General features: G+C 68.6%; 21 protein-coding genes and 1 pseudogene. 8 read left to right on the top strand and 14 right to left on the bottom strand.

The annotated features are described in order from the left end of the window. Positions 1-675 precede the first annotated feature (675 nt). The 4 genes from BKH20_RS02320 to purM all read left to right on the top strand — a co-directional run bounded on the left by BKH20_RS02320 (position 676) and on the right by purM (position 6,299). Positions 676-1,137, top strand: a complete 462-nt coding sequence (locus BKH20_RS02320; RefSeq protein WP_075389785.1) for a sterol carrier family protein — start codon at positions 676-678, stop codon at positions 1,135-1,137. A 345-nt stretch (positions 1,138-1,482) separates the two neighbouring features. Next, positions 1,483-3,138, top strand: coding sequence for an RNB domain-containing ribonuclease (locus BKH20_RS02325; RefSeq protein ID WP_075389786.1), 1,656 nt, complete (start codon positions 1,483-1,485; stop codon positions 3,136-3,138). Between the two features lie 235 nt (positions 3,139-3,373). Beyond that, positions 3,374-5,047, top strand: coding sequence for an amidophosphoribosyltransferase (purF, locus tag BKH20_RS02330; protein ID WP_081381564.1), 1,674 nt, complete (start codon positions 3,374-3,376; stop codon positions 5,045-5,047). Between the two features lie 100 nt (positions 5,048-5,147). Further along, entirely contained in the window at positions 5,148-6,299 is a 1,152-nt protein-coding gene (gene purM, locus BKH20_RS02335; protein ID WP_075389788.1) for a phosphoribosylformylglycinamidine cyclo-ligase, read from the top strand. 234 nt (positions 6,300-6,533) lie between these two features. Here the strand turns inward: purM and BKH20_RS02340 are convergent, their stop codons facing one another. From BKH20_RS02340 to BKH20_RS02350, 3 genes are all read right to left on the bottom strand, one after another. After that, positions 6,534-6,737 (bottom strand): DUF3073 domain-containing protein, encoded by a 204-nt coding sequence (locus BKH20_RS02340; protein WP_070660853.1) that lies wholly within the window; start codon positions 6,735-6,737, stop codon positions 6,534-6,536. A gap of 760 nt (positions 6,738-7,497) precedes the next feature. Then, the gene (locus BKH20_RS02345) at positions 7,498-9,987 is read right to left on the bottom strand and encodes a 3'-5' exonuclease (RefSeq protein WP_075389789.1); all 2,490 of its coding nucleotides are present in this window, start codon (positions 9,985-9,987) and stop codon (positions 7,498-7,500) included. Position 9,988: 1 nt separating this feature from the next. Beyond that, on the bottom strand, positions 9,989-16,564 hold the full coding sequence (locus tag BKH20_RS02350; protein ID WP_075389790.1) for a DEAD/DEAH box helicase: 6,576 nt from the start codon (positions 16,562-16,564) through the stop codon (positions 9,989-9,991). A gap of 211 nt (positions 16,565-16,775) precedes the next feature. On the opposite strand from BKH20_RS02350, the gene BKH20_RS02355 reads away from it, so the two are divergent. The 3 genes from BKH20_RS02355 (at position 16,776) to BKH20_RS02365 (ending at position 17,676) form a co-directional block, all read left to right on the top strand. Beyond that, positions 16,776-17,036 (top strand): type II toxin-antitoxin system Phd/YefM family antitoxin, encoded by a 261-nt coding sequence (locus tag BKH20_RS02355; protein WP_256692990.1) that lies wholly within the window; start codon positions 16,776-16,778, stop codon positions 17,034-17,036. Beyond that, on the top strand, positions 17,033-17,296 hold the full coding sequence (locus BKH20_RS02360; protein WP_009406325.1) for a type II toxin-antitoxin system RelE family toxin: 264 nt from the start codon (positions 17,033-17,035) through the stop codon (positions 17,294-17,296). The genes BKH20_RS02355 and BKH20_RS02360 overlap by 4 nt, the downstream gene beginning before the upstream one ends. 158 nt (positions 17,297-17,454) lie before the next feature. Then, positions 17,455-17,676, top strand: a complete 222-nt coding sequence (locus BKH20_RS02365; RefSeq protein ID WP_075389792.1) for a hypothetical protein — start codon at positions 17,455-17,457, stop codon at positions 17,674-17,676. 743 nt (positions 17,677-18,419) lie between these two features. On the opposite strand, the gene BKH20_RS02370 is transcribed toward BKH20_RS02365, so the two are convergent. From BKH20_RS02370 to BKH20_RS02420, 11 genes are all read right to left on the bottom strand, one after another. Continuing rightward, positions 18,420-21,017 (bottom strand): DEAD/DEAH box helicase, encoded by a 2,598-nt coding sequence (locus BKH20_RS02370; protein ID WP_075389803.1) that lies wholly within the window; start codon positions 21,015-21,017, stop codon positions 18,420-18,422. An 80-nt stretch (positions 21,018-21,097) separates the two neighbouring features. Next, positions 21,098-25,828, bottom strand: a complete 4,731-nt coding sequence (locus BKH20_RS02375; protein ID WP_075389793.1) for a DNA methyltransferase — start codon at positions 25,826-25,828, stop codon at positions 21,098-21,100. Further along, positions 25,828-28,914 carry a helicase-related protein gene (locus BKH20_RS02380; protein WP_256692991.1) on the bottom strand — a complete coding sequence of 1,029 codons (3,087 nt, stop codon included), beginning with the start codon at positions 28,912-28,914 and terminating at the stop codon, positions 25,828-25,830. The genes BKH20_RS02375 and BKH20_RS02380 overlap by 1 nt, the downstream gene beginning before the upstream one ends. A 241-nt stretch (positions 28,915-29,155) precedes the next feature. Beyond that, positions 29,156-30,370 (bottom strand): IS256 family transposase, encoded by a 1,215-nt coding sequence (locus tag BKH20_RS02385; protein WP_075389795.1) that lies wholly within the window; start codon positions 30,368-30,370, stop codon positions 29,156-29,158. A gap of 579 nt (positions 30,371-30,949) precedes the next feature. Next, positions 30,950-31,396, bottom strand: a complete 447-nt coding sequence (locus tag BKH20_RS02390; RefSeq protein ID WP_075389796.1) for a DUF3618 domain-containing protein — start codon at positions 31,394-31,396, stop codon at positions 30,950-30,952. Next, positions 31,393-31,905: a DUF3618 domain-containing protein gene (locus BKH20_RS02395; protein ID WP_075389797.1), complete on the bottom strand. Its 513-nt coding sequence runs from the start codon at positions 31,903-31,905 to the stop codon at positions 31,393-31,395. The genes BKH20_RS02390 and BKH20_RS02395 overlap by 4 nt, the downstream gene beginning before the upstream one ends. Continuing rightward, positions 31,902-32,390 (bottom strand): phage holin family protein, encoded by a 489-nt coding sequence (locus tag BKH20_RS02400; RefSeq protein WP_075389798.1) that lies wholly within the window; start codon positions 32,388-32,390, stop codon positions 31,902-31,904. Before BKH20_RS02400 ends, BKH20_RS02395 begins: the two co-directional genes overlap by 4 nt. 223 nt (positions 32,391-32,613) lie before the next feature. Further along, positions 32,614-34,350 carry an ABC transporter ATP-binding protein gene (locus BKH20_RS02405; RefSeq protein WP_075389799.1) on the bottom strand — a complete coding sequence of 579 codons (1,737 nt, stop codon included), beginning with the start codon at positions 34,348-34,350 and terminating at the stop codon, positions 32,614-32,616. Continuing rightward, the gene (locus BKH20_RS02410; protein ID WP_075389800.1) at positions 34,350-36,218 is read right to left on the bottom strand and encodes an ABC transporter ATP-binding protein; all 1,869 of its coding nucleotides are present in this window, start codon (positions 36,216-36,218) and stop codon (positions 34,350-34,352) included. Before BKH20_RS02410 ends, BKH20_RS02405 begins: the two co-directional genes overlap by 1 nt. A 282-nt stretch (positions 36,219-36,500) precedes the next feature. Further along, complete coding sequence (locus BKH20_RS02415) at positions 36,501-39,083, bottom strand: ABC transporter permease (RefSeq protein WP_075389801.1); 2,583 nt, start codon at positions 39,081-39,083, stop codon at positions 36,501-36,503. 3 nt (positions 39,084-39,086) lie between these two features. After that, positions 39,087-39,926 carry an ABC transporter ATP-binding protein gene (locus BKH20_RS02420; RefSeq protein ID WP_075389802.1) on the bottom strand — a complete coding sequence of 280 codons (840 nt, stop codon included), beginning with the start codon at positions 39,924-39,926 and terminating at the stop codon, positions 39,087-39,089. Positions 39,927-40,225: 299 nt separating this feature from the next. On the opposite strand from BKH20_RS02420, the pseudogene BKH20_RS02425 reads away from it, so the two are divergent. Further along, positions 40,226-41,034, top strand: a pseudogene (locus tag BKH20_RS02425) (hypothetical protein); the annotation flags it as partial.

A 41,034-nucleotide genomic window follows, 5' to 3' on the forward strand; every position in this document is an offset into this window, starting at 1 on the left:
GGGGGGGGGGGACATTCCGCGCCTACGGGAACATCCCCTTCCCACCGGAGACACTCGCCTCCCACCGGGGACACTCCCTTTCCACCGGGGACATCCCGCGCCTACGGAGACAGGAATCCTGTCCCCGACGGCGCAGGATGCCCCCGGCCGGGGTGGCAGGCGCCCGCACGCGCAGGATGTCCCCGGCGTCGTCGAATGCCTCCGGCGGCGTGGGACGCCCCTGTGGGCTGTGCCGCCCCAGATCGAGGACGTACTTTTCGGTCGGGGACTGCGTTCTCCCACGGGAAGTGACGACCGGGCCCCAGTCGTTTGGGGGAGAGGTACGTCCTGGGCGGAGAACGCAGTCCCCGATGGGCCGGGTCGGCCGTGCGGCGCCGTCGTCGAGACTGGTCAGAGCCGGCCACGAGCGTGTTGGTCCGCCTTGCCGATATGGGGGTGCGCCGCCCGGCGGGCCGGGCCTGCCGCGAGGCGCCGTCGTCGGGACCGATCAGGGCAGGTCAGGGACGGCCGGCACAACCTCATGGCGGTCTCCACCACCGGCGGCGGAGCCTGCATCGACTGCCAGGACAGGCCGGCACGACTTCCCGGGGGCGTCTCCACCGCAGGGACGGGTGCTCGCTGCCCACGATGGGCTCGCCTGCCGGTCCCGGGGCACTCCGGCATAGGCTTCGCGCCATGGCTGCAAGACGACGCATCGACCCCACCGCCGGCGCTCAGGCCCTGCGCCAGTGGGCCCAGGAGCAGGACACGTCCGGCGATGGAGCGGCCAACGCCCCTGAAGGACCTGCCGGCGCTGAAAGAGCCGCCGGTGGCGCTGCCTCCGCCAGTCCCACCGACCGGGCCGCCCGACGTCGGGTGACCGCCACCGCCGTGCGCTACACCCTCGAAGAGCTCGCTGCCTGCGCGCCCGGGCGCTCGGTCGAGGTGCGAGTCCCGCCCTTCGGCGTCACCCAGGCCGTCGCCGGCACCGTCCACCGGCGAGGCACCCCGCCCAGCGTCGTCGAGACCGACGCCCCCACCTGGCTGGCCCTGGCCACCGGCCGACTCACCTGGCAGGACGCCCTGGCCGGCGGCACCCTGCACGCCTCCGGCGAGCGCTGCGACCTGTCCGTCTACCTGCCGCTGGTCAAGCTCTGAAAGCCTGTTGGACCGACCGGCGTTGGCATGGTCGCCGCTGTGTCGCCGCCGTGCCACCGCTCCGATCCTGACTGTTGCTCTGCGAACCGGGGCTGCTCCGCGGGCTCGTTGTGGTCGTCACCCCCATGTCCTGAGGACGAAAGTGTCACGGATGGCGACTTTTCAACGCGCGCTGTCGGGGCAGGCGTCAGGGCGCAAGGTCCTGACCAGCGTCAACACGTTCCGACTGGTCGTCTGCGGAGCGCACTCGGTCCTAAAAGTCGCCACCCGTGACAGATCGGGCCGATTCCGCCCCATCCGCCCGTTGGGCACTGCGCTGAGGGCCGGCGCCGGTAGGTTCGTCCCATGAGTCGCACGCGCCTGAGCACCTACACCGCCCCGCCCGCCGAGGTCGCCCGGACCTTGGACGCGTTGCGCGCGCACTACGAGGTCCCCACCGCCTTCCCACCCGAGGCCCTCGCCGAGGCGGAGGCCGCCGCCGGCGCCTGGGCCCAGGACGGCCCCGTGCGTCTCCTGGCCGACGGCGCCCGCGATGCCCGCGACCTGGAACTGGTCACCATCGACCCGCCGGGCTCCATGGACCTCGACCAGGCGGTGCTCCTGGAGCGCCTGCCCGCGCGGCCCCACCAGGCCGGCACGGCCGCGGGGAACGTCGGGGGCACCCCTGAGTCGGCGGCCGCTTACCGAGTTCGCTACGCCATTGCCTCCCTGGCCACCTTCGTCGCCCCCGGTGGCGCCCTGGATGCCGAGCTGCGCCGCCGCGGCGAGACCATCTACGCCCCCGACGCCGCCACACCCCTGCACCCCGAGGTCCTCTCCCACGGCGCCGCCTCCCTTCTTCAGGACGCCGAGCGCCCGGCCTGCCTGTGGACCATCGACCTCGACGAGCGCGGCGAGGTCGTCTCCACCCGGGTCGAGAGGGCCCTCGTGCGCTCGCGGGCGCGCCTCAGCTACGCCCAGGTCCAGGCCGCCATCGACGGGGAGGGAGCCCTGCCCCGTCAGGCGCCGGCCGACCTGCCCGAGCTCCTGGCCGAGATCGGCCGCCTGCGCCTGGAGCGCGAGGCCGCCCGCGGCGGCATCAGCATGACCACGCCCGAGCAGGTCGTCGAGGTGACTGAGGCGACTGCGGTCACCGAGACGGAGGAGACGGCGGAGCCGGCCGTCCCCGACGGACCGTCGAGCCCGGCCGGCTACCGGCTCGCCTACCGCGTGCCCGCGCCCGCCGAGCAGTACAACGCCCAGATCTCCCTGCTTACCGGCATGTGCGCCGCCCGGATCATGGTCGAGTGTGGCGTCGGCATCCTGCGTACCCTGCCTCCGGCGCGCCCCGAGGACTACGCCCGCCTGCGGCGCGTCGCCGCGGCCCTGGGCATCGACTGGCCGGCCGCCCAGCCCTACCCCGAGCTCGTGCGCAGCCTGGACCACGCCATCCCCGCCCACGCGGCCTTCCTGGAGCAGGCCATGTCCCTCTTCCGCGGATCGGGTTACCTCGCCTTCGGGGTGGGCGGGGTCGGGGTCCCCGCCGACGACGAGGCCGCCGACTCCGAGGAGGCCGTCCACTCCGCGATCGCCGCCCGCTACGCCCACGTCACCGCGCCGCTGCGCCGACTCGTGGACCGCTACGGCGAGGAGGTCTGCATCGCTGCCTGCGCCCAGGGGCCTGTGCCCGAGTGGGTCCTCCAGGCGCTGCCGGATCTTCCTGGCGTCATGGAGCAGACCGGCAGGCGCGCCAGAGCCATCGGCCGTGGGGCACTGACCGCCCTGGAGGCCCTGGTCCTGCGCGGGCACGAGGGTGAGGTCTTCGACGGCGTCATCACCTCCGAGCGCGACGGCCGCGGCGAGCTCGTCCTGGCCGAGCCCGCCGTCGTCACCGAGATCCGCGCCGGCAAGAAGGCCTTGGACGGCGGCCTCCCGGTGGGTGAGCGCGTGCAGGTCCGCCTCCTGTCCGCCGACCCAGCCTCCGGCATCCGCTTCCAGCTCCTGCGCCAGGAGCGCCCCTGAGACGGGCCGGCTCCGGCGACCGCAATGGGCAGACGGCGCCCGGGCGTGACAGACTGTGCGTGTGCGCACCGGTGAGAACCCCTCGCAGATCACCTTCGACCATCCCGACGGCGCCCGCTCCACACCGCGGGCCGACTCCTCCGATCCCCTGGGGCGGCCCAGCCGACAGAGCCCGCCCGATCCGGCGACCCCCGGGGCTCCCGGGGCTCCCGCAGGGCCCGTCGTCGCCCCCGGCCTGAGCGCCCTGCCCGACGACCACACCGACGAGCTCGAGCCCTCGCCGCGCGAGGAGTGCGGCGTCTTCGGCGTGTGGGCCCCCGGTGAGGACGTCTCCCGCCTGACCTACTTCGGCCTGTACGCCCTCCAGCACCGCGGCCAGGAGTCGGCCGGCATCGCCACCTCCAACGGCTCCCAGATCCTCGTCTACAAGGACCTCGGCCTGGTCTCCCAGGTCTTCGACGACCAGGCCCTGTCCAACCTCACCGGCCACATCGCCGTCGGCCACGTCCGCTACGCCACCCAAGGCGCCACCACCTGGGAGAACGCCCAGCCGATGCTCGGCCCGGCGGCCGGCTCCACCCTCGCCCTGGCCCACAACGGCAACCTCACCAACACCCGCGAGCTCATGGACGCCGTGCGCGCCACCTCCGGGGAGGACCTCAGCGGCGAGCTCGGCCGCGGTTCCTCCACCGACACCGCCGTCCTGGCCGCCCTGCTCAACCTCGTCTCCGAGCACGGCGCCCTGGAGGGCTGGGACTCGGCCGCTGACGTCCTCACCTCCGGCATCACCGACGACGCCGAGCTCGACGCCGCCTACTTAGCGCCGGCCCCCTTGAGCGTCCAACAGGCCGCCCACCGGGTCCTGCCCATGCTGCGCGGTGCCTTCTCCTTGGTCTTCATGGACGAGCGCACCCTCTATGCCGCCCGCGACCCCCACGGAGTGCGCCCCCTGGTGCTGGGGCGCCTGGGCAACGGGTGGGCCGTAGCCTCCGAGACCGCCGCCCTGGACATCATCGGCGCCGCCTTCGTGCGCGAGATCGAGCCCGGCGAGCTCATCGAGATCGACGAGGACGGCGTGCGCTCCACCCGCTTCGCCACCGCCCGGCGGGCCGGCTGCGTCTTCGAGTACGTCTACCTGGCCCGCCCCGACACCCGCATCGCCGGACGCAGCGTCATCACCTCGCGCAACGAGATGGGCGCCGCCCTGGCCCGCGAGCACCCGGTGGAGGCCGACCTCGTCATTGCCACGCCCGAGTCGGGCACCCCGGCCGCCATCGGCTACGCCCAGGCCTCCGGCATCCCCTACGGGCAGGGCCTGGTGAAGAACGCCTACGTGGGGCGCACCTTCATCCAGCCCACCCAGACCCTGCGCCAGCTCGGCATCCGACTCAAGCTCAACCCCCTGCGCGAGGTCATCGAGGGCAAGCGCCTCGTCGTCGTCGACGACTCCATTGTGCGCGGCAACACCCAACGGGCCCTGGTGCGGATGCTGCGCGAGGCCGGCGCCGCTGAGGTCCACGTGCGCATCTCCTCCCCACCGGTGATGTGGCCCTGCTTCTACGGCATCGACTTCGCCACCCGCGCCGAGCTCATCGCCACCGGCATGAGCGTGGAGGAGATTTGTCAGTCCATCGGAGCCGACTCCCTGGGCTTCCTGTCCGTCGAGGGCATGGTGGCCGCCAGCGGCCAGAAGGCCGACGAGCTGTGCATGGCCTGCTTCACCGGCGACTACCCGATCCCGCCGCCGGTGCGCAGCCTGACGGCCGCCGCCATCCCGGTGCGCCGCGTCCCGACCGCCTACCGCGGCCGGCGCCGCGAGGAGGCCGACCACGCCGACCGCACCGTGCCGCCGGGCAGCATCACCCGCCCGGACCTGGCCTCCGGCAGCCCCCTGGGATCGACGACCTAGCCCGGGCCCCGGCGCCCGCCGCGCCCCGGCCACCCGCTGCGCCTTCACCCCTTTCCGCCCACCACCGCACCTTCGACCCGAGTCCACAAGGAGCCCCCACATGACCCAGCAGCCCGAGCAGCCTGAGCAGCCCGCCCCCGCCATCACCTACGCCGACGCCGGCGTGGACACCGCCGCCGGGGACCGGGCCGTCGCGCTCATGAAGGACGCCGTGGCCTCCACCATGACCCCAGCCGTCGTCGGCGGCGTCGGGGGCTTCGCCGGGCTCGTGGACGTCTCCGCCCTGCGCGACTACCGCCGCCCCCTGCTGGCCACCTCCACCGACGGCGTGGGCACCAAGGTCGCCATCGCCCAGGCCCTCGACATCCACGACACCATCGGCCAGGACCTGGTGGGCATGGTCGTCGACGACATCGTCGTGGTCGGGGCCCGCCCCCTGCTCATGACCGACTACATCGCCTGCGGGCACGTCGTCCCCGAGCGGATCGCCGACATCGTGCGCGGCATCGCCCAGGCCTGCGCCGCCATCGGCACCCCGCTGCTGGGCGGGGAGACCGCCGAGCACCCCGGCCTCATGGCCCCCGACGAGTACGACGTCGCCGGGGCCGCCACCGGCGTCGTCGAGGCCGACCGGATGCTCGGCGCCGAGAAGGTGCGCGCCGGCGACGTCCTGGTCGCCCTGGGCTCCTCCGGGCTGCACTCCAACGGCTACTCCCTGGTGCGCCGCGTCATCGAGCACGCCGGCTGGGGCCTGGAGCGTGAGGTCCCCGAGTTCGGCCGCACCCTGGGCCAGGAGCTGCTCGAGCCCACGCGCCTGTACACCCGCGTGTGCCTGGCCATGCTGGAGACCCTGTCCTCGCCGGCCGCCCCAGCACCGGTCCACGCCCTGTCCCACATCACCGGTGGGGGGCTGGCCGCCAACGTCGCCCGGGTCCTGCCGGCCGGGCTCATCGCCGACGTCGACCGCTCCTCCTGGACGGTGCCGCCGGTCTTCACCACCGTGCGCGAGCTCGGCTCGGTGCCGTGGGAGGACCTCGAGGGCACCCTCAACATGGGGGTGGGGATGGTCGCCGTTGTTGACCCGGGCGTGGTCGATGCCGTCCTGCGGGTCGCCGAGGGCTCCAACATCCCCGCCTGGGTGCTGGGAGAGGTGCATGAGGCCGGCAAGTACGAGGCCCGGGGGCGGGTGGTCGCCGGCACGAAGGGCGTCGACGGGGGCGCGGTCGACATTCACGGCACCTACACCGCCTGAGCCATCGCGAGGTGTCACGGACGGCGACTATTCAATCCCCACCGGGCCGGTTCTGGAGCAACGAGTCAGGACAGCACCGCCCTGACCTGGGTCGATGCGACACAGGTGATTCGGTTCGGGAGTGAAAAGTCGCCGAGAGTGACACGGATGGCTGCCCGACGGCCTCGACGCGCGCGTTCTTAGGCGCGCGGAAGGGCCGGCAGGTGCGTTCCTCCGGCCCTCGACTGGGATGGGCTACTTGCCGTCCTCGTCCCAGTCATCGTCGTCGACGGCATACTTGGCGGCCAGCTCCTCGTAGTCGATCTCGTCGTCAGACTCGGATCCCGAGGACGCTGAGACGAGCTCCCGTTCCAGAGCCTTGTAATCGGTCTCCGGGCTGAAGTACTTGAGCTTACGGGCAACCTTGGTTGCCTTGGCCTTCTGACGGCCGCGCCCCATAGGCTCGACCCCCTCCAACGTGTCACGGCGCGCACGTGGGCGCGCTCTTCCTGGTCAAATATGTCGTGGGGCAACCGTACAACGTCAATGGTCACGAACACCATTCGGACACCGGAGGAGAGTCGTGGTGACGCACACCCCACATGCTGGGCAGTAGGTCCGAGAGCCGCATAGCGATTGTCCAGGGAGCCTTCGAGAGGCCCTCAGTGAGCCTGCGGATGCTGCCCAATATCGGCCCGACGTTCCTCCAGACAGGTGGGGATTCTCGGGGGCGGGGCTGCTGGCTCGGGCACTCCTAGGAAGGGGCGGGGGCTGCCTGGCGAGTGGGTCCGGCACTTCGCCGGGGGCGTACGCGGTGGGCCTGACGGACGCACGGGTGCGCTTTGTTCGTCGGCACTGGTCTCGTCCGTTCCGGCCGCGAGGAGGTGCCATGGGAGGGGGCGGATTTTGTCCAAATGGGACGACTTTGAAGCCGCTGCGAGCGGGCTGGATGAAGTCGAATCACCCTGACCTGCGCATATACGAACGGATCTTGCAGGCTGTGGCGTCATAGTCGTCCCATTTGGACACTTTGACGCTGATGAGGCTCCCGGGGGCATTTGTTGCGGCCACCTGCCACGCGTGGACGCAGCTGAGGGGGCAAGAGCAGCTCCCCGGGGTGCAGTTCTCGAGACTGATGGTGTGTCCGTGGCGGGTAGGGGGTGGCGCCCGCGAGAGGACCGTGCGCTGACGTGCCGGAGGGTTCCCTAGAGGCAGTGGCCTACGGCACGAGGGCGGTGATGAGGGGGCTGGCCTCGCCGCTCCAGGAGATGGCGAGCTGGTCTCGGGCGCGGGTCGCGGCCACGTACAGCAGCGAACGCTCCCGTAGGAGGGCGTCGTCGTGGTCTGCGTCGGAGTACTGCTGGTCCCGCAGCGACCGAGGGATCGCGTTCCTCGAGACGTCGAAGAGCAGAACCTTGCGGAACTCCAGGCCCTTGGCGCGGTGCATCGTCATGACCACTGGCCTGCCTCGACCGGCCGCCTCCCGGTCCACGGCACGCACCTCTATCCCGTGCTGCGCCAGACCATTGACGACGGCGTCGCGCTGGTAGCGGTCACGCACGAGGATGGCGATGCTCTCCGGGGCGCTGTCCTCACTGTCTCGGTCCTGCTCCAGCCACACCGTCAGCAGCTCAGCGGCCTTGCTCAGCTCGTCGGCGCGGTCGGAGGCGTGCAGCAGCAGTGGCTCGGGTCCGGAGCGCGGTGAGACGTAGTGGTGCTCCTCGGCCTGCCCCTCCATGTCCTCATAGGTGCCGGAATCGAGGATCCCGAAGGCGACATCGAGGTTCTGACGGGTGGTGCGGTAGTTGCGCGTCAGCCGCCGCGACCTCCCGCGCACCTGGATCCCGTAGTGGCTCAGCGTGATCTTCTTGCCGTAGATCCGCTGGTGGGAGTCCTCAGCCAGGAACAGGTCATCCGGGCCAGGTTCCACCAGCGCCCGCAGCAGCTGCAGGTGAGCGGGCGTGAGGTCCTGCGCCTCATCGACGAGCACGTGCCGGAAAGGCCGGGGTGTGCCGAAGGCTGCCTCATGGTCGAGCCAGGCGGCGGCCAGCACGAGCTGTTCGTCAAAGGAGGTCACGCCCAGGTCGGCGCTGCGGTCCCGGTAGCGCTCCATCGCCTTCCACACGGCGGCCCGCTTGGACCGGTCCAGGGCCACGCCCCGACCGGGGCGGCGCACGCGCAGGTACTGCTTGAGAGTCGTCACGCGCTGGGGCAGCACGATCAGCTCGTACTCGGACTCCAGGAAGTCGGCGGAGCGCAGCTTCTCGGGCAGCTCATCGCCCATGAGGGTGAGGACCTCCTGCCACACATTCTCCCTGGGGTAGGTGAGTACTCGCCCGCGCGGCTGGCCGATGACCTCCTGGGCGATGGGGGAGATCTTGGCCCCGGCGTGCTGGAGGATCATGCGCGCCACCCGGTCCAGGCCGCTGACCATGACTCCGGGCTCGCTCAGCTTCTCGGTGAAGGGCAGCCGTGGTTCGAGCTGGGCGACCTGGCGGCGCAGGTCGTCGGCGAGGTTGCGCGTGTAGGTCGTCAGCAGGATCCGCGGCTCCTGCCCGTCAGCCTTGTCCCGCTTGGCCAGCTCGACGGCGCGGTGCACGGCAATGACGGTCTTCCCGGTTCCGGCGCCGCCCGAGACACGCATGGGGCCGTTCGCGCGCCGCTCCACGAGGGCCCGCTGCTGGGGGTGCAGGAAGAGCTGCCACTTGGCGAAGCTGAGTCCCTCGATGGCGCGGCGCAGGTCCTCGTCACTTTCCAACCAGGTGAAGGTCGAGCGTGCCGCGCGAGTGCGCAGACCGGCGATGAGGTCGGCGTCGGTGGGCTCTGCGGCGACGTCACGCGAGGGCCGCAGCCCGAAGTCCTCACGGATCTCCTCGATCGTCGCCCCCGTGGCCAGGCTGAGCAGCGCCTCGCCCTGCCAGGACACTCGGGCGGTGGAGGCCAGGTCGAGGAGCTGGGACTCGCGCTGCGCCGCCAGTGCCGCCGCGCCGAGTCGGACGTCAATGCCGAGCTCGTCGTGCAGCATCTCCACGGTGAGTCCGTCGGGCCACACCGGTGCCTGGTCCCGGCTGGGAACGACGACGGCGCCCGGCACAGCAGCGGCCCCGAGCGCCACTCCGGCAGCCGTTCCTCCTTCGCCCCGCTGGCCCCCCGTCCCAACCGGCTCGGTGCCAGCTGCCTGGGTGGACGCGGAACCGACGTCGACCCCTCTGGCGGCTTCCTCGTTGCGACGACGCGCCTCAGCGTTGGCGGCCTGGAGGCGGGCCGTCTCGCGGGCGAGCTCATCGGCCTCGCGCTGGGCGGCGGCGAGCTCGGCCTGGGCTGTGCGCCGCGCCTCCTCAACGGCACGGGGATCCAGGCCGATGAGGTCCCCGACGTTGACGACCTCGGTGATGCCGTTGCGGGGGTTGACGTGGACGGTGACGGATTCGGCGATCTTGATGGCCTCGTCATGCGGCCAGATTCCGTGAATGACGTAGACGACCTCACCGTCGGCGGCGAGCTCGAACAGGACGGCCCGGTAGAAGTCGGTGACGCGCGCGGTGCGCACACGCCGGTCCCGCGATCCACGAATGGGCTCCAGGTGCAGCCCCGAGCTCGTGGTCATGGTGGACAGCTTGCTGATGAACGGCCCGATCTTCGCCCTGAGGGAGGGGTCCTTGGCGGTGGCGTCCTTCGTCTTGCTGCTGGGCAACAGGATCGTGGCCATGTCAGTGTCCTTCCAGGAGCTCGGGGATGAGCGCGCAGATATCGGTGGCGGTGCGGGCCGGATCGTCGCCGGTGACGATGACGCGCCAGCCGGCCGCCGTCAGGGCCTCCTCGTCGCCGTCCTGCGGCTCGGCGAGGACAGCAACCTTGGGCGCGGCCCAGGACAAGTCCGTCATGATGCCGCCGACCTCGACACCGTCGCCCTCGTGGGGGAGGCCGGCCGCGGCCAGGTGGGGCAGAAGGGTGAGGATCGGCTCGGGGGTGAGGTCCTGGTCGACGTCGTCCCAACCGAGATCGCTCATGGCGGCCGGGCTGCCGGCGACGTCGGCCACAGCGACCTCAGCCTGGGCGCGGGCGCGCAGCTCGGCCAGGGCCCGGCTGGTCGTGGTGATGTCCACGGGCACATGAGCCAGGGCGAGCACGTTGCTGAGCCGCAGCCAGGCCAGCCAGGCCTCCGGATGCTCGGGAGTCCCCAGGGCCTCATCGGAGTCGTCGAGCACGAGGGCCATCCCCGTGGTGGAGGAGCCGGTGAGCTGGACCGCCAGGGCAAGGTGGGGGATAGTAAAGACCGAACCGGAGCGCTTCGACGTCGCAAGAGCGCCTGCGACATCAGCAGCACCAGCCGGCTCGGGCAGCTCGGCCTCAGGCCGCAGCACCCGCAGCGCTTCCCACAGCGGATCCACCATGGTTCGTCTGGTGTCCTCTTCGGAATCACTCTCTGGGACCAGGGAGCACTGCAGGGAGGCGGTCCTGCTTAAGGGTAAGTGGTGGTAGGCCCCGACGATGAGCGGCCCCCAGGCGGAGTCGGCCAGGGCCGCCAGGGCGGCGGTGGTCGGACTGGTCTCGGGGTCCTCGTTGTCATCGTTGAGCATCGTCTCCAGCAGCGCCATTGGCCCGCCGCGCCAGGCGTCAATGGCCTGGTCGGTGACGCCGCCGGCGCGCGAGGCCCCCAGGGAGCCGTTCTTGAGCTGGGCGACGGTGGCCTCATTCAGCCAGGCCGGGTTCCACGGCCCGTCCAAGTCCTCGACGCTTACGGAGATGACCCGGTAGCCGGCGGCGCGCAGGCGTGCACGTTTGTCGGCGTCGTCGGTGAGGCGGTTGTTCCTGCGACTGGCGTGGAAATTGTGGCCGTCGGTGAAGATGGCGATGGGAGTGCGGCCGCCGGGGCGCAGGCAGGTGAAGTCGGGGCGGGTACCGCGGGCGTCGAGCTGGGGACGGATCCGCCAGCGGCCCCCGTCGATCTCCAACGCGGGCGCGCCCGAGGGGTCGCTGGTGGTGCGCACGGCCATCTTCTTGCTCAGGAGGTCGGCGAGTGCGGCGCGGAAGCGCACCTCCAGGGGGCTCTCCCCGGTGCCGGCGCGTACGGCCTCGTCGGTGACTGTCCACTGGGGGAGGTCCGGGTCGAGCTCGGCGAACATGCCCTCGGTGTCCTGGGCGCCGGTGGCCTCCCGTCCCAGGAGCTGGCCGATGGCGTGCAAAGCCGCGGCGCGGGTCACCTCAGCGGAGACGGCGTGGGGCCGCAGGCAGTCCGGGCACATGTCCTTGCCCTCGGCGCGGCACGGGCAGCTCTCCAGGTGCTGGCCGGTACGGATGAGGAGGTTCCAGAGCCGGCTGGAGTCGTCATGGTCGGTGAGGTAACCGGTGCCCCCGGGCACGGTGTCGTGCAGCAGGAGGGCGGGACGGGTCTCGCCGGGGGCGCCGCCGGCCACGGGGTGGGGGACGGAGGCGATGTTCAGGTGGTCGGGGGAGCCGCCAGTGGTGATCTCCAGCCCCAGGAGGATCGCGGAGGCCAGCGAGTCCACCCCCACCCGGTCGGTGGCGAAACCCAGCGGCAGGACAAAGGCGAGTGCCTCAGTGCTCAGCTCGCGCATGAGATCGACGGCGATCACGTGCTCGGCGGAGTCGCTGCGGTAGCGGCACCAGGGCCGGTGCTCGCGGGCGGAGGAGGCCCGCGTGTCCGTGTCGAGCTTGCCACAGGCCTCGCACATGCGGAAGTCCCGCGAGGAGAGGGCGTTGCCGGAGACCCGGTCGACGCTCTGGCCGGCCAGGGGCCGCCCGGTGTTGAGCCAGCGCAGGTTCATGCCACGGTAGCGGGTCACCCCGAACCCGGAGGCCTCCACGTTCCACTGGCGCACCGCGCGGGTGGGGTCGAAGTCAGCCAGGGGCAGGACCTCGAAGTGGGTGCGGAGCCGCTCGTCGCTGGAGTCCCCGATGCGGGCGTCGTCCTTGGAGACGTCGGCGAAGACCCGGCTCAGGCGCAGGACCCGCCGGGCGCGTCCAACCTCGGCAATGTCGGTGTCACGGCACCTGGGGCACTCCGTGGGCGCGGCGGGCCGGGTCTCCTGCGGCTCACGCACGTCGATGTAGCCGCAGGCCTTGCAGCAGAACCACCACTGGGCCTGGTTGCTCAGGTCGGAGGCGTCAATACCCTCGATCTCCATCTCCAGGCCGCGGGTGTAGAAGGTGGCGCCGGGGGCGAACTCGTGCAAGGCGTGGACGGAGGCTCTCTCGACGTCGCAGGGCTCGGAGTGGAACTCCTCCTTGTCCGGGTCGCGCCAGGAGACGCGGGCGGACAGGCGCACGGAGTCGTCGATGAGGGTGTAGTTGGGCAGGATGCCGTGGCGCTCCAGGGCCGAGACCCAGTGCTCACGGTCCAGGTCGAAGATCCGGGACTCGGCCGCCTTCCGGGCTCCTTCGGCGGAGCGATGGGCTCGTAGATCCTCCTCGGTGGCGTTGGGGCGCTCGGCGGCGACCTTGAGCTCGGGCAGGGCCTCACGGATCTGGCGCTCCTGACGGTGGAGCTGCTCGGACTCGGCGCGGTGCTCGGCCGCGGCCCGCTGAAGCATCTCGCGAGGCCCGGCACCGGCGTCCTGGGTCACCCAGGTGCTCAGGCGGTCGAGCGCCGGCGTGCGCTCCTGGAAGGCGTCGGTGAAGGCCTGCACCAGCAGGGCGCCGTCGCGCTCGATCCGCTCGCACAGTGTGGTGACGAGCGAGCCCTCGCCGGTGGCCCCCAGGGCGGTCTTCGCGGTGCCGCCGCCGTGGCCGCCGGAGGGGATGGCCGGGTGGTTCTCGCGGGCGAGGGTGTCGATGACGGAGGCCAGGAACTGGCGGCGCAGGATCTCCTCGGCCCCCAGGTAGGTCGACGGCGGCGCGACGGAGCCGTTGAGCAACCGATCCGGGGCCTCGAGGATCGGGAGCTGGCTGCGCCTGCCGGGAACGTAGGCCAGGGCGAGCGCCGAGCCGCTGCGGCGGCCCGCGCGGCCCACCCGCTGCACGTAGGAGGCGACGGTGGCCGGCAGGGAACCGAGCATGACGGTGGACAGGTCCCCGATGTCGATACCCATCTCCAGGGTGGGGGTGGCCACGAGGACGTTGGGGTCACCGGGCACCTGCGTGGGGCGCTTGAACCCGGTCTCGACGTCGGCGCGCTCCTTGGCGTCGAGCAGGGAGGTGTGCTCATGGGAGTCGACCCGGCGCACGTGGGCCCCGGCGTACATGCTGCGGTAGAAGCTCTCGGTCGGGTGAGGCTGGGCCCTCAGGTGGCCGGGACAGGTGGCGGCCAGGCAGGGGGCGCCGTTGAGCTGGTCGACGGTGGCGATGGCGGCGGGCAGCTGGGTGCGGCAGGTGTCGCACACCAGGAGCAGGGCCTCGCGCGTGGTCTCGCGCAGCGGGGAGACGACGACGCGGCCGGCCGGCAGCCCGTAGACGGTGCCGCCGGAGTCGGTGGTGGTGACGCTGAGGATCCCGGCCTCGGCCAGGTGGGCCAGGAGCGCGCAGGCCAGGCGGGAGGCGTGGGTGGGCACGACTCCCAGGCACTTACGGGCCCAGGTGGCGTACCAGGACTTCGAGGAGCTCACCGGCGTGAAGGCCGACTTGCGGGTGTCGAGGCCGCCGCCGACCTGGGGGAAGGCCGGGGCGGCGCGCCCGGTGGGGAAGGCCGGCTGGCCCTGATCGCGGTCGCGCTTGTACCAGATCCACAGGCGCTTGCCGTCGTCGCGCTTGTAGTGCGAGAGCCACTCGTGGTCGATGGCGCCCTCGCGGCGCATGTGCTCCAGGGTGCCGCGCACCCAGGCGAGCAGGGCCGCGTCGCTGGTGTCCTTGAAGCCGTCGAGGACGCCCTGCTGGTCGGTGCCGAGGGCCTGACGGGCCAAAGCCACCAGGGCGTTGGCCCGCCCGGCGCTGACGTGGACGGTGACCGAGCCGGTGGCCTCCAGGGTGCGCCCGTAGGTGGACTGGAGCCCCACCTCCAGGGCGATGTCGAACAGGAGCCGACGGCGCACGTGCGGCTTGGCGCGGCTGCGCTTGGAGGCCGGGGCTTTCGGGTCCCAGTAGGGCTTGAAGCGCGGGTGCTCGGACAGGGCCGCGGGGACCAGCCGGTAGCGGTCGAAGGCGCTGGCCTGGGCGTCGTCGAGGGCGGCCTCGGCCCACTCCTCGATGGGCATCTCTGCTCGCAGCGCCCCGCGCAGGGCCGAGCGCAGGCTCATCGTGTGGGAGCGCTGGTTGACGTAGCCGGCGCGGTGGGCGGCGTCCTGCACGGAGTCGGTGAAGATGAGGGCGCGTTTCTCGGTGTTGTCGAGGGCGTCGTCGCCGAACAGGGTGGTCAGGGACACCGACAGGAGGGTGGCGACGGCCGAGCCGAGGAAGCGGATGGAGTCCTTGGTCCCGCAGGAGGGGCAGACGTCGTTGGTGGAGTCCTCGGTGATGCTGCGCTCGTCCCCGGTGAGCATGAGAACCGGCAGGACGAGGCCCTCCTTGGCCTCGGTGCTCTCCTGGTCCGGGCGGCGGGTGAGGATCTCGCGGCTGTTGATGGAGTACCAGCGCAGCCCGGGGTGGCGGGCCTCCAGGTTGATCTCGCCGGCCTCGGCGCGGGTGCGGTAGTCGGCGTCCTCCCCGGGGGCGTGCAGGAGAGCCCGGAAGCGGGGGTCGCCGGTCTTGCGGTCGCGGCGCACGTGGGTCTGGTCGTCCTTCTCCTTCTGGCCGGTGGGGGCCAGGACGATGCCCCAGCCGGAGCGCCCGCAGGAGCGGCAGTACAGGGCAGGGCGCGCGGGCTCCTCGACCTGCGTCTGCTCGGAGGCGGCATCGGCCCAGCGGAAGGAGGGCAGGGAACTCAGGGCCCGGTCGACGCGGGTGACCTCCCGGATCCACAGGGTGAGCTCCACGTTGACCGCGCTGCGGTCGGGTTTGCCGTCGAGTCCGGCGCGCACGACGGACAGGGCCGCCAGGATCGCGGAGAGGACCTGCCGAGCCAGACCCGACTCCGGGATAGGGCCCAGGAGGCCCCGGGCGAGATCGGCCAGCGACGTGGAGTTCTCGGCGGCGCGCACGAGGTCCAGGACGTCGGGGTGGGCCTGGAGGGCGGAGGCGAGGCCGGCGGCGTCGAGGGTGTCCTCCACTTCCTCGGGCAGGTCGTAGAGGTGAGCGACGACGCCGCGGAGCAGCTCCTCGGGGCTGGGGGAGCCGGTCTCGGCGAGGTGGGCCAGGGCCTGCAGGTTCTCACCGGGCAGGGAACGCAGGCGCAGGGCGCGGCCGGCCAGGCCCTTGGACTCGGCCACCTGCCGGTGCGTGGCGGCCCACTGGTCGAGGTCGGCTCGGGTCTCGGTGACGACGGCGCTGGTGGGCAGGTCGGTTCCAAAGACGTCGCGGGCGAAGGCGAGCATCTGGGAGGGGTCTGCCCCGTCGCCGAGGGTGGCGGAGGTGGCCACGGGGCACACGGGGCCGAGTGGGGCGGAGGCGAAGGCCTCCTGGCGGGGGTGGTCGGCGGGTAGGTGGGCGCGCAGGGTCAGGCCCAGGCGCCGCAGCAGCATGGCGACGTCGGTACCCTGGGCGCCGTCGTAGGTGTGGAACTCGTCGAGGACCAGGTAGGTGAGCGACCCGGCTGAGGCCCGCCACAGCTCGCGGTCCTCGGGGCGCAGGAGGAGCTGGTCGAGCATCTTGTAGTTGGTGAGCAGGATGTCCGGCGGGTTGTCGCGGATGACGTAGCGGTCGGTGATGAGGGAGTCGGCGGTGACGTGCTTGCGGGGGCTAGCGGAGGAGTCCCCGGTGTAGATGGCCGCGCGCACACCGGCCAGGGCGGGGTCACCAGTGATGAGGCTGGCGAGGCGGCTGGCCTGGTCGGAGGCCAGGGCGTTCATGGGGTAGAGGATGAGGGCCTTGATGCCGGTGACTCCCTGGGCGCGGGCGCGCAGGACGTGGTCGAGGACGGGGTGGAGGAAGGACTCGGTCTTACCTGAACCGGTGCCGGTGGTGACGATGGTCGGCTCGGGGCGGTGACCGCCCTTGGTGGTCAGACGCCGGTAGGAGTCCTCCTGATGCTGGTAGGGGGTCAGGCCCGGGTCCCAGTCGAGGGGGCGGTCGGTGGGGTGGGCCGGGTCGCTTGTGCCGGGGCGGGCGCTCGCGGCCAGGTAGGGCAGACGCAGGCGGACGAAGGGGCCGACGAAAACTCCCTGCTTCTCGTCCTCCAGGAAGTCGGTGAGCACGCGCCGTGGCTCGGCGTCGGTGAGGGCGAAGGTCGTCGAGAGGTAGTCGACGATGGACCGACGGATGCGTTCGGCCTGGAGGCTAGGGAGAAGGAGCGTCATAGCTGGAGCGTGGTGGTGATGGGTGGTGGGGTGGATGGCGGCGAATGGTGTTCGGGAGTGGTGTCTGCCGGGGCCGGCGCCACCTCGTGCGGATCGTCGTTGTTCCGGGAGCGATCCCGCTGGTCCGAGGCTACCGCAGGCTACGTGAGGGGTGAGACGCTTGTTAGTAACGGAATGTACATTCCCGCACTTTTCGTCCATAATGTCTGTTATGACTGAAATGACTGTTACCGCTGCGCGCAACAGGCTCGCCGACGTCATCGACGACGCCCGGGTGACCCATGCGCCTGTGTTCCTCACCCGCAGGGGCCGCCGCGTGGCCGCGGTGATCGACGCGGATGACCTGGAGCGGCTTACCCAGGCGGCGGAGGATCTGGCGGACATTGAGGCTGCCGACGCCGCCCGAGCTGAGATCGCCGAGCACGGCACCATCCCCTGGGACGAGGTCAAGGCTGACCTCGGGCTCGCATGACCTACCAGATCCAGTTCAGCCCGGCCTCCGCCCGTCAGCTGCGCAAGTTGGACGGCCGCACCCAACGCCGGATTCAAGCTGTCGTCGAGTTGCTTGCTCAGGAGCCCCGCCCAGCTGGCGCCAAGAAGCTCGTTGGAGGGCATGGTGAATGGCGTGTGCGCACCGGCAACTACCGCATCATTTACGAAATCGATGATGGAGTCTTGGTAGTTCTCGTCCTCGCCGTTGGTCACCGTCGTGAGGTCTATCGCCGAAGGTAGCTACGGGTGCCCCTCACTAGATCATCCGTCAGACTACTAGCGTCATTATCGTCGGACTCTTTCATCAGTCGTTTGCTCGAATTCCGCGCCAATAATAATGAAGATTTTGCGCTTCGTGCTATGGTGGACGCGAGAAGTTCTTGAGGAGAAAGTGAAGTATGAAGACCGTCGAAGAGATGCTTGACGAGATCGAAAACGCCAACAACGGGGATGGCCCGGATCCTGTGGCTACGGTCGGCGATCCCGCTCTCGCGAGAATTGCGGTCGCGCAGATGCGCCTCTGTGCCGCCGAGCGTGCGCTCGATGAGGCTGTGACGGACGCACGTGATGCCGGTCTGTCATATCAAGTGATCGGGGATGACTTGATAGGGGGTGAATAAGCGCCTCCAGGTCGCCTCCTCAAGTTCCGGCACGACGATGGCGTACAGGTCTGCTGTTTTGGCTGCGCGACCTGCGATCACGTCCAGCCGCCTGAGATGGCGTCGATCAAGCCCTGGGTGACTCGACCTGTCGAAGGAGCCGTCGACGATCAGAGTGTCCACCGCAGGCAGATCTGTGCCGCCTGACCTCGCAGAGATCCAGTACCATCGCACGTGCTCACGACGGCCCGCAGAGCTCGCAGGCGGTTCTCAGCGAGGCACCGAACCCACTACACAGGCAGTCCTTAGTGGGTCTCGTCTCGCTGTGGACAGGGGTGAGCTGGGCCGGCCATAATGGTGGGGAGCCACCCGGGTGCCAGCCGGGCGACTCCCCTAGCAAGGGGACGGTCTAGCCGATCCACTTGCTGAGGGCATCCACAAGGACACCGACGGCCCGGACAAGGCGAGCGATCGAGTTCAGTATGTCGCTCACCTTTCGGGCCGTTACCTTGTCCTTGTGGACGTGTGCGCGTCGGCCTTTCGGCTTGGATACGGCCTTCACCTCCTTCCTAAGCCCTCCCTCCCCGGCAGGGAGAGCGGATGATCTGAGGAAGGATTTGGAAGAAGAGGCTAAAACTATTGCGCCTGCCATTTTGAGACGTCGTCACCAACCTCGCGAAGTTCTTAAAATAGTTGTCGAGAGGCGGTCGGTGCTGGAGTGCCGAATACTTTCGACCTGAAGGCTGGGGAGAGGAAAATCGTCATCAATCCTCGGGAATGACTTTAGTTTGGCCAACAAGTTTTCCGGTCAAGCGGTTACGGAGGTCTGAAGGTAGAAGTTCAAATCCTCGAAGTATCTGGGCGACAAGAGTTTGTAGATCGCCTGTGCTCATGCCGCTAATTCCAGTTAAAAGGCGTTTCCATGCGTTTTCTGTGTCGGCAGCGATAGTTCTAATTGTGTCCGGATGTACAAGATAAACATCGTTGTGCGCGATGATGATGGCGTCACTATGTACACCGGGCTTTGGGGAAATTATGACGACTGCGCTGTCTGGCGGAATAGTTGAACAGTTACGATCATCGGCCAGTAGTTGTAGTTGTCCATTAGATTGACGAACATCTTTGATGGACAGTGTGCCGGCAGTATTGTGTTCACTTTTGGCTTCAAGTGCAAGCCATAGTTCGTTATCCCAACACCATGTGGAGTCGCAGCGGCCATGCCGTGTCGGTTTCGATGCATCGGCCCCAAGCATATGACCGAGTGCTGTCAATCCTGCTTCGAATCTACCGGAATCCCGTTGAGAAAGATCGTCCCTCATACGGATTAGCTTGTCTCGATGGCGATTTTCCTTGAGGTCTCCTCTGAGTATCGCCACGATACTATTAATGGCGACGTTGTCTGCTTGACTCATTGTTGGTGCCTCTGTCTCTGGAAACTGTGCCATTCGATTGATCCATAGACACCTTCCGGCCATAGATGAGGCCTCAGATAGTAAGTTTCGAGATACAGATTTCAGCAGAGAGTCCCCGCTCTCTTCTGCAGCCATATCGGTCCATGCTGCCTCCAGATATTTCCAGAATGCCTGATACTGTCGGGTTGCTTTACCTCCATTTCCAAGTATATTGCAGACGGAGTGAGCACTATCGGCAGCATCTCGCCATGAACTCACTGACGCTGAATTCCATGCGTCGATCTCTTTGTCCACACAAGCGGATAGATAGTGGGAACCTGGCGAGGGGGATTGAACTGCCTCGCGCCTGTAATCGGTAAGTATTGGTTCCGCGTCTGATCTCCAAGTGTCATCGGTATCCTGATTTAAGAATGCACAAGTGTTTTCTAGTATGTCCTCTCTGGTTCGGTCTTGAGAATTCTCCAACCCAAAGCGAATTTCTGCTTGGAGTTCAGGAGAAAGGGGTAACCGTGTTTCTGGACGCGTCAAGTAGTGAGATAGTTCTCCCTTGACTAGAACAACCGCTGTATCCTTTGGGCCTCGAGTACAGCGTCCACTACCTTGAACAATCCGAGTACGGATGCGAGTCTCAAGGGCAACCCCGCCTTGCACGTTCTTCTGAAGGAAACGCTCCTGAAGATTCAGCTGGTCGGGTGTGCCGTCAAACACAATCAGCCGGCAGGCGTCTCCGGGAAGGTCGAGACCGTCATAGCGAGCGGCCAAGGCGCATACTGCATGTTCTGCGTCGATGAATGTCTGCATGCTCGTGGATACATCGTCGATGCCAAAGGTGCGCCATCCGTCTTGTGCTAGTTCCCTAGCGTCTTTCATGGCTACTTCGTTGCTCTGAGAGAGGATAAGGGCCTTCCCTGCTTGGGTGACAATGGCTTTACTCAGCTCTGCAGCTTCTTTTTTAGAGTTAGGAACGAACTCCGGGAATACAAAAAAGCGTCGTCCCGATCGTGGTGCAGTATTATCATCTAACTGATGTAGTCGCTCGATGGTGTGTCGACCGAACGCGCGTTCAAGTTCACCGCCGTCACCAAGTGTGGCTGACAGATAGATGCGCTGTCTCGCTTGTGTAAATAAAGAATTTTGGTTTGTAGGCGGTATGTATGGGCGTATTAGTATTTCTGAGTATGAAACGTAAATTAGGCAGGACGCTATGCCCTGGTTAATCATTGAGTAGCGATATGAATATGGCTCTCTGAACGTAGACAGCGTTTTAGTGAGTTCCCTTACCATTCCTGCCTGTCGCAACGGCACTACTAGACGAACTTCGCTTGTAATCGCCGGATCTGACTGGTCGGCCTTTAAACGCTCAAGGAATACTTTGTCAACTGCTGGACTTATGACCTCGAGGATCCGCTGATATTCGCTGGTGTCGTTGTATCTGTTAAGACTAAGACTGTACGCCTCTCCAACATACTGTTCTCCTGCATGGGCATCATCGAATAGTATGACTGATGGGTCTGCTAGCTTTGGGTGTGAATTGAATATACTGCTGTAAGTGGTGATACCAACGCGTTGAGCGGACTCGTAATGCATCTTGGAAATTGGGCTCCAGTTTGCATGAGAGCCGGTCAATAATGTTGTGTCGATACCTTCACGATTTGCAGAGTTATGAACTTGTTCTGCTAACTGCCGTGTCGGGCATGCGTATAGAACGCGTTGGTTGTGGTGTCGACGATTCCATTCGGCGACGAGGAGGCCAATAAGCGTCTTTCCTGTACCTGTTGGCAGTTCGAGAGCAATGTCGGGATGGTTGGCTTTATCTGTGTATGCTTTGAGCATTTCCGCCTGATGTGCCCATAAACCTTGAACTGCTCCGGGACGTTGTGGCAGGTCGCGATATAGTTCCCCGGGAGTGGCGTACCGTGTTGTCTTTCGAGCTGATCTTTTAAATGCCATGATTATTCCTTGTGGGGTAGGTACTTGGGAGACTGATGAAAAATGAGTTTCTATGGCCTTGTGCTGGGAAGAGTGGAAGTTTATGCCTTTTCTCTATTTGAAAGGGCGGTGTGGATGCGGCGGAAGTCGGCTTCGCGGTCGCGGATGCGGAAGGGGAGGTCGTAGACGTAGGAGACGCCGGAGCCAGGGTGGGGGTGAGTGCGTTCTGATAGGGGCATGTCCTCGTTGGAGGTGGGGTACTTGCGCTTCTCCCAGGCCTGGCGGACCGGAGTCGGCAACTGTCGGCCATTCGCGTCATAGACGTAGGCACCCTGGCCGCGGCCATGGTCGTAGTCGTACAGTACCGCGAACTGGGTGCGGTATATCGTGCACAGGTCCTCGATCGGCACGCCCAGCATCATCGCCACCATGACGTCAATCTCCGCCTGCGCATTGCGGCGATCCTCCGCCCGACGCAACGGCGTATCCGCGGTCCACTCCGGACTGATCGGACGCTCATCATAACGCTCCAGAATCGGTGAATCATCCAAGAATGCCTCATCCCAACACTCCGTCCACAGATCAGAGTAGGCATCCGCGATGCAGTTGAGGCGAAGTGATCTTAGTGTGATTCGCTTTGCTAGAGGTGACCTGAGTGAAGGGAGTGGGAGACGACTTATTGCGCGCTCTCTAATATTAATACTCGCTCCGGCTCGGATTAACAAGTCGCTGAGCAGTGTTGACATAACGGCTGCTGCGAAGGTGACGTCCTGTTCTGAATTAGACGCCGCAGAGAAGAGTGCGTCGATATGGGTAGGCCCAGGAGGGATAAGTGCTGTTGCCAAAGTGCGTTCGCCGGTGAGGGGAGCCATTTTTCGCCAAGCGATGCGGTAGTGGTCGCGGGCGGAAGAGTCGTCCCAGTGGGTGTAGAGACGGTCGTAGGTGGTGCGGTCGCCCGAAGGCTTGTACTGGGTGACAGGTTCAGCGCTTGCGGGAAGGGCTTCCAGGTCGGTTGAGGTCCAGTCCAGATTGTGCTTCATGGACTCGTTAGGCTGCTTGTACAGCGGGGTTGAGACGTGGAGGTGAGGTCCTTGAAGGATGGCGTCGCCCCAGGATGCTGCGCCCCATTGTTTGGAGAATAGTCCTCTTTGGAAGTCTGTTGTTTCGTTCCAGCCAGTTGAAAAATGGAGGTCGAGGCTACCGATGCGCGGTTGGGTGGCTAGTGTGGTGAGTGTACGTGCGGCAGCTGAGTTCACGGTGGAGACCATTGAGGTGGAACTCCAGTCGTCAGATTCCGTTACTGATTGCCAGGTCTTCAGTGTGACTTCATCGATGGATTCGATGCGGGCTGCGTGCGGCCGTAAGTCCCAGGTTCCGGTGTGTGGATCTTTGAAGCCGGGCTCCTGTCCACTGCCATCGTGCATGAGAGAGCGCTGCACTGTCTCGGGGTGGTAGAGCGAGGCTGCGTGGATGAACGAGGGTGATCGCTCTGCGCCGTAGACGTGGATTCCGTACGCGTTGTGGTGATCGATGCCAAAGAGTTGAAGCTCGTTGATGAACTGCCAGTGTCGCCGCAGGTGCCGGTAGGCGGCGGCGCGGAGTCCTGGGGTCTTGGCGTCGGTGAAGTGGGTTTCCATGTGAATGAGTGAGGAGATGCCCTGCCCACTCTGGTGCTCCCAGACTTGGCACATGAAGGCTCGGTAGAGGTCGGGGCGTCCCTCCATGATGGGATAGACGGTCTGGTCGCTGATGAACTCAGCGAGGACCTCGGTCTCGGCGGCTCCGTCGAGCACTGTGGTGAGGACGCCAGGACGTGCCAGAGTGCGCGGCAGGCGCTCCTGCCGCTTCGCAAGCGACGGCTTCTTCGTGAGCATCCACCAAGGGTCGCCGTCAGCGAGAAGCGTCTCGACCGAGACGTCAGGTCTCACCCACGGTGGGTTCCCTACCTGGAGGTCGAAGCCGCCTCGGGCGAAGACGGTGGCAAAGTCAAGCTCCCAGTGGAAGAAGCCCTGTGCCTCCGCTACCTCCCGGACCACGGTGAGCCATTCGTGCTCGTCAACAACCGACTGCACTTTGCGGGCCCCAGCGAGGCCCAGCTCAACCTCCTCCATGGTCTCCAGTTCCGCCCAGGAGGAAGCATCCACGAGAGTCCCATCGGTGCCCTTGGCGTCCTTGACCTGCTTGCCCAACAGCCCCTCTAGAGCACCCAGCCACTCATCCAGGCTCGGCGGCGGCACATCCGTGGTCAACGGCCAGAACCACAGGGCGCACCACGCATCCATGACCAGCCGCAGCCGCCGGTACGCCGAATCCGGTGCCGCCAGGTAGGCCTCAATGTCCTCACGGGACACCGTTGAACCGGAGCCCTCCTGCGCCTCACGACCCCACAGGTCGATGCGCCGCGAGGCCTCCGCCTCCGCCACCCGCAGGCGCCGCAGCGTCATTTCCCACAGGACCTCCACTCGCCGGGCCAAGGCCGTCAGCCGCAAGGCCTGAGTGGTGCTCAGCGCCTTCGTGATGTCCTTGCGCCAGGCCTTGAGGGCCTTGAGCTTCTCAGCATCAACCAGGTCCCGCACCTGCTTGGGAACCTCCACCGCGTTGCCCCACCCCTTGGCCGGCAACAGAAAATGATGGATGCTCCCCGAGATGTCCAGCGCCCCACCGATCCGGTGCCGGGAGGCGGCATCGGCGTCGTCGAGCACGGCCGCCACCTGGCTCAGCGGCTCAGCCACCGGCGCGGCCGACAGCCAAGCCCGCTTCTTCAGCTGAGAGGTGGAGTACAGGGCCCGGCGCGCCCCCACCAGCGAGTTACCGCGCCGCAGCCGCAGCCCGAACCACGGTGCCGCCAGCCCCTCCACCATCGTGTCCAACCACAAGGACACCTCCGCCAGCTCCACCGCCGTCGCATTGAGATCCACCCCATAGACCTGGTGTAGAGCGATAAAGGCCTTCACCTTCGCCAGCTCCCGGGGCCGCTCCTCAGGATCCACGCGCCGGCCCAGCTCGCGCTCACGCCGCGAGAGGTACTGCTCCGCCAGCTGGCGCACCGCCTCAATCGCGAAGGCCCCCGACCCCAGCGCCGGCTCACACACCGTCAGGTGCAGGATCTCCTCAGCGCTCGTCGTCCGCCCATCCTGATCCAGCAGCTCCTCCAGCGCCTGCTGCACCGTGAAACGCGTCAGCACCTCCGGGGTGTAGAAGGAGGCCGAGCGCTGCCGGTCCCGGCCAGAGAGCCGGTAGACGAACTGCCCCTTCTCATAGGTGACGTTGCGGCGCTCACCCGTCACCTCATCCTCCACCGTCACGAAGTCCTTCTCCTCCAGGCCCTTCATGACGTCCTCGGGCACCACCCAGGAGCCCTTCGAGGCGTCCCCGCCCGGTGCCACCTCCCACAGGCGCTCGGTGGCGAAGGAACCCGAGTAGCTCATCAGCCCCTCGTAGACGGCACCCAGCTGGTTGATACCCAGCTCCACGTAGGAGATGAAGCCACGGCCGCTCTTGCTGTTCTCCTTAGTCAGCAGCAAGTGGCGCAGCACCCGCAGCAGCGCCCCGTTACCCAGGCCCACCTCGTCAATGAGGGCGGTCGCCACCGGGCGGAAAAGGTCGGCGCGCATCGGCCGGAAGACCAGGCCATCGAAGCTGCCCTCCTGCGCGGCCGGCACCTGCTCGTTGTGCCCCTCATCGACCAGATGGAACAGGCGGTCCAAGGACTCGTAAATGTGCGTGCCCGCCAGGGCCGACTCCTCATGCAGCTCCCGCAAGGCCAGCTCGCGCAGACGATCCAGGCCGTAGCCGGCGTCGTACTCGGTGGCGCCCACCGGCAGGACCCCCAGCTCAGGGCTCGCCTCCGCATACAGCAGGAAGATGATCCGGTAGATGTAGCGCAGCGACTGCAGCGCCAGGTCCTGTGCCCGCTCCTGGGGCAGCGGCTCCAGCCCCCGCGCGGCGCGACGGCGCACCACCTCATTCGCAAGGATCTCAATCGAGGAGCGCACCCCCTCACGCAGATCCTTCGAGACCCCCACCGTGTGGGCCGCCGAGTCCTCCAAGGTGGCCGCCCACCACGTCTCGCCCTCCGCCGTCGGCAGCAGAGAGCGGGCATCCAGACAGGTCAGGGCCCGCTCCACCTCGCCGCCGCGCGTGGCCTCATGACGCTCGACGACGAGCTGCACGTTCACCGCCAGCCAGCGGCCCTCCGGCCATCGCTCCCGCTCCGCCACCAGCGCCCACTGGCCCGCCAGAACCAGGGCGAAGGCCGGGCCGTGAGCATCCGTCATGAGCGTCGACAGCGCCCGAGACACCGATTCGATTGGCTCAGCCCCCTCCAGCACCGGTGCGTCGGGGTCCCCCAGGTCCACGGGCTGCCACGCCTCAGCGAGCGTGGAGGCGTCCTTGACCAGCAGGTCCTCCACCGTGGTCACCGGGCGGGCGCGCAGTAGCACCAACGGCGCCGGGCCCTCATCACCCACCGGCCTCACCAGGGTCACCGGGCCCCGCCCGGTCAGCCGGTACTCCGACGACGTGAAGCCCAGGATCTCGCGCAGGAGCTCATCGAGCTCGCCGGCCGCCTCCAGGGCCGCGCCGGTCAGGGAGCCTGCGTCGTCGGCGGGCAGGGCCGCCAGCAGCTCCTCCAGGCGGGAGCGCTCGGAACGGAACCGGGAACGAGGCGTCGGCGTCGGGGCGGTACCGGGATCGGCCGGCTTCTCCAGGGCCTCCCATTCCTTGCGGCGCTCCAGCACACGCGCCAGGAAGGACTCCTTGGTGGCGTCGGTCGTGAAGTAGTGCTCGCTGATCCAGTCCTCGCCGACGACCAGCGCATCCGACACCGCCATCAGAGATCCCCTTCCATCCCGAAGTCCTGAGGCACCACCACCAGCAGCGGGCGCACCAGCGTGTGTGCGGGCAGGTGCTGATCCATGAGCTCGCGCTCCTGAGCCACCGTGATCCGCTGCTCGCGCAGGTGGCGGTTCTGGATGAGACGACCGGCCTCGTCATCCCAGGCATTCGCGTGCTCCGCCCAGGCGTCCACCCGAGCCTTCGCCTGTTCCTCCGCTGCGTCGAGGGTCAGTCTCATGTGGTCCTTAGCCGTATCCACCGCCGGGGGGATGAGTGCCTCCAGCAGGTTGGTCTGCGTCACCGGCCCGGAGTTCCGCAGCTCCCGGGAGATGCCCACTGTCTCGAACATGGCGGCGGGGGAGTCGTGCACCTGCCCGATCGGCACCGCCTCGACTGGCCGGCCCGCATCCAGCTCCGACTGCGCGGCTGCCAGGTCCAGGTAGGGGAAGGCGATACTGACACACACCATCGACACCGTCCGGCCCGCCTGGTTCGTCAGAGTCCCCAGCAACAGGACGGTCGGTGAGTCGACATCGCCGCGCACCGCGAACACTGAGGAGCGGCCGAGCTTGGCCAGCACCCGGTCGCCGGCCCAGTCCAGCACCGGGTGCAGCGGCCCCAGATAGTGGGCCTCCGGCCAGGAGGAGTCCGAGGAATCACTCAGGGCCTCCGCGAGAAGACGCGCGCCCTTTGTCTGCGTCGTCGCCAGCTTGAGGTGCTCCTGGACGCGGCGCTCACGCAGGTAGGACTGCGGCAGCACCGACAGGCGATGGCGCAGCCCCGCCGGAGGCACCATCTCCACCACGTGCTGCGTGCCGTGCTCGCGCCACGAGACGCCCCCGCCGCCGGTCTGGCGCTGCTCTGGTTCCTCGGGGCGCTCATAAAGCTCGGTGAGGGCCTGGCGCAGATAGTCCAGCTGGGTCTCGTACAGCGTCGACGTCGCCAGCGGGGCAGCGGGCTGGATGGGGGAGGCCGGACCGGCCGGGTCGCCGGGAGCGCTCGGATCAGCAGGGGAGACCTCGGCGCCGGTGGGGGCAGTGGCGCCGTTGCCCTTGGCCTCGGCCGTGCCCGTCAGTTTCGCGAACAGGGCCGCCATCGGATCCAGGTTGAGGGTGTCGTCGGCGTCGGCGTCGGGGACGACGTCGTCAATGTCCTGCCCGGCCGCGAGCGCCTGGCGGATCGCCTCCTCCTCCTTCTCGCCCGAGTACAGGCCCATGAGGGAGGCTGCGTCGCCCAGGGCCCGGTGCGCCTGGTCCTCCTTCTCCATCAGGCGCGTGAGCACGCGGACGTCGCCGGAGAAGCGCGGGTCCGACGGGCTCAGCAGCAGGGTCGTGATCTGCGGTGAGACGGACTGGCCGTAGCGGTCGATGCGGCCGTTGCGCTGCTCGATGCGGATGAGCGACCAGGGGATGTCGTAGTGGATGAGCTCATGGCACTGGGCGTGCAGGTTGACGCCCTCCGAGGCGATGTCGCCAGTCACCAGGACGCGCACCGGCGTGTGGGCCTGGCGGAACTGCTCGACGATCTCCTGCTGCTCCACGTCGGACAGGCCCCCGTGCATGACCCGCACCGCGTCGGCGGGCAGGCGCAGGTCCTCGCGCAGGTGCTCGGCCAGCCAGGTGAGCGTCGTGATGCGCTCGGCGAAGACGACGACGCGCTCGGTCGACCTGGGGCCGATCCCGATGCGGCGCAGCTCGGTCAGCAGCGCCTGGTACTTGCCCGAGGCCGTTGTGTTGGCCTCCACGGCCAGCTCGCGCAGGCGGGTCAGGGCCTGGGACTGCTCTGAGGGTTCCGGGGTGGAGCCGGCTGCTGCTGCCCGGCTGCGACGTCGGGCCAGGCGCTCGTCGATCGTCTGGATGAGGGCCGCCGGCGAGGACAGGAAAGACTTGGCCAGGGTCCAGGCGAACAGGGAGTCGCCGCCGCGGGCGGAGGGTTTGCGGCCACCCGGTGCCGAGGCGCCGTCGGAACGGTGTAGCCAGGTGCGTGACAGTTCGCCGGCCACCGCGTCCTCAGCCGGGGAGGGCTGCACCAGCTTGTTGACCGGAGTCAGGCGCTCCTTCCAGCGGCCGCCCACGACGTCGCGCACCTCGTCGGAGTGACGGTGACGGCGGATGACGAGGCGACGCACCGCCTCCTCGTCAGGCTCTCCGTTCGCTCGCACCGCCGTCGGCTCCAGCAGACGGATGAGTTCAGCGAAGGACTTCGGGTTGCCGTTGTGGGGCGTGGCTGAGGCCAGGATGAGCGCGTCGGTCTGACGGGCCAGGATGTCCGCGAGCCGGTTATTGAGCGTGCCCTTGTTGGTGACGTTGTGCGATTCGTCGATGACGACCGCGTCCCAGCGCTGCTTGCGCAGATGGTTGAGGTAGCGGTCCGACTTCAACGTGTCGATGGAGATGATCGCGCGGTGGAACACCGAGAACGGGTTGCGTGAGGCCGGTACCGAACGGCGCACCCGCTGGATGCCTACCGAGTCCAGGCGTACGAAGGGCAGCGCGAAGCGCGACCACATCTCATGCTGCATCTGCTCGAGCACGTGACGGGGCGTGACGATGAGGATACGGTCACCCCGGCCACGGCGCACGAGCTCGGCCAGAATCATGCCGATCTCCAGGGTCTTGCCCAGGCCCACGGTGTCAGCCAGGAGGATGCGCGGGCGCAGGTTCGCCGGATCCAGGGCCTGGCGAACCGCCGTCAGCTGGTAGGCCAGCGGGTCGGCGAGGACGTCACCGACCACGGCCAGGTCAGTGGAGGTCGCCGGGAGCGCCGTCTTGCGCAGCGTCGCCTCCAGCCACAGGCGCGAGAGCCGGTGACGAGTGGAGGTGTCCGCGATGACCCGGGTTCGGCGCGGATCCACCGGGACGATGTGGTCAAGGCCGGCGGAGAACTGCGCCGTCGTGTCCCGAACCAGCTCGGACAGGCCCTGAACCGTCACCAGCATGCCGTCAGACGTGGTGGAGACCTGGGTGACCAGCCAGTCCTCGTCGCGCACCCGGACCACAGAGCCCGGTGCGACATCAAGAGAAGGGAGGGAAGGGGCAGGATCCGTCACCGCATCCGGGGGAGTCGTGGGCGCCGTTGTCACGGAGACGATCTTAGGACGCCGGCGCAGGTGGTCGAGACCAATTCGGGCCGGTGACCGATCTGTGACCTGCGGGCCGCTGCGGGCCCAGGGCGAGGGGGCCTTGGGGCAGGTGCCGTGGGGCTGTACTAGGGGTGGGAAGACGGATTTTGTCCATGAGGGACGACTTTGAAACTGCCTCGGACGGGGCAAGCCGCGGTCAAGTCTCTTGATGTGGTGTAGAGGTCTTCGTGGAGTGTGGTCGTTAGCTGGTGAGAGAGGGGGTGTTGGGTAGGTTTCGGCTGCGGTTGAGAACGTCGAGGCTGAGGTAGCGGCGTCCTTCGGTCCACTCATCGGTCTGCTCTGCTAGGACGGCGCCAACCAGGCGGATAATGGCGTCCCTGTTGGGGAAGATCCCTACTGAGTCAGTGCGGCGACGGATCTCTCTGTTGAGACGTTCTTGGGGGTTGTTGGACCAGATCTGTCTCCATACCTCGACAGGGAAGGCGGTGAAGGCCAGCAGGTCGGCTCGTGCGGCCTCGAGGTGGTCGGCAGCCTCGGGCAGGATCGTGTGGACGTAGTCCAGGAGGCGGTCGAACTGAGCCTCGACGGCTGCTGCGTCGGGCTGGTCGTAGACCGAGTGGAGCATGGCCTTGACCGCGGGCCACAGACTCTTAGGAACCACTGTCATCAGGTTAGCGGCGTAGTGGGTGCGACAGCGCTGCCAGGTCGCTCCGGGCAGGTTCGCGGCGATAGCCTCAACCAGACCCGTGTGGGCGTCAGAGGTGACAAGCCGTACCCCCGTAAGTCCCCGGGCCACCAGGTCGGCGAGCAGCCCGTTCCAGGCCGCCGAGCTCTCGGTGGTAGCTACCCGCAGTCCTAAGACCTCGCGATGTCCATCAGCGTTGACCCCGGTAGCGGTCAGGACCACCGCACTGACCACACGACCACCTTCGCGGACCTTCATGGTCAGGGCATCGGCCGCCACGAAGGTGAATGGGCCTGCATCGCCCAGGGGCCGGTTACGGAAGGAGGCGACCTGCTCGTCGAGCTCAGCCGCCATACGTGAGACCTGCGACTTCGACAGCGAGTTGATGCCCAAAGTACCTACCAGCTTGTCCATGCGCCGCGTGGACACCCCGGCCAGGTAGGCGTCGGCAACCACTGTGATCAGCGCGGACTCGGCCCGTTTACGGCGTTCAAGCAGCCAGTCGGGGAAGTACGAGCCAGTACGCAGCTTGGGGACGGCCACGTCAATCGTGCCGACCCGGGTGTCCAGGTCCCGGTGCCGATAGCCATTGCGCTGAACCCGGCGCTCGGGGCTGGCCTGACCGTACTCGGCACCGCACACCGCATCGGCCTCGGCGCTCAGCAGGGAGTTGATCACCGTCTGCAGCAGGCTACGCATCAGGTCCGGCGAGGCCTGAGAAAGAGCCTCGCCAAGAAGACGCTCAGGGTCGACAATATGAGGAGCGGTCATCGTGATGACTCCGTTCGAGTGGGTTGTAGGAGATTCCTCGGAGGATCACACGGTGACCGCGCTGCCACCAACAGCAGCCCAACCACCGCGCTACACCACACTACGGGGCACTACCCAAGCCGCACCAAATCGCTCTGACCAGTGCAGATGTAAGTGACGCTCGCAGGCCTTGTCGTTAAAGTCGTCCCTCCCGGACACTTTGAGGTTTATTCGGGGGATCCGCACTCGGATCTGTTCTTCCCCTGCGGTGCGCATCGGACGCCGCCGCCCCTCTCGACAATCACCACGGCAGACTCGCGAGGTTCTCGAGACCCTGGCTCAGACATGTCGTTGCGGCTACGTGACGGGTGCTCGCATCTGGCCATCCGGGATGGCGCGGGTTGAGCGTTGGCCAACGCGGGCTGCGCTCTGTGTCGGGGACGTACTTTGTGGTCGAGGACTGCGTTTTCCTCCAGGTCACTGGGGTTTGGGCGCAGTCATCTGGGGGAGAAGTACGTCCTCGACGGACATCGCAGTTCCCGATGCGGGCCGGCTGGCTCCTAGCGCTGGAGTATGCCGGGGCGCCGGCGCTCGCTGGCCTCAGCGGCGGGCGAGGCGGGTCAGGACGATGCCGGCGGTCACCACGCCTCCGGCGACGGCGGCCGCCTTGGCGAGTCGGGACGACGCCTCGGAGTCGCCCTGCTTGGCGCGCTCCCAGGTCTCCTCCGCCTGCTCGGCCCAGCGGCGGGCCCTCTCGCGCAGTCGGCCGGCGCCGGCCTCCGCCTGCTCTCGCAAACGACCGGCCCCGGCGACGGCCTGCTCACGCAGGTGCTCGGCCTTGGCGCTCGCCTGCTCGCGCAGATGTTCCCCGGCCTCCCTCGCTTGCGTGCGCGGGTCGACCCGGGAGGCGAACTCATCGACGCTCGCCGCCAGGGCCTCGCGCTGGGCGCGCAGCCGCTCCTCGATCTGCTCGGGGCTCAGTGGCCCGGACTCGGCGGTCCCGGCGGCCCCAGTGCCGGAGGCGCCGGCCTGCTGTCCGCTGGTCATGCCCGACCTGCCCGGGCGCGCAAGGCCTTGACCGCGGCGACGGTCGCCGTCACGCTCAGACCCGCCAGGGCGAGCCCCGCAACCGTGACGATCCCCAAGGAGGCGGGGTCGCCGTCGCGGGCGTCGTCGAACAGGCGGGAGACGCGCTGGCCGAGGGTCAGCGTGCTGGGGTCGTAGGTGTCGACCCCGCCCTCGGGGTCGGTGCCGCCGCCGGCCAGGGTGGCCAGGCGGTTCTTGACCTGCCCGGCCGTGTCCTGGGCCTTGCTGACGGCCTGGCTGCGCAGCTCCTGGACCTTCTCACGGGCCTTGAGCTTGGCGACCTTGGCCAGGTTGTTCGGGGCCAGGCGCGCGGCGAGCTCGTCGACGTCGGCGGCCAGTGCCAGGCGCCGGGCCGCCAGGTCGGACAGGACTTCGTCAGCCGACGGCGTGGCCTGCGTGGCCGGAGCGGCCTCCACGGCGGGCGCGGCCGGCGCGGCGGGAACGGGCGTGGGTGCGGCGTTGGTGCTCACCGGGCGTTCCCCCTCTGCAGGCCGGAGGTCACGGCCCCCTTGACGGCGTTGACGGACTCCTTCAGCCCCTCCTGTGGCGTCGGCGTGTCGGCCTTGGCGGCCTTGAGCCGCTTGACGCCGATCAGGGCCATCGGCACGGCGATGAGGGTGAGAATCAGCGCCACCACGAGGAAAGCGGCCCACAGCGGCATGACGTGGGACAGGCCGGTCGTCATGGCCCCCAGCACCAGTCCGAAGATGAACAGGGCCAGCACCCCGGCGGCGGCGAGCAGCCCGGCACCCAGTCCCATCTCCTTGGCCATGCGCTGGCCCTTGGCCTTGGCCAGGTCGATCTCGCCGCGCACCAGTGCGGAGATGTTCTCCGAGATGCGGGCGATGAGCTCGCCGAGCGTGGGCTGGGCGCTGCCGGCAGCCCTGCGAGGAGGCGTGGTGGAGGCCGACGACGTCGCCTGCGACGGCGGGGGAGGTGGCTGGTTGTTGGGCATGAACGAACCTTCTTGTGTGAGGCACGGCGTTAGACGCAGTCAGCTGACTGCGAGGCGGCGGGATCGCGACAGTGGGACGACCCGCCGCCCTAAGAATCTCACAGCCTGCGCCTTCGTGGAACAACGCAGGCCCGAGCGGGTTTGTAGGTGTGGACGATAGGGGCCGGCTTTCGCCACCGGCGATCTGTGAAGGGCCGCTGCCAGTATGGGGTGGGACGCCCGGCTACTCCTGGTTCCAGGCCTGCCAGAGGCTCGCGTACTCCTCGCCGAGGGCCACGAGCTCGTCGTGGCTGCCCAGCTCGACGATCCGCCCGTCCATGACGACGGCGACCCGGTCGGCGTCGGCGGCCGTGTAGAGGCGGTGGGCCACCTCGATGACGGTGCGCCCGGCCAGCGCCGTGGACAGGGTCCGCTCCAGGGTGCGGGCGGCGCGCGGGTCCAGCAGTGAGGTGGCCTCGTCCAGGATGAGCGTGTGCGGGTCCAGCAGCACCAGCCGGGCCAGCGCCACCTCCTGGGCCTGAGCGGGGCTGAGCTCGAGGTGCCCCGAGCCGACCATCGTGTTCATCCCCTCGGGCAGCGCGTCCACCCAGGCATCGGCCCCGATGGCCTCGATGGCCTCGCGGATCGTCTCATCGGAGGCGCCCGGGCGCCCCAGGCGCACGTTGTCCGCCACGGTGCCGACGAACACGTGGTGCTCCTGGGTCACCAGGGCCACGTGGCGGCGCAGCTCGTCCTCGGTCAGGTCCGTCAGCGACACCCCGCCCACGGTGACGCTCCCGGAGGTGGGCGGGTTGATGCCCGCCAGCATCCGCCCCAGCGTGGACTTGCCCGACCCCGAGGGCCCGACGACGGCCAGCCGCTCCCCGGGCACGAGCTCCAGGTCGATCCCGTGGAGCACCTCGACGCCCTCCCGGTAGGAGAAGCGCACGTCGTCGAGCACGATCCGCGTGCCTTGGGGCTCCTCGCCGGTGGGGGCGCGGTCGTCGGGGACCTCCTCCACCCCCAGGATGCGGGACAAGGATGCCTGGGCGATCTGGACCTGGTCGACCCAGAACATGAGCTGGCCCACCGGCTTGCGCAGCTCCATGGAGTAGAGGGCCACCGTGGTGATCGCCCCCAGGGTCGCGTAGCCGCGGGCGGCCAGGAACCCGCCCCACAGGAGGATGACGACGACGGGCGCTCGCCAGGCGACGTCGAGCACCATGAACAGGCGCACCCGCAGCGCGGCCGTGTAGCGCTCCAGGGACCAGGCCTCCTTGATGGAGGCCATGATGGCCCGCTCGCGGCGCGCCCCGATGCCCAGGGCGTCCACGGTCTCGGCGTGCTCAACCGTCTCGGAGACCGCCCCGTTGAGGCGGGCCTGGGCGGCCGACTCGGCCCGGTAGGCGGGGATGGAGATCGGCAGGTACCAGCGCATCATCGACCACACGGGCGGGGCGATGACGAGCAGCCCGAGCGCCAGGAGAGGGTCGGCGACGGCGGCGGCCAGGAGGGTGAAGACGATCGTCACCACGCACACGAGGATCTGGGGGATCCCCACCCGCACGAGGAACTCGATGCGGGAGACGTCGGTGGTGGTGCGCCCCACGAGGTCGCCGGTGCCGGCGGACTCCACGGCGCTCAGCGGCAGGTGCACCACCCGGTTCATCATGCGCTCGCGCAGCTCGGCGAAGACCGACTCGCCCAGGGTGCGGGCGTGCTTCTGGGCGAAGCGGTTGATGAGCGCCCCCACGAGCGTGACCGCGATGATGGTCAGCACGATCCGGTCCACGTAGCCGGCGTCGGCCCGCCCGGCCGAGACCCGCCCGACCAGCCGCCCCAGCAGCTGCGGGGCCACGAGCGTGGACAGGACCGCCGTGATCTGGAGGACCAGGACGACGGCGAAGCGCCCCCGGTAGGAGGCCATGATGCGGAAGGTCTTGCGCAGGGCGACGGGCCCGGGCGCGACGGGAAGCGCCATCAGCAGCTCGCCTCCGCGTCCTCACCCATGGCCCGTGAGACGACGGCGCGGTAGTCGGCCGCCTGCGCGTGGCCGTCGCGGGCCATGGCCATGAGCTCGCGGTGCGTGGAGCGCAGCAGCTCGGCCCCGTCGGAGTCGAGGAAGGCGACCTCGTCGCAGGCCTCCAGGACCAGCGGCGAGGCGGTGACGACGACGGTCGTGCGCCCGGCGCGGGCCCGGTGCACCTGGGCGGCCACGCGGGCCTCGGTGTGGGAGTCCAGGGCGGAGGTCGGCTCGATGAGCACGAGCGTGGGCGCCTCGGTCAGCAGCGCCCGGGCCAGGGCCACGCGCTGGCGCTGCCCGCCGGACAGGGACCGGCCCTTCTCGGTGATCATCCCGGCCAGGCCCTCGCTCAGGGAGGTGAGGACATCGCCGGCGTCGGCGATCTCGATGGCCTCGATGAGCCGGTCGTCGCCGGGGGCCTCGCGCTCCTGGGGGCGGACCCGCTGGTCGACGTCGGCCCCGGTGGTGCGTTCGGCCTCGGCGCGCACGAGGTCCTCCAGGCCCGCCGGCTGCGGGTCGGGGCCGCCGCGCACGTCGAGGGCCTCGCGCAGGGTCCCGGTGAAGAGCTGGGCGGTGGCGCCGGAGACGACGACGCTGGCGCGCACCTGCTCCAGGGGCATGGTGGTCAGTGGCCGGCCCGCCAGGGTCACGGTGGGGCCGGCGTCGGTGAAGCGCCCCAGGCGCGTGGCCAGGTCGGCGGAGACCTGCGGGTCGGGGCACACGAGGGCCGTCATGCGGCCCTCCTTGAGGCGCAGGCCGCTGCCGGTGTCCACCAGGTCGCCGCTGACGGGGTGGGCGGCGGCCGGGTCGAGGCTGAGGCGCTCCACGAGGCTGCCGGCGGCCGGCGCCACCTCCAGCAGGCGGCTCAGGCGCCGGGCGCCGACGACGGCCCGGGTGTAGTCCTGCACGGAGCTGGTGAACACCCACAGCGGCCAGGACAGGTAGGCGGTGTAGCCGTAGAAGGTGATGAGCCCGCCGGGGGTGAGGCTGCCGGCCACGGCCATGCGCGCCGCCACCCACACGACGATGGCGGCGAAGAGCCCGGGCAGCAGCACCTGGAGGGTCATGAGGGTGGCCTGGGAGGAGGCCACCTCGACGCCGCGGCGCCGCAGCTCCTGGGAGGCGTCCCGGTAGCGGCGGGCGAAGACGTCCTCCCCGCCGATGCCCCGCAGGATCCGCAGGCCCGCCACCGTGTCCGTGGTGATCGTGGTGACCGCGGACTGGGCCTCGCGCTGAACGGCCTGACGCTTCTGCAGGGGACGGATGACCAGGGTGACGATGGCCGCCACCAGCGGCATGCCCAGGATGACGATGAGCCCCAGGCTCACCGAGGTGCGCAGCATGAGGACGGCCACGACGAGGAAGCTGGCCGCCGCCCCCAGCAGGGCCGGTAGGTGCTCGATGAGATTGCCCAGGTAGTCGGCGTCGGAGGCGATGATGGTGGCGACCTCACCGGTGGAGACCTGCCGGGACAGGTCCTTGCCCGTGGCGGAGATCTGGCGGCCCACGAGCCGGTCGACGTCGAAGCCGGTGCGCATCCAGGCCATCATCCCGAAGTAGGACAGCATCGTGTCTCCGACGGCGTAGACGACGAACAGCACCAGCAGCAGGGCGCCGATGCCCCAGACGCGGCCGTTGAGGCCGTTCTCGATGCCGGCGTCCAGGGCCTGCCCCAGGAAGGCCGGCACGATCGCCTGAATGATGTTGGAGGTGCAGGCCGCCAGGGTCGCCAGGGTGACCGGGACGGCGGCGCGTCGCAGCAGCCAGCGCAGAAGCGCCCCGGCCCCCAGGGACGGGGGATGGGGCAGTGGGGCGTCGGGAGTCATGGACTGCAGGGGCCGTGCAGTCAGGGCGGACAGCGCTGCCGGGACGGTCGGGAACGACCGGGAGGACGATTCGGGCATGATCGCACGAGGCTATCGGAGGGGAAGCCTGCGCGGCAGAGGCAGAGGCGGTGACAAGGAAGATACCGGGCGCGGGAATACCCGCCGGGCATGGCTCGGGCGGCCGCCAGGCCGGGGTACGCGACGTGCCGGCGCCCCGGCCCGCCCCCGTCGCGGGGGTCGGCCGGGGCGCCGGGCTTGCTCGGCATACTCGGCGAACGCTGCTCACTCGGTGGCGATGGCGTCCAGGACGGGAATCCGGGAGGCGCGCAGCGCCGGCCACAGGGCCGCGATGACGCCGACCACCACGGAGAGCACGAGCATGCCCACCATCTGGCCCCAGGGGATGCTGAGGCTCGTCAGTCCCTGATCCTCCAGGACCTCCTTGAGGGCGGCGGCCAGGACCACCCCGGTCGCCCCGCCCAGGACGGTGCCGTACAGGGAGGTGAGGACCGACTCGGTGATGATCTCCCCGGCCAGCTGGGCCTTGCCCAGGCCGACGGCGCGCATGAGCCCGATCTCGCGGGTGCGCTCGGAGACCGAGAGCACCAGGGTGTTGACGATGCCCAGGATGGCGATGGCGATGCTCAGTCCCAGCAGGCCGTAGAGGACGGCGAGCATCCGGTTGATCTGCTGGCCGACCTGGTCGGAGATCTCGTTGGCGTCGCGCACCGCGTACTGGTAGGTGTCGGCCACGATGTCGCGGGCCTTGCCCCGCACCGTGTCGAGGTCGGTGCCCTCCTTGAGGGTCAGGAGCATGCCCTGCGGCGAGTCCAGGACGTGGGCCGGGTCCGTGCTGGTGCTCGGCGAGTTCCAGGAGCCCACTGCTGCCGCCAGCTCGGGGGAGACGTAATAGTTGCCGCCGGTTCCCTTCGGGTCGACGACGGCGCTGACCGTGGCCTCAACCGACCCGGTGGGGCCGGTGACGGAGACCTTGTCCCCGAGCTTGAGGCCCTCGTCCTTCTTCGCGGCCACGTGGGTGGCGTCCAGGTCCTTCACGGACCCGGCGCTCGCGGAGACGTCGTAGGCCTTGGAGTAGGTGCCGGGATCGACGACGATGACGGTGGCGGCGGCGTTCTGGCTGCCGTCCGGCTTGGTGACGGAGTCGGCGTAGATGGAGTAGGAGGAGGTCTCCTTGACCCCGTCGATGGCGGCGATCTCCTTGGCCTTGTCGGCCGAGAGCCGGGTGCTCAAACTGCCGACGGTGGCGGGCTGGACCACGAGGTCGGCCTTGAGGGACTTGTCGATCTCGTCAGAGGTCGAGGACTGGAAGGAGGCGGCCAGCGTGGCGCCGGCGCACACCAGGGCCATGCCCACCATGAGGGCTCCGGAGGTGTTGGCCGTGCGGCGCGGGTTATGGACGATGTTGCGCACCGCCAGGCGCCCGGCGGGCCGCAGCAGCCGGAAGGGCAGACCCAGCACGGCCACCACCGGGCGGGCCAGGGTCGGGGAGACGATGAGCAGTCCCAGGACCGTGCCGCCCGCGCCCAGCCCCATGATGAGACCGCGCTGCGTCAGGTCCGCGTTCACCCACGCGGCGGCGATCGCGGCCGCTCCGGCCGCCAGCAGCAGCCCGCCCAGGATCGTGCGCAGCACCAGGGACTTCTCCCGGGATCCCGACACGCCGCGCATGGCCTCCACCGGGTGGGTCAGGGCGGCCTCCCGAGCCGGCAGCAGAGCACCGACGACGGTGACGGCCAGCCCCACCGCCAGCGAGATCGCGATGATCGTCCCGCTCAGGCCCGTGCCCTCCAGCAGCGGCATGCCCGCGGCGTCGAGCAGCGCGGACAGCCCGGCCAGGAGGCCCGCGCCCGCGGCCACGCCCAGGGCGGAGCCGACGATGCCGATGACGACCGCCTGCAGGAACACCACGCCGAACACGGAGGCCGGCGAGGCCCCGACCGCCCGTAGGAGGGCGAACTCCTTGACCCGCTGACGCACGCTCATCGCGAAGGAGTTCATGATGATGAAGGAGCCCACGAACATCGCGACGACGACGAAGACCAGCAGGAAGACCTGGACGAAGCCCAGCTGCTCCTCAATGGTCTTGTTCTGCTCCTTGATGACCTCGGCGCGGGGCTGGACCTGGGCGCCGTCGGGAAGGATCTTGGTGATCTCGGACTTGACCGTCTCCACCGAGGCGCCCTGGGCGACGTCGACGGAGATGTTCAATACCTTGCCGTTCGGGGCGGCGATGGGCATGAGCCAGCTCGGGTCCACGCCCACGACCGTCGCGCTGGCCATGGAGGACTCGTAGTGGAACTCGCCGACCACGGTGACCTCGGTGGGTGAGCCCTGTACCACGATGTGTGTCTTGTCCCCGACCTTGAGGCCGGAGTTCTTCAGGGCGTCGGACTCCAGGGTGATCTCACCGGCTCCTTGAGGCTTGTGGCCCTGGACCCAGGTCAGGCCCTTCTCGTTGTCGTACAGCGGTATGAAGATCGTGGGGGCTCCGGTGGTGGTGACCGGGGCGTTGTTGGCTCCCACGAGGACCCCGACCGTCTGGACGCCGGGGTTGGCGGTCTCGACGCCGTCGATCTGCTTGATCTGCTCGGTCAGGGAGCTGTCGATGGGCTGGGTGAGCAGGGACTTCGACGAGCTGTCGTCGCCGCTGCCGGCGAGCTTGGGGCCCTGGACGTACAGGTCGGAGGTGATGGTGGATGAGGTCAGCTTGGAGAAGGTCTCCGACATGGAGGCGCGCAGGGCGAGCGTGCCCGACAGGAACGCCACCCCAAGCATGACGGCGAAGGTAGTCAGAAAGAACTGTTTGGCGTGGGCGCGCACGGAGCGCCAGGCGACTCGTCTCACGGCTCAGGCCCCCTCGGCGGCCGAGCCGGCGCTCTGAGCGGTGGCTGCGGGGGCGGGCTCGGTCTCGCTCAGCTCGCGCAGGGCGTCCAGGACCCGGTCGCGGTCGGGCTCGTCCAGCTGGGCGACGACGTGCCCGTCGCGCAGGAAGATGACGGTGTCGGCCCAGGCGGCCGCCTCCGGCTCGTGGGTCACCATGACCACCGACTGCCGCAGGTCGTCGACGCTGCGGCGCAGGATCTCCAGGACCTGGTCGGTGGAGTGGGAGTCCAGGTTCCCGGTGGGCTCATCGGCGAAGACGACCGCAGGCTCGCCCACGAGCGCCCGGGCGCAGGCCACGCGCTGGACCTGGCCGCCGGAGAGCTCGGCGGGCCGGTGGGACAGGCGCTCCCTGAGGCCGACGGCGTCGATCACCTGGTCGAAACGCTGCGGGTTGACCTTCTTGCGGGCGATATCCAGGGGCAGGGTGATGTTCTCCGCCGCCGTGAGGGTGGGGACCAGGTTGAAGGACTGGAAGATGAAGCCGATGCGCTCGCGGCGCAGGCGGGTGAGGCGACGCTGGTTCATGGAGGAGACCATGTCGCCGTCGAGCATGATCTCCCCGGAGGTGATCGAGTCCAGGCCGGCCAGGCAGTGCATGAGCGTGGACTTGCCGGAGCCGGACGGCCCCATGATGGCGGTGAAGCGGGCTCGGGCGATGTCGACGTTGACGGAGTCGAGCGCTGTGACGGCGCCCGAGCCGCGGCCGTAGACCTTGGTGAGGTTGCGCGCGGAGACCACGGGGTCATCCACCGGCTGGTGGGGCGTGAGGACAGAGGATATGGCGACTGGGGTGGAGTTACTCATAGGTTCAGTCTGGCAGTGGTATGGGACGGGTGAATCCTCCTGGCGGAGGACCGTCCCCTGAGCGCGGGGCCGCTCGACCCTGACCCGGGGTCGGGGAGGTCCCTGACGTGAGGGCGGAAGGGGGTGCAGCGGCGTCGAGGATGAGAAGCGTTTCTCCTGGCTTGTTCCGTTTTTTGAACCTTGCAGCCGATTCATGGCTACCATCGGGGATGATCGGAGCCTGGTGAAGGACCCGGGATGGGTTGGCTGTGTGCCCGATCAGTCGAGGTCACCCATACGTTCTCCCGGAAAGGCCCTGCATGGATCCGGTTCAGCTCATGATGGCGGCGCACCAGGCCAATGCGGCGGTCGCCGCTCAGACTCCGGACCAGGCTCTGCAGGCCGCGATTGCGCAGAGCCGGCCCGACCTGTGGGCGCCGCTGTCAACCAACCCGGCCGCCTATCCCGACCTGCTCGGCTGGCTGGCCAGTACCGGCAACGTCGAGGTCCTCGCCAACCTCCGTGCGCGCGGCTACCTGACCGACGACGCAGCCGCCAATGCTGCTGGTGGCGTGGGTGACGCGGGGGCTGTGGCTGCGCCTGATAGTGCGGCCGGCGAGCCCACCGTGGATCCTGCTCTCGCTCAGGAGGACCAGGCTGAGTCGGCGGGGCCGGTCGAGTCAGCAGAAGCGGCTGACGACGGCGTCGCGCCGGTGGACGAGGATCCTGCCGAGGACTCTGAGGACACCGAGGGCGCTGAGGATGCCGAGGCTGAGAGCCTGGCTTCGGAGGACCAGCACGTCGAGAACACCGCCGTCGACGAGTCTGCCGATGAGCACGGCGCGGAGCCCGCTGATGAGGCCGAGGAACCGGGGACTGATGAGCCTGCCGAGGACGTCGCCGAGGAGGCCACGGATGCCGACGACTCTGGCGAGGCCGGTGACGAGCAGGAGGCAGAGGAGTCTACCGAGGCTGCCGATGAGGCTGAGGGCGAGGAAGCCGCGGAGTCGGCGGCTGAGGCTGCCACTGAGCCCGATACGGAGGACTCCGCCGAGGAGGCCACGGATGCCGACGACTCTGGCGAGGCCGGTGACGAGCAGGAGGCAGAGGAGTCTACCGAGGCTGCCGA

The organism is Actinomyces oris (genome assembly GCF_001937445.1).
GTDB lineage: Bacteria > Actinomycetota > Actinomycetes > Actinomycetales > Actinomycetaceae > Actinomyces > Actinomyces acetigenes.

Coding starts and splice junctions, on each gene's coding strand:
- BKH20_RS02360 (WP_009406325.1), top strand. CDS start 17,033: ATGACCTACCAGATCCAGTTCAGCCCGGCCTCCGCCCGTCAGCTGCGC.
- BKH20_RS02365 (WP_075389792.1), top strand. CDS start 17,455: ATGAAGACCGTCGAAGAGATGCTTGACGAGATCGAAAACGCCAACAAC.
- BKH20_RS02355 (WP_256692990.1), top strand. CDS start 16,776: ATGACTGAAATGACTGTTACCGCTGCGCGCAACAGGCTCGCCGACGTC.
- BKH20_RS02325 (WP_075389786.1), top strand. CDS start 1,483: ATGAGTCGCACGCGCCTGAGCACCTACACCGCCCCGCCCGCCGAGGTC.
- BKH20_RS02340 (WP_070660853.1), bottom strand. CDS start 6,737: ATGGGGCGCGGCCGTCAGAAGGCCAAGGCAACCAAGGTTGCCCGTAAG.
- BKH20_RS02350 (WP_075389790.1), bottom strand. CDS start 16,564: ATGACGCTCCTTCTCCCTAGCCTCCAGGCCGAACGCATCCGTCGGTCC.
- BKH20_RS02385 (WP_075389795.1), bottom strand. CDS start 30,370: ATGACCGCTCCTCATATTGTCGACCCTGAGCGTCTTCTTGGCGAGGCT.
- BKH20_RS02345 (WP_075389789.1), bottom strand. CDS start 9,987: ATGGCCACGATCCTGTTGCCCAGCAGCAAGACGAAGGACGCCACCGCC.
- BKH20_RS02370 (WP_075389803.1), bottom strand. CDS start 21,017: ATGGCATTTAAAAGATCAGCTCGAAAGACAACACGGTACGCCACTCCC.
- BKH20_RS02405 (WP_075389799.1), bottom strand. CDS start 34,350: ATGGCGCTTCCCGTCGCGCCCGGGCCCGTCGCCCTGCGCAAGACCTTC.
- BKH20_RS02410 (WP_075389800.1), bottom strand. CDS start 36,218: ATGACTCCCGACGCCCCACTGCCCCATCCCCCGTCCCTGGGGGCCGGG.
- BKH20_RS02420 (WP_075389802.1), bottom strand. CDS start 39,926: ATGAGTAACTCCACCCCAGTCGCCATATCCTCTGTCCTCACGCCCCAC.
- BKH20_RS02375 (WP_075389793.1), bottom strand. CDS start 25,828: ATGGCGGTGTCGGATGCGCTGGTCGTCGGCGAGGACTGGATCAGCGAG.
- purM (WP_075389788.1), top strand. CDS start 5,148: ATGACCCAGCAGCCCGAGCAGCCTGAGCAGCCCGCCCCCGCCATCACC.
- BKH20_RS02400 (WP_075389798.1), bottom strand. CDS start 32,390: ATGCCCAACAACCAGCCACCTCCCCCGCCGTCGCAGGCGACGTCGTCG.
- BKH20_RS02320 (WP_075389785.1), top strand. CDS start 676: ATGGCTGCAAGACGACGCATCGACCCCACCGCCGGCGCTCAGGCCCTG.
- BKH20_RS02390 (WP_075389796.1), bottom strand. CDS start 31,396: ATGACCAGCGGACAGCAGGCCGGCGCCTCCGGCACTGGGGCCGCCGGG.